The organism is Curtobacterium sp. PhB137, from assembly GCF_003814955.1.
In the GTDB taxonomy this organism is placed as follows: Bacteria; Actinomycetota; Actinomycetes; order Actinomycetales; family Microbacteriaceae; genus Curtobacterium.
This window is the reverse complement of the sequence record NZ_RKQO01000005.1, coordinates 115344-172545: the sequence shown is the minus strand read 5'-3', so window position 1 is coordinate 172545 and position 57202 is coordinate 115344. Positions and strand designations below refer to the sequence as shown.

The 57202-nt window shown below is 72.0% G+C and carries 53 protein-coding genes (2 of these 53 only partly in view); 31 read left to right on the top strand and 22 right to left on the bottom strand.

The features are described 5' to 3' along the window. Window positions 1-461: the 3' portion of a TetR/AcrR family transcriptional regulator gene (locus EDF28_RS19535; RefSeq protein ID WP_123937741.1), read on the top strand. It extends 223 nt beyond the left edge of the window; the window shows 461 of its 684 coding nt (coding positions 224-684); the start codon falls outside the window, past its left edge; the stop codon is at window positions 459-461. After that, window positions 458-1345 (top strand): alpha/beta hydrolase fold domain-containing protein, encoded by an 888-nt coding sequence (locus EDF28_RS07460; protein ID WP_123937740.1) that lies wholly within the window; start codon window positions 458-460, stop codon window positions 1343-1345. The genes EDF28_RS19535 and EDF28_RS07460 overlap by 4 nt, the downstream gene beginning before the upstream one ends. A gap of 99 nt (window positions 1346-1444) precedes the next feature. On the opposite strand, the gene EDF28_RS07455 is transcribed toward EDF28_RS07460, so the two are convergent. Next, entirely contained in the window at window positions 1445-2344 is a 900-nt protein-coding gene (locus tag EDF28_RS07455; RefSeq protein WP_123937739.1) for an NmrA family NAD(P)-binding protein, read from the bottom strand. 65 nt (window positions 2345-2409) lie between these two features. Here EDF28_RS07455 and EDF28_RS07450 point away from each other — a divergent pair, with 65 nt between their 5' ends. After that, complete coding sequence (locus EDF28_RS07450) at window positions 2410-2748, top strand: hypothetical protein (RefSeq protein WP_185094176.1); 339 nt, start codon at window positions 2410-2412, stop codon at window positions 2746-2748. A gap of 89 nt (window positions 2749-2837) precedes the next feature. Here the strand turns inward: EDF28_RS07450 and EDF28_RS07445 are convergent, their stop codons facing one another. Beyond that, a complete protein-coding gene (locus EDF28_RS07445) occupies window positions 2838-3143 on the bottom strand; it encodes an EthD family reductase (protein ID WP_123937738.1) in 306 nt (101 codons plus the stop codon). An 84-nt stretch (window positions 3144-3227) separates the two neighbouring features. Then, window positions 3228-3644, bottom strand: coding sequence for an HIT family protein (locus tag EDF28_RS07440; RefSeq protein ID WP_123937737.1), 417 nt, complete (start codon window positions 3642-3644; stop codon window positions 3228-3230). An 81-nt stretch (window positions 3645-3725) separates the two neighbouring features. Here EDF28_RS07440 and EDF28_RS07435 point away from each other — a divergent pair, with 81 nt between their 5' ends. The 3 genes from EDF28_RS07435 to EDF28_RS07420 all read left to right on the top strand — a co-directional run bounded on the left by EDF28_RS07435 (window position 3726) and on the right by EDF28_RS07420 (window position 7154). Further along, window positions 3726-5390 carry an ABC-F family ATP-binding cassette domain-containing protein gene (locus EDF28_RS07435; protein WP_123937736.1) on the top strand — a complete coding sequence of 555 codons (1665 nt, stop codon included), beginning with the start codon at window positions 3726-3728 and terminating at the stop codon, window positions 5388-5390. Window positions 5391-5454: 64 nt separating this feature from the next. Beyond that, on the top strand, window positions 5455-6369 hold the full coding sequence (locus EDF28_RS19200; RefSeq protein ID WP_185094175.1) for a L,D-transpeptidase: 915 nt from the start codon (window positions 5455-5457) through the stop codon (window positions 6367-6369). An 11-nt stretch (window positions 6370-6380) separates the two neighbouring features. Continuing rightward, a complete protein-coding gene (locus EDF28_RS07420) occupies window positions 6381-7154 on the top strand; it encodes a 3-keto-5-aminohexanoate cleavage protein (RefSeq protein WP_123937733.1) in 774 nt (257 codons plus the stop codon). On the opposite strand, the gene EDF28_RS07415 is transcribed toward EDF28_RS07420, so the two are convergent. Both EDF28_RS07415 and EDF28_RS07410 read right to left on the bottom strand, forming a co-directional pair. Further along, window positions 7155-7682, bottom strand: a complete 528-nt coding sequence (locus tag EDF28_RS07415; RefSeq protein ID WP_123937732.1) for a gluconokinase — start codon at window positions 7680-7682, stop codon at window positions 7155-7157. Continuing rightward, window positions 7679-9229 carry a GntP family permease gene (locus tag EDF28_RS07410; protein ID WP_208320946.1) on the bottom strand — a complete coding sequence of 517 codons (1551 nt, stop codon included), beginning with the start codon at window positions 9227-9229 and terminating at the stop codon, window positions 7679-7681. Before EDF28_RS07410 ends, EDF28_RS07415 begins: the two co-directional genes overlap by 4 nt. Before the next feature lie 206 nt (window positions 9230-9435). On the opposite strand from EDF28_RS07410, the gene EDF28_RS07405 reads away from it, so the two are divergent. Further along, window positions 9436-10134: a FadR/GntR family transcriptional regulator gene (locus EDF28_RS07405; protein WP_123937731.1), complete on the top strand. Its 699-nt coding sequence runs from the start codon at window positions 9436-9438 to the stop codon at window positions 10132-10134. 203 nt (window positions 10135-10337) lie between these two features. Here EDF28_RS07405 and EDF28_RS07400 read toward each other — a convergent pair whose 3' ends face one another. The 5 genes from EDF28_RS07400 to EDF28_RS07380 all read right to left on the bottom strand — a co-directional run bounded on the left by EDF28_RS07400 (window position 10338) and on the right by EDF28_RS07380 (window position 13731). Beyond that, window positions 10338-10940 (bottom strand): GNAT family N-acetyltransferase, encoded by a 603-nt coding sequence (locus tag EDF28_RS07400; protein ID WP_123294233.1) that lies wholly within the window; start codon window positions 10938-10940, stop codon window positions 10338-10340. A gap of 9 nt (window positions 10941-10949) precedes the next feature. Then, window positions 10950-11633: a uracil-DNA glycosylase gene (locus EDF28_RS07395; protein ID WP_123339794.1), complete on the bottom strand. Its 684-nt coding sequence runs from the start codon at window positions 11631-11633 to the stop codon at window positions 10950-10952. A 5-nt stretch (window positions 11634-11638) separates the two neighbouring features. Continuing rightward, entirely contained in the window at window positions 11639-12358 is a 720-nt protein-coding gene (locus tag EDF28_RS07390; RefSeq protein WP_123294231.1) for a Type 1 glutamine amidotransferase-like domain-containing protein, read from the bottom strand. Further along, window positions 12355-12888 (bottom strand): phosphoribosyltransferase, encoded by a 534-nt coding sequence (locus tag EDF28_RS07385; protein WP_173168683.1) that lies wholly within the window; start codon window positions 12886-12888, stop codon window positions 12355-12357. Before EDF28_RS07385 ends, EDF28_RS07390 begins: the two co-directional genes overlap by 4 nt. A 69-nt stretch (window positions 12889-12957) precedes the next feature. Continuing rightward, complete coding sequence (locus EDF28_RS07380; protein ID WP_123937730.1) at window positions 12958-13731, bottom strand: SDR family oxidoreductase; 774 nt, start codon at window positions 13729-13731, stop codon at window positions 12958-12960. Between the two features lie 167 nt (window positions 13732-13898). Between EDF28_RS07380 and EDF28_RS07375 the strand changes: the two genes are divergently transcribed. The 6 genes from EDF28_RS07375 to EDF28_RS07345 all read left to right on the top strand — a co-directional run bounded on the left by EDF28_RS07375 (window position 13899) and on the right by EDF28_RS07345 (window position 21551). Further along, window positions 13899-14987, top strand: coding sequence for an acyltransferase family protein (locus EDF28_RS07375; protein WP_123937729.1), 1089 nt, complete (start codon window positions 13899-13901; stop codon window positions 14985-14987). Window positions 14988-15266: 279 nt separating this feature from the next. Next, window positions 15267-16598: a bifunctional o-acetylhomoserine/o-acetylserine sulfhydrylase gene (locus tag EDF28_RS07365; protein ID WP_111086406.1), complete on the top strand. Its 1332-nt coding sequence runs from the start codon at window positions 15267-15269 to the stop codon at window positions 16596-16598. Between the two features lie 271 nt (window positions 16599-16869). Next, window positions 16870-18072 (top strand): homoserine O-acetyltransferase, encoded by a 1203-nt coding sequence (locus EDF28_RS07360; RefSeq protein WP_123937728.1) that lies wholly within the window; start codon window positions 16870-16872, stop codon window positions 18070-18072. Window positions 18073-18312: 240 nt separating this feature from the next. Next, entirely contained in the window at window positions 18313-19470 is a 1158-nt protein-coding gene (locus EDF28_RS07355; protein ID WP_123294227.1) for a sensor histidine kinase, read from the top strand. After that, the gene (locus tag EDF28_RS07350) at window positions 19467-20792 is read left to right on the top strand and encodes a hypothetical protein (protein ID WP_123339799.1); all 1326 of its coding nucleotides are present in this window, start codon (window positions 19467-19469) and stop codon (window positions 20790-20792) included. The genes EDF28_RS07355 and EDF28_RS07350 overlap by 4 nt, the downstream gene beginning before the upstream one ends. An 87-nt stretch (window positions 20793-20879) precedes the next feature. Then, on the top strand, window positions 20880-21551 hold the full coding sequence (locus tag EDF28_RS07345) for a response regulator transcription factor (RefSeq protein WP_111086410.1): 672 nt from the start codon (window positions 20880-20882) through the stop codon (window positions 21549-21551). A 330-nt stretch (window positions 21552-21881) separates the two neighbouring features. Here the strand turns inward: EDF28_RS07345 and EDF28_RS07340 are convergent, their stop codons facing one another. Together EDF28_RS07340 and EDF28_RS07335 are read right to left on the bottom strand one after the other, a co-directional pair. Next, window positions 21882-23147, bottom strand: a complete 1266-nt coding sequence (locus EDF28_RS07340; RefSeq protein WP_123339800.1) for an MFS transporter — start codon at window positions 23145-23147, stop codon at window positions 21882-21884. Between the two features lie 306 nt (window positions 23148-23453). Next, the gene (locus EDF28_RS07335) at window positions 23454-23639 is read right to left on the bottom strand and encodes a hypothetical protein (protein WP_123937727.1); all 186 of its coding nucleotides are present in this window, start codon (window positions 23637-23639) and stop codon (window positions 23454-23456) included. Between the two features lie 124 nt (window positions 23640-23763). Here EDF28_RS07335 and EDF28_RS07330 point away from each other — a divergent pair, with 124 nt between their 5' ends. Beyond that, a complete protein-coding gene (locus EDF28_RS07330; RefSeq protein WP_123937726.1) occupies window positions 23764-23958 on the top strand; it encodes a hypothetical protein in 195 nt (64 codons plus the stop codon). 62 nt (window positions 23959-24020) lie between these two features. Here the strand turns inward: EDF28_RS07330 and EDF28_RS07325 are convergent, their stop codons facing one another. Continuing rightward, window positions 24021-24329: a thiamine-binding protein gene (locus EDF28_RS07325; protein WP_123294222.1), complete on the bottom strand. Its 309-nt coding sequence runs from the start codon at window positions 24327-24329 to the stop codon at window positions 24021-24023. Further along, complete coding sequence (locus EDF28_RS07320) at window positions 24326-25591, bottom strand: glycosyltransferase 87 family protein (RefSeq protein ID WP_123937725.1); 1266 nt, start codon at window positions 25589-25591, stop codon at window positions 24326-24328. The genes EDF28_RS07325 and EDF28_RS07320 overlap by 4 nt, the downstream gene beginning before the upstream one ends. 105 nt (window positions 25592-25696) lie before the next feature. On the opposite strand from EDF28_RS07320, the gene EDF28_RS07315 reads away from it, so the two are divergent. Then, the gene (locus EDF28_RS07315; protein WP_185094174.1) at window positions 25697-26407 is read left to right on the top strand and encodes a YceI family protein; all 711 of its coding nucleotides are present in this window, start codon (window positions 25697-25699) and stop codon (window positions 26405-26407) included. A gap of 265 nt (window positions 26408-26672) precedes the next feature. On the opposite strand, the gene EDF28_RS07310 is transcribed toward EDF28_RS07315, so the two are convergent. Next, entirely contained in the window at window positions 26673-27533 is an 861-nt protein-coding gene (locus tag EDF28_RS07310) for an ADP/ATP-dependent (S)-NAD(P)H-hydrate dehydratase (RefSeq protein WP_123937724.1), read from the bottom strand. A 24-nt stretch (window positions 27534-27557) separates the two neighbouring features. Between EDF28_RS07310 and EDF28_RS07305 the strand changes: the two genes are divergently transcribed. The 4 genes from EDF28_RS07305 (at window position 27558) to EDF28_RS07290 (ending at window position 31869) form a co-directional block, all read left to right on the top strand. After that, a complete protein-coding gene (locus EDF28_RS07305; protein ID WP_123937723.1) occupies window positions 27558-28190 on the top strand; it encodes an HAD family phosphatase in 633 nt (210 codons plus the stop codon). Window positions 28191-28200: 10 nt separating this feature from the next. Beyond that, the gene (locus EDF28_RS07300; protein WP_123937722.1) at window positions 28201-29283 is read left to right on the top strand and encodes an NADH:flavin oxidoreductase/NADH oxidase; all 1083 of its coding nucleotides are present in this window, start codon (window positions 28201-28203) and stop codon (window positions 29281-29283) included. 157 nt (window positions 29284-29440) lie between these two features. Continuing rightward, window positions 29441-30835 carry a hemolysin family protein gene (locus tag EDF28_RS07295; RefSeq protein WP_123937721.1) on the top strand — a complete coding sequence of 465 codons (1395 nt, stop codon included), beginning with the start codon at window positions 29441-29443 and terminating at the stop codon, window positions 30833-30835. After that, the gene (locus EDF28_RS07290) at window positions 30832-31869 is read left to right on the top strand and encodes a hemolysin family protein (RefSeq protein ID WP_123294216.1); all 1038 of its coding nucleotides are present in this window, start codon (window positions 30832-30834) and stop codon (window positions 31867-31869) included. Before EDF28_RS07295 ends, EDF28_RS07290 begins: the two co-directional genes overlap by 4 nt. A gap of 154 nt (window positions 31870-32023) precedes the next feature. Here EDF28_RS07290 and EDF28_RS07285 read toward each other — a convergent pair whose 3' ends face one another. Continuing rightward, window positions 32024-33463, bottom strand: coding sequence for a GuaB1 family IMP dehydrogenase-related protein (locus tag EDF28_RS07285; protein WP_123937720.1), 1440 nt, complete (start codon window positions 33461-33463; stop codon window positions 32024-32026). Between the two features lie 166 nt (window positions 33464-33629). On the opposite strand from EDF28_RS07285, the gene EDF28_RS07280 reads away from it, so the two are divergent. Further along, entirely contained in the window at window positions 33630-37391 is a 3762-nt protein-coding gene (locus tag EDF28_RS07280; RefSeq protein ID WP_185094173.1) for a multifunctional oxoglutarate decarboxylase/oxoglutarate dehydrogenase thiamine pyrophosphate-binding subunit/dihydrolipoyllysine-residue succinyltransferase subunit, read from the top strand. A gap of 77 nt (window positions 37392-37468) precedes the next feature. Here EDF28_RS07280 and EDF28_RS07275 read toward each other — a convergent pair whose 3' ends face one another. The 3 genes from EDF28_RS07275 to EDF28_RS07265 are packed head-to-tail and all read right to left on the bottom strand — an operon-like array spanning window position 37469 to window position 38967. After that, window positions 37469-37909, bottom strand: a complete 441-nt coding sequence (locus EDF28_RS07275; protein WP_123294768.1) for a GNAT family N-acetyltransferase — start codon at window positions 37907-37909, stop codon at window positions 37469-37471. Between the two features lie 51 nt (window positions 37910-37960). Then, complete coding sequence (locus EDF28_RS07270) at window positions 37961-38203, bottom strand: zf-HC2 domain-containing protein (RefSeq protein ID WP_111086426.1); 243 nt, start codon at window positions 38201-38203, stop codon at window positions 37961-37963. Next, the gene (locus tag EDF28_RS07265) at window positions 38200-38967 is read right to left on the bottom strand and encodes a sigma-70 family RNA polymerase sigma factor (protein ID WP_123294769.1); all 768 of its coding nucleotides are present in this window, start codon (window positions 38965-38967) and stop codon (window positions 38200-38202) included. Before EDF28_RS07265 ends, EDF28_RS07270 begins: the two co-directional genes overlap by 4 nt. Before the next feature lie 111 nt (window positions 38968-39078). Between EDF28_RS07265 and aroA the strand changes: the two genes are divergently transcribed. The 4 genes from aroA (at window position 39079) to hisN (ending at window position 43909) form a co-directional block, all read left to right on the top strand. Continuing rightward, a complete protein-coding gene (gene aroA, locus EDF28_RS07260) occupies window positions 39079-40458 on the top strand; it encodes a 3-phosphoshikimate 1-carboxyvinyltransferase (protein WP_123937719.1) in 1380 nt (459 codons plus the stop codon). 3 nt (window positions 40459-40461) lie between these two features. Next, entirely contained in the window at window positions 40462-41535 is a 1074-nt protein-coding gene (gene rsgA, locus EDF28_RS07255; protein ID WP_123937718.1) for a ribosome small subunit-dependent GTPase A, read from the top strand. 400 nt (window positions 41536-41935) lie between these two features. Further along, window positions 41936-43108: a hypothetical protein gene (locus tag EDF28_RS07250; RefSeq protein ID WP_123937717.1), complete on the top strand. Its 1173-nt coding sequence runs from the start codon at window positions 41936-41938 to the stop codon at window positions 43106-43108. 18 nt (window positions 43109-43126) lie between these two features. Further along, window positions 43127-43909 carry a histidinol-phosphatase gene (hisN, locus tag EDF28_RS07245; RefSeq protein WP_123937716.1) on the top strand — a complete coding sequence of 261 codons (783 nt, stop codon included), beginning with the start codon at window positions 43127-43129 and terminating at the stop codon, window positions 43907-43909. 81 nt (window positions 43910-43990) lie between these two features. On the opposite strand, the gene EDF28_RS07240 is transcribed toward hisN, so the two are convergent. After that, window positions 43991-45466 (bottom strand): MFS transporter, encoded by a 1476-nt coding sequence (locus tag EDF28_RS07240; protein ID WP_123937715.1) that lies wholly within the window; start codon window positions 45464-45466, stop codon window positions 43991-43993. A 487-nt stretch (window positions 45467-45953) separates the two neighbouring features. Here EDF28_RS07240 and EDF28_RS07235 point away from each other — a divergent pair, with 487 nt between their 5' ends. From EDF28_RS07235 to EDF28_RS07220, 5 genes are all read left to right on the top strand, one after another. Further along, window positions 45954-48650, top strand: coding sequence for a LuxR family transcriptional regulator (locus EDF28_RS07235; protein ID WP_123937714.1), 2697 nt, complete (start codon window positions 45954-45956; stop codon window positions 48648-48650). A 480-nt stretch (window positions 48651-49130) separates the two neighbouring features. Beyond that, entirely contained in the window at window positions 49131-50945 is a 1815-nt protein-coding gene (gene glmS / locus EDF28_RS07230; protein WP_123294776.1) for a glutamine--fructose-6-phosphate transaminase (isomerizing), read from the top strand. After that, window positions 50945-51058: a Rax2 family protein gene (locus EDF28_RS19530; RefSeq protein ID WP_240347339.1), complete on the top strand. Its 114-nt coding sequence runs from the start codon at window positions 50945-50947 to the stop codon at window positions 51056-51058. The genes glmS and EDF28_RS19530 overlap by 1 nt, the downstream gene beginning before the upstream one ends. Before the next feature lie 131 nt (window positions 51059-51189). After that, window positions 51190-51903 (top strand): M50 family metallopeptidase, encoded by a 714-nt coding sequence (locus tag EDF28_RS07225; RefSeq protein ID WP_165900965.1) that lies wholly within the window; start codon window positions 51190-51192, stop codon window positions 51901-51903. Between the two features lie 116 nt (window positions 51904-52019). Continuing rightward, window positions 52020-52553: an NUDIX hydrolase gene (locus EDF28_RS07220; RefSeq protein ID WP_260154626.1), complete on the top strand. Its 534-nt coding sequence runs from the start codon at window positions 52020-52022 to the stop codon at window positions 52551-52553. A 91-nt stretch (window positions 52554-52644) separates the two neighbouring features. Here the strand turns inward: EDF28_RS07220 and EDF28_RS07215 are convergent, their stop codons facing one another. After that, window positions 52645-53967: an amidohydrolase family protein gene (locus tag EDF28_RS07215; protein WP_123937711.1), complete on the bottom strand. Its 1323-nt coding sequence runs from the start codon at window positions 53965-53967 to the stop codon at window positions 52645-52647. A 135-nt stretch (window positions 53968-54102) separates the two neighbouring features. Between EDF28_RS07215 and EDF28_RS07210 the strand changes: the two genes are divergently transcribed. Further along, a complete protein-coding gene (locus EDF28_RS07210) occupies window positions 54103-55500 on the top strand; it encodes an O-acetylhomoserine aminocarboxypropyltransferase/cysteine synthase family protein (protein WP_123937710.1) in 1398 nt (465 codons plus the stop codon). 3 nt (window positions 55501-55503) lie between these two features. Further along, window positions 55504-56811, top strand: coding sequence for an LLM class flavin-dependent oxidoreductase (locus EDF28_RS07205; RefSeq protein ID WP_123937709.1), 1308 nt, complete (start codon window positions 55504-55506; stop codon window positions 56809-56811). A gap of 16 nt (window positions 56812-56827) precedes the next feature. On the opposite strand, the gene EDF28_RS07200 is transcribed toward EDF28_RS07205, so the two are convergent. Then, a protein-coding gene (locus tag EDF28_RS07200; protein WP_221182549.1) for an APC family permease crosses the window boundary here: on the bottom strand, window positions 56828-57202 show its 3' end. The gene runs 1293 nt beyond the window's last position; 375 of the gene's 1668 nt are visible here — the last part of the coding sequence; the start codon falls outside the window, past its right edge; it ends in the stop codon at window positions 56828-56830.

The following is a 57202-nucleotide window of genomic DNA, read 5'->3' as shown; positions in this document are numbered from 1 at the left end:
CGCAGGAAGCCGTGGTCGTCGAGCGGCTCGAGGACGGCTTCCGGGCCGCGCTCGGCACGACCGACCCGCAGTCCGTCGACGCGATCGTCTCCGGGGTCCTCGGCGGCCTGCCCCCCGAGGGCAAGTGGTACGCGATCCGCTCGGTCCTGCTGTCCCGGGCGCGACACGAACCCGAGCTCCGGGCACTGCTCCGAGCGCACACCGACGCCTTCCACGCGGCACTCGAACCGCTGCTCGTCGAGTCGGTCACGGCACAGGGCCGGCGACTGACCGTCGCCCCGGACGTCTTCACCCGGGCGGTCGTCGCCGCGCACGTCGGCGCGGTCAGCCAGACGGTGCTCTACGACGACGCCGCGACCATCCGCGTCGCCGCGGTGCGGGGCGCACTCCTCGGACTCAGCGAGCCGGCGCGCGAGCCCGACGGTGCCGACGACACCGACGACACAGGAGGTACAGCGTGATCGTCCCCGAAGCCGCGGTCCCGCTGTTCCTGCGGGCCACGCACGCGAACGCGCCGTTCATCACCGAAGCGGGAGCGCACCGAGCGGTCCGCCGACAGGCCCTCCGCCCCGAGCCGTTCGGACCACCGAAGCGCCTCCGGCCCGACGTGCGCGTCGACGTCCACCGGCAGGGCGGCACCCCGGTGTACACCGTGACGCCGAGCCGCCAGCCACCGCTCCGCGACGTCGTGTACGTGCACGGCGGCGGGTGGGTCCACGAGATCGCCCCGCAGCACTGGGCGCTCATCGCCCAGCTCGCCGCCGAGGCGCGCGCCACCGTGACCGTCCCGATCTACCGACTCCTGCCGGACGGCAACGCACGGCAGGCGCACGACCTGGTCCTCGACGTCGCACGCCGCGTCATCGACCGGCGCGGACGGGTGCAGCTCGCCGGCGACTCCGCCGGTGGGCAGATCGCGCTCTCCGTCGCCCAGACCTTGCGCGACCAGGGCGTCCGGACGCTCCGGACCGTCCTGGTGTCACCGGCGCTCGACCTCGGCTTCTCGAACCCGCGCATCCCCCAGGTCCAACCGAGCGACCCGTGGCTCGGTCGCGACGGGGGCCGTGTCCTCGGTCACCTGTGGGCCGACGGCCTGTCGATCGACGACCCGGTCGTCAGTCCCCTGGCCGGTTCGTTCCACGGCCTCGGCCCGATGCTCCTCCACACCGGGACCCACGACGTGCTGAACCCCGACGCGCACCTGCTCGTCGCGGCCGCCCGGGCCGCGGGCGTGGGCGTCACGCTGCGCGAGCGCCCCGGCGCCCTGCACGTGTTCCCCCTGCTGCCGACGCGCAGCGGACGAGCAGCACGGCAGGAGATCGTCAGGGCCGTCCGCGGCGCCTGACCGTCAGCGCAGGACCCGGCCGGCGCGTGCCCGTGACGGCCACGGCGGCGGACCGCCGGCCGTCCTGCGCGACGCGGGGCGGGCCTCCCGGTCAGACCATCAGACGCCCAGGTGGGCGGCGAGCACGTCGCGGACGCTCGTCCACCCGTGCGGACCGAAGCGGTCGTCGTCGACGTGGTGGAGCTCCGCCTCGCCGCTGAACATGCTCACGAAGTACTGCATGCCCTGCCAGGCCGGGAACGGTTCGGCGTCGTCCTTCGACAGCCGACGGCCGATCCGTGCCATCGCCGACAGCGTGCCGGTCGTCCCCGCCCACTGCAGCCGGAACGGGGTGCCGGTCAGTCGGGACATCGTGTCGGCGATCGACCGTGCCGTCACGCGGTCACCGGCGACCTCGACCACACGGGGTGCGTCCGCGTCGACTGCGACGAGCGCCGTCACGCGCGCGACGTCGTCCTTCGTGGTGAAGTCGAGGACCTGGTCGGCCGACGACCAGTAGAGCACCCGCTGGCGGTCGAACAGGATCAGCGGCGCCTGACCGGTGAGCATGTCCGTGAACGCCCCGTTCAGCACCGAGGTCGCACGGATCGGCGCAGCGTCGAGGGCGGCGGCGAACTCGCGGCGGAGCTCGAAGTTCCGGTTCGAGCCGGGCGTGATCGAACGGTAGTCGGCGGCGTAGTCCGAGGGGATGAACCGCGGGACGCCGGCCTGGACCGCGGCGTCGAGCAGGGCGCGCTGGGCGTCCACGATCACGGCGCGGGTGCCGCTGACCGTGGACACGACGACGTCGACCCCGGCGAGCGCCGTGACCAGCGCCGGTGCGTCCGTGTAGTCCGCGGTGACGACGTCGATGCGGTCGTCGTCGGCGAACTGCCGCTGGGCGCCGGTGCTGGACGGGCGGGTGAGGACGCGGACGCGGGTGTCGTGCTGCAGGAGCTCGCGGACGATGCGTCCGCCGAGGTCTCCAGTGGCGCCGGCGACGAGGACGGTGGTGGTCATGGCGGCCACGCTACGGGTGCGGGGGTGCGGCGGGCACAGGTGCGGAGTCCACGTATCCTGCGGAGGTGGACACGACTCTCCCCTCCGGCACGACGAAGCGCCGGATCGAGCTCCGGCTCGCTCGCCCCCTGCTCACCTGGTTCGCCCGCCCGACCGTCACGATCGACGGGGTCGGGCACCCGGCGCAGTGGGGCACCGGCACGTGGGCCGTGGCCGACGACGGCCGGACCGTGATCGGGGTGTACCTGTTCAACCGGGCATGGCGCTTCGGCACGGCGACGGTGACCGTCGGCGATGCCGACGTGCTCGAGTACCGCGCGGGTGTGCTGCCCGTCGGCGCGGGGCTGTTGGCGCCCCTGCCGGTGCCGGGCCTGCCGGGCCTGCCGGGCCGAGATTCGCGCTGAGCGACACTCTTCGCGGCGTGGGGCCCGAGGAATGTCGCTGAGCCCGAGACCCGGGCCCGGCGCCCGGCCAGGCCCGGCCCGGCTCGGTGCTACTCGTGCTCGATGTCGGAGAACAGGCCGGTGAACGTGGCGCCGGTGCCGCCGAGCTGCTGGAAGAACGCCCCGGCCTCGGTGGTCGCCACCGCGTCGGAGGCATCCCCGTACGAGGCGAAGTACAGGTCGAGGGTGCGGTGCGCCGGTGTGGGCGTGCCGTCCTCCTTCGGCCAGACCTTCGCCGCCTCGAGCCGCTGCAGGCCGGGCAGCTTCGCGGCGAGTGCCTCGAGCTCCACGTAGGACTGCTCGAACGCCGACGGGTCGGCCGGGTTGTCGATGATCAGGGTGATCTTCGTGGTCATGGTGTGCTCCTGGAGGTGTCGGTGGGACGGGTGACGGTGCAGCGCCCACTCCACTCCGTTCCGCGCACCGCTGCCCGGGATCGGCTACTCGAACATCTCGGCGAGGAGTGCGTGCGGGTCACCGTCGACGACGTGTGCCGAGGGCGGCTCCGGCCAGTGCGTCGTGCCGTCGTCCGGCCAGCACGGCACGACGTGGAAGTGCAGGTGCCGCACGCTCTGCCCGGCATCGGCGCCGGAGGCCTGCAGCACGACGGTGCCGGTGGCGCCGAGTGCGCCCCGCATCGCCCGTGCGACACGCTGCGCGAGCGCGACGGTGGCGGCCAGTGCCACCGGGGCGGCACCGAGCAGGTCGTCGGCGTGCTCGACCGGTGCGACGAGGGTGTGCCCGGGTGCGAGCGCGGACCCGGGCAGCGGCGCGAACGCGACGGCGTGGTCCTCGCGCTCGACCCACACGGCCGGTTCGTCGCCGGCGATGATCGCGCAGAAGACGCAGGATGCCATCCGTCCAGTGTGCTGCACCCGGAGCACCGGGCGCTCCGAGGGCGGTGCCGTGCGCGCGCCGCCGCGTGGGACGATTGGCGCATGACCGCCACGCTCGTCGCCAAGGGCCTGTCCGGCGGGTACGCCGCTCGCACGCTGTTCGACTCCCTCGACCTCACGGTGGCACCGGGCGACGTGATCGGCGTCGTCGGCGTGAACGGTGCCGGCAAGTCCACCCTGCTCCGACTGCTGGCAGGTGTCGACGAGCCCCTGGCGGGCACGGTGTCGCTCGCGCCGACCGACGCGTTCGTCGGCTGGCTCCCCCAGGAGCACGAGCGGATCACGGGCGAGACCGTCGCCGCGTACATCGCCCGACGGACCGGCTCGGCCGAGGCGACCGAGGCCATGGACGCCGCGGCTGCCGCGCTCGGCGACCCGGACGCCGGCGACGCTGCCGCGGACCGCTACTCGACGGCGCTCGACCGCTGGCTCGCCGCGGGCGCCGCTGATCTGGAGGACAGGATCCCCGCCGTCCTGGCCGACCTCGGCCTCGAGACCGGAACCGATGACGACGGCGTCGGGCCGGACTCGCTCATGACCGCGCTGTCCGGTGGGCAGGCCGCTCGGGTCGGGCTGGCGGCGCTCCTGCTGTCGCGGTTCGACATCGTCCTGCTCGACGAGCCCACCAACGACCTCGACCTCGACGGGCTGGACCGGCTCGAGGGGTTCGTCCGGGGCCTCCGCGGCGGGGTCGTGCTCGTCAGCCACGACCGGGAGTTCCTGGCACGGTCGGTGACGAGCGTGCTCGAGCTCGACCTGGCGCAGTCGTCCAACCGGCTGTTCGGCGGCGGCTACGACTCGTTCCTCGAGGAGCGCGAGATCGCCCGGCAGCACAAGCGCGACGCGTACGAGGACTACGCCTCCACCAAGGCCGACCTGGTCTCCCGCGCCCGCACACAGCGCGAGTGGTCGAGCCAGGGCGTGCGCAACGCCATGAAGAAGGCCCCGGACAACGACAAGATCCGGCGCAAGGCCGCCTCGGAGTCGAGCGAGAAGCAGGCGCAGAAGGTCCGCCAGATGGAGTCCCGCATCGCGCGGCTCGACGAGGTCGAGGAACCCCGCAAGGAGTGGCAGCTCGAGTTCACGATCGGCAGCGCGCCCCGGTCCTCGGCCGTCGTGGCCACCCTGTCCGACGCCACCTTCACGCAGGGCGACTTCACGCTCGGCCCGGTGTCGTTGCAGGTCGACGGCGGCGACCGCATCGGCATCACCGGACCGAACGGCGCCGGCAAGTCAACGCTGCTCCGGGCACTGCTCGGCAAGCAGGCGCCGACGACCGGCACCGCCTCGCTCGGGTCGAGCGTCGCCGTCGGCGAGGTCGACCAGGCCCGTGCGGCCTTCACCGGCGACCAGTCGCTCGCCGCGGCGTTCGAGGCGATCGTGCCCGAGTACACCACTGCCGACGTCCGGACGCTGCTCGCGAAGTTCGGGTTGAAGGCCGACCACGTCGGACGGCCCGCGTCGGCGCTCTCCCCCGGCGAACGGACCCGCGCCGGACTGGCGCTGCTGCAGGCCCGCGGGGTGAACGTGCTCGTGCTCGACGAACCGACGAACCACCTCGACCTGGTGGCCATCGAGCAGCTCGAACAGGCGCTGGAGTCGTACGACGGCACCCTGCTGCTCGTCACGCACGACCGGCGCATGCTGGAGACCGTCCGCCTCGACCGGCAGTGGCACGTCGACGCCGGCCGGGTCACCGAACGCTGACGACACCAGGAGCACACACCCAGACGACGAGCGCACGCTGGACCAGGAGCACAGGGGGATGCCGATGCGACGCAGGGGCTGGATCGCCGTGGTCGGGGGTGCAGCGGCGCTCGCCGTCGCGGCCGCCGTCGTCGTCGGGGTGACAGCCGACCGTCCGGACACCGACCCGACCCACGTCGCACGGGCCACCCCGACCGCGACGCCGACGCCGACCCCCACCCCGACGCTCGCGGCCGTCCCCCGAGCGCCGTCGGCCGCCACCCTCGCCGCCCTGCCGTCGGCGTTCCACGACGGCGTCGTCCCCGAACTGCTCGACGGCCGGGACGTCCGCCCCGCGGACACCTGGCAGATCGCCACCCCGCGGCACGACCTCGTGGCCCTGTACGCCAGCCCGTCCAGCCGCGCCCGCCCGGTGGCCACGCTGTCGCACCTGGTGTCAACGATCGACCTGCCCGCCGCCACCGCTGTCTGGGGCCGGTCGCCCGGCGTCGACGGCGGCATGCTCCTCGTCTCGACCCCGGCCCGGAACCGCACCCCGGGCGTCGGCGGCGACCCGGAGGCGCCGAGCGCCACGTTCGCCTGGGCACGGGCCGCCGACTTCACGGTCGCCGACACCGACCGGATGATCCGCGTCGACGTCGCCCGGAGCACGGTCTCCGTCGTCACCCGGAGCGGCCAGGTCACCGCGACCGAGGCGGCCCGGCTCGGCACCACCGAGGACCCCACACCGTCCGACACCGCCACCTACGTCGAAGCGGCGTACGTGGACACCCGCGTGACCTACACGCAGGGCAACCCGATCATCCTGACCGGGGCGCACTCGTCGCGGATCCCGTCGTACGGCGGCAACGCGGCACTGACGGCGCTGCACTACTACCCCGACCCGACCGGCAGTTCGCACGGGTGCGTGCGGATCTCGGCGGAGATGACCCGCACCCTCGCCGCCCTGCCCGTCGGCACCCCGATCCGGTTCACCTGAGGAGCGACCACGTGCCCGACCTGCAACTCGCCCTGAACGGCGACACCACCCACCCGGCGATGCCGCGCACACCGGACGAGATCGCTCGTGACGCGGCAGCGTGTGTGGCGGCGGGCGCGACGCTCCTCCACCTGCACGCCTTCGACGACGACGGCGCCGAGTCGCTCGCCGCCGGACCGGTCGGCCGGATGCTCCGCGCCGTGCGGGCGGCGTGCCCGGGGATCCCGCTCAACGTCACGACCTTCGCCGCGATCGTGCCCGACCCCCGCGAACGACTCGACCTCGTGTCCACGTGGACGGAGCTGCCCGACCTGATCGCCGCGAACCAGGGCGAGGACGGGATCGACGACGTGACCGATCTCCTCGCGCGACGCGGCGTCGGGGTCGAGGCGTGCGTGCTGAGCACCGACGACGCCGAGCGGTTCGTCCGGAAGGGCGGCCACGACCGGTTCGTCCGCCTCGTCGTCGAGCCGCTCGTGGACGACGCCGACGACGCGCTCGCGCTCGACGCCGAGATGGAGTCGATCGTCGCCGCCGCGGGGGTCCGGCTCCCCCAGTTGCACCACGGCATCGGCGCAGCCTCGTGGCAGGTGAGCCGCCGCGCCCTCGCGCGGGGCCACGCGATCCGCACCGGGCTCGAGGACACGAGCGTGCTCGAGGACGGCACGGCGGTGACGTCGAACGCACAGCTCGCCGCCGCTGCAGCGCGACTGGTGGCCGAGGCCAGCCGAGCCGACACCGGATCCGACTCCGACTCCGACTCGGACTCCGAGGCAGCTAGCTAGCTAGCGGCCGCCGCCGAGCCCGAGCCGCTCGACGACCTCGGCGCTCTCCTCCTCCGGAGTGCGGTCGGCCGCGATCGTCAGGTGCGCCTCGTCGTCCTGCGGCGGCTCGAGCGTCGCGAGCTGGGACTGCAGCAGCGACGTCGGCATGAAGTGGCCAGACCGCTGCGACATGCGCTGTTCGATCAGCGCGCCGTCACCGGCCACGTGCACGAACACCACGCCGGGCGCCCGCAGCACGTCGCGGTACGACCGCTTCAGCGCCGAGCAGGTCACGACACCGTGCGTGCCGGCGTCGAGGTGCCCGCGGATCCAGCCGGCGACGACGTCGAGCCACGGCCAGCGGTCCTCGTCGGTGAGCGGTGTGCCGGCGTGCATCTTGTCGACGTTGGCCTGCGGGTGCATGGCGTCGCCCTCGGCGAAGTCCCACCCGAGCTGCTCGGCGACCATCGCGGCGACGGTCGACTTGCCGGAACCGGAGACCCCCATGACGACCAGGACACGCGCATCCAGAGCGGAGTCGCTGCTCATCGGATGAACACCCCGGCCAGCAGCACCCCGAGCAGACCGAGCACCGAGATGAGGCACTCGAGCACCGTCCACGTCTTGAAGGTCTGTCCCACGGTGGTGTTGAGGTAGCCCTTGACGAGCCAGAACCCGGCGTCGTTGACGTGCGACAGGAACACCGAGCCCGCACCGATCGCCAGCACGAGCAGCGAGGTCATCGGCGTGGACAGGTCGGCGGCGATCGGGGCCATGATGCCCGCCGCGGTCACGGTGGCGACCGTGGCCGACCCGGTGGCGACACGCACCAGGGCCGACACGACCCAGGCGACGAGGAGCACCGAGACGCCGGAGTCCTTCACGGCGTCGGCGATCACCCCGCCGATGCCCGTGTCGATGAGCACCTGCTTGAACCCACCGCCGGCACCGACGATGAGCAGTACCCCGGCGACCGGGGGCAGCGCGCTCTCGAGCGACTTCGCCACGGCGGACCGGTCCATGCCGCCGCCGATCGCGAAGAAGACCATCGCGTAGATCGCGGCGATGCCGATCGCGATCATCGGCGACCCGAGGAAGTCGAGCAGGCTCACCCACGAGCCAGCGGCGTCGGGCATCGTGGCCTCGCGGACGGCCTGGGCGAGCATGAGGACGACGGGCAGCAGGATGCCGATGAGCGCGACGGTGAACGACGGGCTGCGGGGCTCGCTGATGACGCGCGTGAAGTCGCTCTTGCCGTTGGGAAGGGACGCGGTGTCCTGCGTGGCGGGGCCGCGCCGGGCCTCCCGTCCGCCCGAAGCGGGGTCCTGCGGACCGGACGCCGACCCGGAGTCCGACCCACGCGACCCGAACATGTCGGGCGCGGGGATGTCGACCCAGCGGGCCGCGAACTGGGCGAACACCGGACCGGCCAGGATGATGACCGGGATCGCCAGCACGATGCCGAAGGCGAGCGTGGTGCCGAGGTTCGCGCCGACGGTCGAGATCGCGACGAGCGGGCCGGGGTGCGGCGGGACGAACGCGTGCATCGTCGACAGGCCGACCAGGGCGGGCACGGCGATCTTCATGATCGGCACGGAGCTGCGCTTCGCGACGAGCACGATGATCGGGATGAGGAGCACGAGGCCGACCTCGAAGAACATCGGCAGGCCGATCAGCGCACCGATCAGGGCCATCGTCCACGGCAGCGCGGCCTTCGACGACCTGCGCACCAGGGTGTCGACCACGCGGTCGGCGGCGCCGGAGTCGACGAGCATCTTGCCGAACATCGACCCGAGCCCGACCAGGATGCCGACGCTCGTCATCGTCGCACCGAAGCCGTTGCCGAAGCTCACGACGGCCTTGTCCGGCGCGAGCCCCGCACCGATGCCGACGCCCAGGGCTCCGATCACGAGCGCGATGAACGGGTGCACCTTGAGCCAGGTGATGAGCGCGATGATCACGACGATGCCGACGAGGGCCGCGATGATCAGCTGCGGGATCGGCCCGGACGGGTCGACCGTCTCGGTGCCGCCGCCCTCGGCCGCGAGGACCGTGCCCACGGGGTGGGCGAGCAGGTGGACTGGAGCGTGAGGCATCGGTGCCCCTTCCTGGAGCCGCTGCCGCGCGGCTCCGTCGCCTTCGTGTCGAGGGGCGGCTGGCGCTTCGCGCACCGACTCTCAATAATCTGATTAATCAGACTATACGACGATCCGCCGCGCGCCATCCGCCCTCGGACGCAGTCTGCCGTTTCGATGGGACCGACGTCACGCCGATCGCGCGACCCGTACTGCACGGAGGAACGATGCCCCCAGCCCGCGGACTCCACGCCCACGTGCTCGACACCCTCGGGCAGCGCATCGTCGACGGTGCGCTCGACCCCGGCACGGTGGTCCGCCCCGAGCTCGTGGCGGACGAGTTCGGCGTGTCCCGGTCGGTCGTGCGCGAGGCGCTCCGCGTCCTGCAGTCGCTCGGACTCGTCGAGCCCCGGCAGCGCGTCGGCACGCAGGTGCTCGGCATCGGGTCGTGGGAACTGCTCGCCCCGACGGTCATCCGGTGGCGTGGCGCCTCGCCCGCCTACTTCGTGCAGCAGCGGGAACTCCTCGAACTGCGGCTCGGCGTCGAACCCGTCGCAGCGTCGCTCACCGCCGGCGGCTCCGGGGCGTCCGCAGTCCTCGGCGCCGCGCAGGACATGCTCGCCGCCTGCGCGCGCGAGGACAGCCGCGCGTACCTCGAGGCCGACGTCCGCTTCCACCGCGCCCTGCTCACCGGCTCCGGCAACGCCGTCTTCGCGCACTTCGCCGGCACCGTCGAGGCGCTGCTGCGCACCCGCACGTCGGAGTCGCGCGACACCATCACGCGCTGGACGCGCGAGGCAGCACTCCGCCACGAGGCCGTCGGGCACGCGCTCGTCGCGGGTGACGGGGCCGCCGCGGCGGCCGCGACGACGGCGCTCGTCGGCGTCACGCGCGACGAGTTCATCGCGGAGGCCCCGCGGCCCTGACGGGGTGTGCGGGGGCCGGCGGCGGGCGAGGGGCGGGCGAGGGCCGGCACGCCGGGCGCTGACCGCCGGGGTTCCACAACGCGCCGTGCGCTGGACGTCGAGGTTCCACCCCACGCGCGATCGCCCGCCGAGATGCGCAGATCTCGGAACCTCGGCGCGGCCCGAGACGAGACGCGACCGACCGACGACGGACGACGGACCGACTACTTGCGCGCGAAGAGGCGGGGACCGCGCAGCCGCAGGCGCATCGTCACCGTGCCGAGCCACCGGTCGTACTTGTAGCCGACCTTGCCCATCCGGCCGACCTCCTCGAAGCCGAGCCGCTCGTGCAGGCGGATCGAGGCCTCGGCCTGCCGGTCGGCGATCACGGCGACGACCTCGCGGACCCCGGCGGACCGGCACTCGTCGAGCAGGGCCTCCATGAGCGCACGGCCGAGCCCCTTGCCCCCGGAGGCCGCTCCGAGGTAGATCGAGTCCTCGACCACCCGGTTCGACCGGTCGCGCGGGTTCCAGGCGTCCACGAGCGCGTAGCCGAGGATCTGCCCGGCGGGGTTCTCGGCCACCAGGAAGGGCAGCTTGCGCTTCCGGATGTCGTCGTAGCGCTGCTTCCACCGGGCGAAGGTGAACGCCGACGGGTCGAACGTCACCGACGAGTTGCGGACGTAGTGCGTGTGGATCTCACGGACGTCGGGCAGGTCGCTCGCCTCGGCGGCACGGATCCGGTACTCGAACGCGGTCTCGCTCGCCGGCCGGGCACGCAGGTGTCGCGGCAGGACCCGCCGTCGCTGGTATTCCTCCTCGAGCACGTGCCGAGCCTACTGAGCGGGCAGCGACCAGTCGACCGGTGCCGCGCCCTGTTCCTGCAGCAGCGCGTTGACCTGCGAGAACGGCCGGCTGCCGAAGAAGCCCCGCGACGCACTCAACGGGCTCGGGTGCGCCGACGCCACCACCGGGGTGTCGCCGAGCAGCGGCCGGACGGACGCGGCCTGCGCGCCCCACAACACGGCGACGAGCGGGGTCCCCCGGGCGACGAGTGCGCGGACGGCCTGGTCGGTGACGGCTTCCCAGCCCTTGCCGCGGTGACTGCCGGCGTCGCCCGCACGGACCGTGAGCACACGGTTGAGCAGCAGCACGCCCTGGTCCGACCACGCGCGCAGGTCACCGTGCGCCGGCGGGGTCACGCCGACGTCGGCGCTGAGCTCCTTGTAGATGTTCGCCAGGCTGCGCGGCACCGGACGAACTGCCGGGTCGACGGCGAACGACAGCCCGATCGGGTTGCCCGGCGTCGGGTAGGGGTCCTGCCCCACCACGAGCACCTTCACGGCGTCGAACGGCGTGGTGAAGGCCCGGAGCACGTCGGCGCCGGCCGGCAGGTAGGTGCGGCCGGCCGCTGTCTCGTCACGCAGCCAGGCACCCATGCGGTGCACGTCGGCCTCCACCGGAGCGAGCGCCGACGCCCAGCCCGGGTCGACCAGGTCGGCGAGCGGTCGTGGCTCCACGACGGCTACGCGCCCATCGTGGCGACGGCCACCGACTCCTCGCCGGCCATGACCCGCCAGACGCTGCCGGTGCCCCGGACCTCGAGCGCGCCCTCGCCGACGACGAGGGCGGTGTCCTCGTCGATCGCCAGGCCGGCGGTGACGAACTCGGCCTCGGCGCTCGCGATCAGGCGGGCGAGGGTGCCGGCCTGCACCGCGTGGACGTCGATGGTCAGGTCGACCAGGCCGAGCCCTTCGCGGAGTTCGACCTCGTCGAGGCCTTCAGAGGCTGCCTCGGGGCAGATCTCGACGCCGCCGATGCGCCAGCCGCCCACGAGCGCGCGGTCGGCGGCGATCATCGCACCGGCCGAGTAGCCCAGGTAGGGCAGGCCGTCGGCGACGAGCAGCCGAAGCTGGTCGACGAGTGGGGCGATCGCGCCCAGGTAGTCGGGGGTGACGCCGCCACCGACGACGAGCGCGTCGACGTCGCTCAGGACGGTCGTGTCGAACACCTGGCCGGCCGCGACCTCGGTGACGACGACCTCGGCCACGCGGGCACCGCCGAGCACCTCGGCGATGTCGGCGGTCGACGACGGACTGCCGCCGTCCGGGCCGGCGACGGAGAGCAGGGCGATGCGCGGGACCGTCCGGCCGACGGCGGCCGAGCGTGCGGTGGCCTCGGCGAGGAAGGGCGCTGCGGCGTCCGAGGCGGCGAAGAGTCCGCCGCCGACGAGGTGGATGCTCACGACTCGGCCGTCACCGGTGCGAGGGCGCTCCACGGGAACGTGATCCAGCCGTCGACCCGGCGCCACACGTGGTCGGGCTCGAGGACGGTGCCGGGCTTCGAGTACAGGCAGGCGCTGCGGACGTCGGCACCGGCATTCCGGATGATGTCGACCACCAGGCGCAGGGTCCGACCGGAGTCCGACACGTCGTCGACGACGAGCACGCGCTTGCCGGCGAGGCTCGGGGCGTCGAGCGCGGGTGCGAGCACGACGGGCTCGTCCAGGCGCTGCTCGACGTCGGTGTAGAACTCGACGTTGATCGAGCCGCACTCCTTGGTGCCGAGCGCGTAGGCCACGGCACCGGCGATGATCAGCCCGCCGCGGGCGACGGCGACGACGACCTCGGGCTCGAAGCCGGAGGACAGCACGTCCTTCGCGAGCAGGCGTGCGGCGTCACCGAACTCCAGCCATCCGAGCACCTCGGGCCCGCTCGTCACGGTCACGGTCGACTGAGCCGGGGCCGTGGGCTCGGGTTCGCTGCTGATCGGCATCCGTCCACGGTACCGGCAGGGACCCCGCGCCCGCGACCCGTGGCCACCGCCCGGGCGCTGCGCAGGCGATCAGCGCGGCGAGAGCGTCCCGCGCGCGAGCTTGTGCTGCGCCGACTGCGCGACCGGCCGGATCGTGACGAGGTCGAGGTTCACGTGCGGCGGCAGTTCCACCGCGTGCACGATCGCCTCGGCGACGTCGTCGGCCACGAGCGGGTCCGGCACGTCGTCGTAGACCGAAGCGGCCTTCTGCTCGTCGCCGCGGAAGCGGGTGAGCGCGAACTCGTCGGTCTTCACCAGGCCGGGGGCGATCTCGACGACGCGGATCGGTTCGCCGTTCAGCTCGAGCCGGAGCGCGCCGACCAGGGCGTGCTCGGCGAACTTCGCGGCGTTGTAGCCGCCGCCGTTCTCGTACGCCACGAACCCGGCCGTGCTCGTCACCGTGACGATGTCCGCTCCCCCGGTGTCGCGTGCACGGTCCCGCAGGTGCGGCAGCAGCGCGGCGACGACGCGCTTCGTGCCGATCACGTTCACCTCGAACATGGCCCGCCAGTCGTCGACGTCGGACTCCTCGACGCTGGCCGAGCCGAACGCGCCACCGGCGTTGTTGACGAGGACGTCGGCGCCGCCGAGCTCGGCGACGCGGGCGGCGAGCGCCTCGACGTCGGCAGCGCTCGTGATGTCCGCCACCAGGACCTCGGCCCCGGTCTCCGCGGCGAGCGCCTCGAGCTTGGACGCCCGGCGGGCGACGGCGAGCACGTCCCAGCCCCGCGAGCGGAACAGTCGGACGGTGGCCGCCCCGATGCCCGAGCTCGCTCCGGTGACGACTGCGCGCCGTGCTGCCATGTGATCTGCCTCCTGCGTCGGTGTCGGGGCAACGGATCGCCCCGGTGTCGGGGCACCGGATCGCCCCGGTGTCGGGACGACTGCTCGCCCCGGTGTCGGGACGACTGCTCGCCCCGATCCCCACCGTACCGACCCTCCCAGGTCACGATCCGGTAACGTGACCGACGATGACGACGGATGCCGCCCCTCCCGCACCCTCGGCCCCGGCGACGCAGCTCGAACCCGGCCGGGCACCGCGCCGTATCCCGATGTGGGACACCGCGCGGTTCGTCGCGGTGACCCTCGTGGTGATCGGCCACGCGATCCAGCGCCAGACGACGGCGAGCGAGCACGCCCTGGCGCTCTACACGTTCATCTACGCGTTCCACATGCCCGCGTTCGGTGTGATCAGCGGCTACTTCTCGTCGGCCGACACCCCGACGGCGAAGCGCATGCGCCGGACGATCACCGACATCGTCGTGCCGTACATCATCATGCAGACGATCTGGACCGTGGTGCAGGGCATCGTCGAGGGCGGCAAGGACTTCAACCCGACGCAGCCGACCTGGACCCTGTGGTTCCTGCTGGCCCTCGGCATCTTCAAGCTGATCCTGCCGTACCTGGCGCAGCTGCGGTGGCCGTTGTTCTGGGCCGTCGTGTTCAGCATCGGCGTCGGCTACTTCGACAACGTCGACTCCACGCTCTCGTTGTCCCGTGCGATCAGCCTGCTGCCGTTCTTCCTGCTCGGGTGGCAGGTCAAGCAGTGGGGGCTCTTCGACCGCTGGTACGAGGCCTCGCGCCGCACCGTGGTCCGGGTGCGCGTCGCCGCCGGCGCCGTGTTCGCCGCGTGGGCCGTGTCGTGCGCGGTGTGGATCCCGCAGTTCAAGGAGTTCGACCTGCACCACTGGTTCTTCTACGACGACTCGTACTCGGGTCTCGGCGAGGACGCGTGGTGGGCCGGCGCCGTCCGCTTCGGCCTGATGCTGCTCGCGACACTGCTGACCGCGTCGTTCCTGGTGCTCATCCCCCGCCGGAACATCTGGCTCACGCAGTTCGGTGCGGCGACGATGTACGTGTACCTGCTGCACACGTTCGTGCTCTACCCGATCCGCGAGTCCGGCGTGCTCGCCGGTCCGCACTCCGCGTGGCCGTTCGTGCTCCTGATGGTCGCGATCGCCTGCGCGGTGAGCCTCTTCCTCGCGCAGCCCTTCGTGCGGCGCGGGATGCGCTGGCTGCTCGAACCGAACGTCGGCTGGCTGTTCCGTCGCGACAATTGACATTTCCGCGCAAGCAGTCGTCTTCGCTGCGCTCAGTCGGCAGCGCGCGACGTCGCGGCAGGCCGCGACCGATCCCCGTGGTCGCCGCCGTCAGACGAGCGCGCAGGCTCGACCGGGAGGCCCGTGGTGCGTCGGGCGTGCGCGTTACGTCCCGAGGCGGGTGCGCTGGTACCAGCGCGACCACCTGCGTACCGTGACACCCGACGCACAGACGCGCCGCGCCTCCAGGCCGAGCGCAAGGCGACCCGACGACCAGCCGCACCGGACAGGAGCACCAAGATGACCGAGCACGACGCCGCGCAGTGGCGGTTCGAGACCACGCAGGTCCACGCCGGCGCACAGCCGGACCCGACCACGGGCGCCCGCGCCACCCCGATCTACAAGACGACCTCGTACGTCTTCGCGAACTCGGACGAGGCCCGCGACCTGTTCGCCCTCGCCAAGCCGGGCAACATCTACTCCCGCATCATGAACCCGACGAACGACGTCGTGGAGCAGCGCATCGCGGCACTCGAGGGCGGCAGCGGCGCACTCCTCGTGGCGTCCGGCCAGGCGGCGGAGACCTACGCCGTGCTGAACATCGCGGGTGCTGGTGACCACATCGTGTCGTCGTCGTCGATCTACGGCGGCACGTACAACCTGTTCAAGTACACGCTGGCGAAGCTCGGCATCGAGACCACGTTCGTCGAGGACCAGGACGACCTCGAGGAGTGGCGCCGCGCCGTCCGCCCGAACACGAAGCTCTTCTTCGCCGAGACCATCGGCAACCCGCGGATCAACGTCCTCGACATCACCGGCGTCAGCGACGTCGCGCACGAGTCCGGCGTCCCGCTGATCGTCGACAACACGATCGCGACGCCGTACCTCATCCGTCCGTTCGAGCACGGGGCCGACATCGTCGTGCACTCGGCGACGAAGTTCCTCGGCGGCCACGGCACCGTCATCGGCGGCATCATCGTCGACGGCGGGAAGTTCGCCTGGTCACAGCACCCGGACAAGTTCCCGGAGTTCAACACGCCCGACCCGTCGTACCACGGCGCGGTCTTCGCCGAGGCCGTCGGCAACGAGCTCGCCTACATCGTGAAGGCCCGCGTGCAGCTGCTCCGCGACCTCGGCGCGTCGAACTCGGCGGACACCGCGTTCGCACTCCTGCAGGGCATCGAGACCCTGTCGCTCCGCATCGAGCGCCACGTGTCGAACGCGCAGGAGATCGCCGAGTGGCTCGACCAGCACCCGGACGTCGCGACCGTCGCCTACGCCGGCCTGCCGACGTCGCCCTGGTACGCCGCGGCGAACCGGTACGCGCCGAAGGGCGTCGGCGCCGTGCTGTCGTTCGAACTCAAGGGCGGGGTGCCCGCGGGCAAGGCGTTCGTCGACAACCTGCAGCTGTTCTCGCACCTGGCGAACATCGGCGACGTGCGCTCGCTCGTGATCCACCCGGCGTCGACCACGCACTCGCAGCTCACGCCCGAGCAGCAGCTCACCACCGGGGTCACGCCGGGCCTGGTGCGCCTGTCCGTCGGCATCGAGAACATCGAGGACCTGAAGGCCGACCTCGAGGCCGGGCTCGCCGCGGCCCGTGCGGTCTCGCAGGAGGGGCAGCGCGCCTAGCGTTCCTCCCGCCCGGGCACCGAGGCACCGCGCGCTCGATGCGTGTGCATGGTGCGACGTCCCACGAGTCGATCGACTCGTGGGACGTCGCTCGTTGCGCACGCATACGGTGCGTGTGCATGGTGCGACGATCCACGAGTCGAACAACGCGCACGATGTCGGAACATGCGCACGCACGCACAAGGCGAGCGCGGCCCGGGACCCGGCCACGGGGCGGGCGTGACGTAACACGGCGGCGGCGACCCGCGCCTCCCGGCAGACTGGACGCACCATGGACTGGCAGACGACCCCCGAGGACTCCGTGCCGTCCACCCTGGTGCCCGGTGCCGAACTCGGCACCATCGGCAAGCCGCCGGTCACCGGCGCCTGGCGCCCCGGCGACCACCCGGGTGCGCGCCACTTCGCGTCCCTCGGAGAGCAGTGGGTGCGCGGCGGGCGGCTGCCGGCCGTGCGGGTGGCGTACGAGTCGTGGGGCACGCTCAACGCGGCGCGCGACAACGCCGTCCTGCTGTTCCACGCGCTGACCGGCGACTCGCACGTCGCGGGCGCACCCGGTCCGGGGCACCGCACCGCCGGCTGGTGGGGCGACGTCGTCGGACCCGGCCTGGCGATCGACACCGACCGCTGGTTCGTGATCGCGCCCAACATGCTCGGCGGCTGCCAGGGCACGACCGGGCCGTCGTCGGTGGCACCCACCGGGGTCGAGTGGGGCTCGCGCTTCCCGTTCGTCACCGTGCGCGACCAGGTCGAGGTGCAGCGCCAGCTCGCCGACCGGCTCGGCATCGACGTGTTCGCGGCCGTCGTCGGCGGGTCGATGGGCGGGATGCACGCCCTCGAGTTCGCGGTGTCGCACCCCGCACGCGTCCAGCGGCTGGCGGTGCTGGCCTCGACGGCGCAGACCACGGCGGACCAGATCGCGGCGAACTCCCTGCAGCGCTCGGCGATCCAGATGGACCCGGCGTTCGCGGGCGGCGACTACTACGAGGCCGACGCCGGCGAAGGCCCGCACCGCGGGCTGGCGCTCGCGCGGCGGATGGCGTTGATGACCTACCGGGCGTCCGACGAGCTGAACGGCCGGTTCGCCCGGTCGTGGCAGAGCGACGTGTCCCCGCTCGGCGACGACGGGCGGTTCTCGGTGGAGAGCTACCTCGACTTCCACGGCAACAAGTTCACCCGGCGCTTCGACGCGTCGTCGTACATCACGCTCACGCACGCGATGGACTCCCACGACGTCGGGGCCGGGCGGGGCGGCGTCGCTGCCGCGCTCGAACTCGTGACGGCCCGCACGCTCGTCGTGGGGATCTCGAGCGACCGGCTGTTCCCGATCGAGGACCAGCACCGGATCGCCGCGGGGGTGCCGGACACGCTCGACGGGGACACGGCCGCGGTGATCGAGAGCGAGTTCGGGCACGACGGGTTCCTCATCGAGCACGAGCAGGTCGGAGCGCACCTGCGGCGGTTGCTCGACGGCTGAGCGCGACACGGCACGCGGCGGGGCGGCGGCACGCACAGGGGCCGCGGCACGCACCGGGGCGGCGGCGGCACGCGCGGCACCCGCGGCGGCACGCACCGGTGTGACGGCACGCGCGGCACGGCGCGCCGAACACCCCCCAACGGGTGTCGCCCGTGGTTGGATGGCTGCGAGCCCGGACTGAACGAGGCTCGGTTTCCCCGCACGACCCGTCACACCAGCTCGTCACCAACCAGGACATCGATGGAATTCATCGCACAGGAACGCGACCGCTTGCTGCGGGCGACGACCCGTGTCGTGGGCATCGTCTGCGCGCTCATCAGCGTCGTCGGCGTGGTCTCCGCCGCCGCGGTCTCCGCCCTGCCGCTCGTGGGCGCCCTGCTGTGCATCGCCGCGATGGTCGCCGCGTTCGTGTTCTTCGGGCGCAGTGGCACCGTGTGGTGGACCGCCGCGATCCTCGTCACGGGCCTCGCCTCGCTCGCGCTGCTGTTCTCCGGCGTGGACGAGTCGGTCCGCCCGCTCGTCGCCAGCGCCGTCATGCCGCTCGCGGGCGGCTCGCTGTCCGCCCCGCTGATGGCGCAGCGCGGCCAGCCGTTCGGCCTCGGACTCACGATCGGCACCGGCGCGATCGTCGTCGTCGTGATGGTGTGGGCCACCGGCGGGCTCCTGTCGACGCCCGTCAGCGGCGCCCTGCTCGGCTGGGTGCTCATCGCGGTCGTGGCCGTGTGGATCTCACGCAGCATCCCGCGCGTCGCCCGACGGATCTACAGCATCGGCACCGCGCACCGCGCCGAACGCCAAGCCAGCGAGACCGAGGCACAGCGACGGCAGGGGGCGCGGCTGCTGCACGACACGGTCCTCGCGACGCTCACGCTCCTCGCCCACTCCGGCGTCGGGGTCTCCGAGCAGGCCATGCGCGAGCAGGCCGCCGAGGACGCCAGACTCCTGCGCCACCTGCGACTCGGCGCGACCCCGCAGCCGTCGCAGTCCGGCGACTACTCGCTCACCCGCGAAGAGGAGTCGCCGCTCGGCCAGACCCTCGAGTCGGTGAAGCAGCGCTTCGGCCGGATGGGCCTCGAGGTCAGCTGGCACGGGACCGGCCAGGTGCTGCTGCCGTCGCACGTGCTCGACGCCTTCCTGCTGGCGCTCGGTGAGTGCCTCGAGAACGTCCGCCGGCACGCCGGTGTCGGCGAGGCGCACGTCACGATCGTCCACGACAACGACATGGTGCGCGCCATGGTCACGGACTCCGGCGTCGGGTTCGACCTGACCACCGTCAGCGCCGAACGACTCGGCTTCAAGGAGAGCGTCGTGAGCCGGCTGCGCGAGGTCGGCGGCGACGCGAAGCTGTTCTCCGCGCCGGGCTCCGGCACCACCGTCGTCCTGGAGGCACCGCGATGACCCGGGTCCCCGAGGACACCATCAGCCGCGGCCTGCCCGGCGAGTCGACCGGCCAGCAGCCGCCCCGCACCCGCCGCGAGGCGCGCGAGCGCTACCGCACCAGCGAGCGTCGGCAGGCCCGCGGGCTCCCCTCGACCTCGACCGGCGCACGGTCGCTCCGCCAGGCGGCCAAGCCCGGCGCCTCGCTCGGAGCCGGGTACCTCGGCCTCGGCGCCGCGGTGCTCACCGCGATCGAGGCCGTCTCCGGCATCGTGTACTTCCTGGTCCGCTGGTCCGACTTCTCCGACCCGTGGTTGCCCGCAGCCGCCTGGATGCTCTACATCGTCGCCGCGGTCGGTGTCGGCCTGAGCGTGCTGACGTACGGCGAGCGGTTGACCGGGCTGGCCTTCGTGCTGATCTGCGTCGTGCTCGCGTGCGTCGTGACCCTCGACTTCATCGGCATCTGGCCCGAGCACGACATCGCGCACACGGCGTCGGCGTCGATCGCCGCCGGGTTCGCCCTGTTGCCGATCGCGACGCTCCGACCCGCCCGCGAGGTCGCCGCGGCCATCGCGGTCCTCGGTCTGGCCTTCGTCGGCATGAGCGTCGCGTCGACCCCGATCACCAACGACACGCTGCCGGGCATCGTGTCCCTGCTGGCCCTCGTCGTCGTGCCGCCGTCGATCGCCCTGTACGTGGTGCAGCGGTTCCGGCAGCTCGTGCAGCGGGAACTCGACCGGGTGCTCGTGCAGAGCAACGTGCAGGCGCCGCAGTTCGCCGTCGGCATGCTCGCCTCGGACGAGCTCGCCCGACTCGACCTGGCCGCCGAGAAGCTGCTCGACGCCGTCGCGAACGGCACCGATCCCCTGCCGCTGTCGGATGCCTCGAGCTCCGTCGCCGCCTCGCTCGCGACCGAGCTCCGCCTGCACCTCATCGAGGGCCGACGCGAGACCTGGCTGTACCACGCGATCACGGAGTCCGACCACCTCGGGCGTTCGGTGAGCGTCGCCGATCCGGGCGCCCTCGCCGGACACCTCTCGCCCGCGCAACGCGACGGACTGCTGCAGGCCCTGTGGCAGATGGTCGGCGACGGCCGCACCGCCACCCCCGGCCTGCCGGTCGTCTCGGTCACGCTCGGCCCGGTCGGGTCCGACGGCCACCCCGTCACCGACGAGCGGATGGACGTGCCGGTCGTGATCGAGTCCCGCGGCGTCCAGCGCCGACGCCTCGGTCCCACCGCCTGGAGTGCCTTGCAGCGCATCGGTCCGTACACCGAGACCGTCCGCGACGGCGCGCTCCACATCGTCGCCCACTGCGTCGTGGACCGACATCCGTCGATGTAGCTGCCGGACACCCGGACAGCCTGCCCGTGCCACGTGCCCCTCCCTCCTAGGATCGGGCACGAACTGCCCCCGAGAAAGGACGCCCGCATGGCGACTCCAGAGGAACCCATCCGACTCGCACTGGTCGACGACCACAGGATGCTCCTCGGCGCGCTCACGGAGTGGATCCGGAGCGCCGCCGACGACATCACGTTGGTGGCCGCGGTCACGACCTGGCCCGAGCTCCTGACGAGCCCGGCGTTCCCGGTGGACGTGGTGCTGCTCGACCTGGACCTCAAGGACTCCATCCCGGTGTCGCTGAAGATCTCGACGCTCAAGACCGCCGGTGTGAAGACCGTCGTGATGAGCACCTACTCGGAGCCGAACGTCGTGCGCGAGGCCCTGGCGGCCGGCGCACTCGGCTACCTGGTGAAGAGCGAGGACGCCGACATGATCGTCGAGGCGATCCGCTCCGCCCAGCGCGGCGAGCAGTACGTCTCCGCCGAGCTCGACCTGGCCATCAACAGCGGCGACGTCGGTGGCGTCCCGAAGCTCAGCGCCCAGGAGCGTCGCGTGATGGCCCTGTACGGCGGTGGCGAGCCCGTGAAGAGCGTCGCGTACCAGCTCGGCATCTCCGAGGAGACGGCGAAGAGCTACCTCAAGCGCATCCGCGAGAAGTACCGCGTCGCAGGCTTCGACGTGGGCACGAAGGTGGCGCTCCGGAAGCGGGCGATCACCGACGGCATCATCGTGCAGGACGGCGGCCCGCTGGGCCTGTAGCGCGGCGCGCGCGGGCGCTTGCCCGCTTCGTGAGCACAAATGGTCGGGTCCTGTCACGGGACCCGACCATTTCTGCTCACCATGGGCGGTCTGCCGCACACCACGTCGGACGGGAGGCCCGTGGCGGCGTCGCCACGGGCCTCCCGTCCGGTGCGTGGGCACGCCCACTGCGCGCGATCAGTGGATCGGGACCGGCCTGCGGTCTGTCCCGCCACAGCGACACGGTGCCGCCGATGCCCGCCGTCCGTTTCGCGGAAGCGACGCTCTGCCGCGAACAGTTCGCGGCAGACTGTCGCTTTCGCGAACCGCGCTGGCGGCGCCCGCTCGCGATCAGTGGATCGGGACGGGCGCGGTGATCGGGCCGGTGCTCGGCGACGGGGAGCGCAGCGCGGCACGGCGCGTGGTGCGACGCTCGACCGAGTAGCTGAACATCGTGACGAGGACGCCGAGCAGCGCGAGGACGATGCCGAGCCAGCCCGGTGCGACGAACCCGAAGCCGGCAGCGATGACCGCACCGCCGAGTGCTGCGCCGAGCGAGTTGCCGATGTTGAACGCCGAGTGGTTGAGCGCCGCGGCGATCGTCCGGGCGTCGCCGGCGACGTCCATCAGGCGGGACTGCACCGCCGGCGGGATCGCCGACGAGGTCGCACCGAGCAGGAACGCGCCGAGCAGCATCCCCCAGAGCCACTGCGCGGTCAGCACCGTGAGCAGCAGGGCGCCGATGAGCGAGAACATGCCGAAGTAGATCGTGCGCTTCACGCTGTGGTCGGCGAGGTGTCCGCCGAGCACACCGCCGACGACCATGCCGATGCCCACGACCACCAGGACGATCGGCACGAACGACTCCGGCATGCCCGTGACGTTCTGCACGAGCGGCGAGATGTACGAGTACACGGCGAAGAACCCACCGAACCCGACGGCGCCGAGGCCCATCACGATCCAGACCTGCGGCACGCGGAAGGCGCGGAGCTCCCGGCCGATCGTCGCGTGCTCGTCACGGGCGCTCTTCGGCACGAAGGCCGCGACGGCGAGGAACGTGAGCGCGAACAGTGCGGCGACGACGCCGTAGGCGATCCGCCAGCCGGCGAGCTGGCCGACCCAGGTGATCGCGGGGACGCCGACGACGTTCGCGACCGACAGACCGAGCAGCACCATCGCGATGCCCTTGCCGCGCTTGCCCGGGCCCATCATGTCGCCCGCGACGATCGAGGCGATGCCGAAGTAGGCGCCGTGCGGCAGACCCGCCACGAACCGGGCGACGAGCACCAGTCCGAACGACGGCAGCAGCGCACTCGCGATCGTCGCGAGGACGAACCCGACGAGCAGCACGAGGATCAGGCCCTTGCGCGGGAACTTCGCCGACATCGCCGCGATGGTGGGAGCACCGACGACGACCCCGAGGGCGTAGGCGCTGACGAGCCAGCCCGCGTGCGCGATGCCGGCATCCGGGTCGAGGCCGTACTGCTGCGGCAGCAGCGCCTGCGCGATGTTCGGCAGCAGGCCCATCGCGACGAACTCAGTCGACCCGATGGCGAAGCCGCCGAGGGCGAGCGAGATGAGCGCGGCGGTGCGACGCGCAGGCGTGAGCTGTGACATGGGGCCTGTTCTCGGACGACGTCCTGCACGGACGGCGTCGGATCGGGGTGTCGGCTGGACGGTGTCGGCTGGGCGACGGTGGTGACGGAGGCGTCCCGCGATCGCCGCGGTCCACGTGCCGATCGGCAGCGCGGCCACGCCCGAACGGGGTGCCGGTCCGGGTTCAGCAGCGAACGGGACGGTCCGGGTGGCGACGACCATCCGGTCCGAGCAGTGTAGACCGCTCCAAAGGCCGAACGGAAGTCGCCGTGCGCGGCCAGCACGGGTCGCACCGGGCTGGCCCGGTCGTACCCGATGAGAACCGGGTCAGGCCGCCTGACGCTCCGTGTGGGCGGGACGCGTCGACGCGGGTGCGAGATCGGGCAGCTCGTCGCGGTGCGTCCAGCCGGCGCCGCACTCGGCGCACGTGGCCCAGGCGTTCTCGCCCTGTTCGTCCGTGTCGATGACGACCGATCGCAGGTCGCAGTCGGGGCACCAGCCGTCGTGGGTCATCACGCGCTCCTCGTCGTCTCGGGGCCACCGGATGTGGCTCGACACGGGCAATGAGACACCCGACCACCGACATCCGCGGGAGGGTGTCGGCGTGTCGTGCGGGCCCTCGTTGTTCAATGAGCACGTGACTCTCGCTGCCACCGTGCTCGCCTCGTGCCGCGCCGGCGCGCCCGTGAACTGCGAGGACGCCACCGACCCGATGGGCATGGTCATCGTGCTCATCGCGGTGCTCGCCGGGATCGCGCTGCTGACGGTGTTCGTGGTGCTCGGGCAGGACCCCCGCCGGCGGACCCGGGTGCGGCGGCGCGACAAGCGCTGAGCGCCGAGCGACAGCGCCGAGCGCGAGCGCGAGCGCCGAGCGACAGCGCCGGCCGCTGAGCGCTACTCGCCGAGCGCCGCTTCGAGCCGCTCGAGCTTGCCGTCGATCTCGCCGGTGTGCCCCGGTCGGATGTCGGCCTTGAGCACGAGCGACACCCGCGTGCCGTAGACGCCGACGGCCTCGGTGGCGCGCTTGACGACGTCCATGACCTCGTCCCACTCCCCCTCGAGCTCGGTGAACATCGACGACGTGCGGTTCGGCAGGCCGCTCTCGCGGACCACCCGCACGGCTGCGGCGACGGCGTCGTGCACGGAGCCGTCCGCCTGTTCGGAGGGACCACCGGACGGAGCAACGGAGAAGGCGACGATCATGCGTCCATCCTGCCCGCGCCCCGGCCCATCCGCACCAGCTCGACCACGGTCCACGCCAGGATCGCCACCTCGAGCACGTTCCGCAGCGTCAGCACCACGAGCATCCACGGCTGCAGCGTGAGCACCTGGTCGTAGTAGGCCGGGTAGATCAGCTGCGTCAACACGGCGGTGGGGAGCGCGGCGATCGCGATCGGCACGAACCGGCGCACACTCGGCGTCCCGGCGGCCAGTCCCCACACGATCGGCACGGCGAGCCATCCGATGTACTGCGGCGACCCGACCTTGTTGGTGGCGATGAGCGTGGCGACGAACAGCAGCGCGAGCACGGGCGCGAGCTCGGCCCGACGGGCGCCACGGCGTGCGGCCCACAGCGCGAGGACGACACCGGCGACGACGACGATGGCCATCAGCGGCGTCGAGACCGCGGCCGCGGCGTGCGTGCCGGCGCCGGAGACCTCGAACGTCAGGATCTGCTGGTTGTAGAACACGGCCGCACCAGGAGCCCCGAACGCTGCCGCCCACATGAACGGCGTCGCGAGCGGTGACTCGATCTGCAGCGCTCGGCCGGTCTGCTCCCCGATGAACGACAGCAGGTAGGGCGCTCCGCCCCAGAGCACGTCGACGAGCACGATGAGCGCGCTGAGCACGAGGGCACCGGCCAGCACACCGCGGCGGTGCCCCTTGCGGAGGAGCAGCAGCACGGCGACGAGGGCGGCCGGCCAGACCTTCGTCCACGCACCGGCGGTGAACAGCGCCGAGGCGACCGCCGGCCGCGAGGCGACGAAGGCCACCCCGACCAACGCGAACACCGTCGCCACCGTGTCGATGCGGCCGAGCGCGATCGGCCCGAGTGCGAGCAGGAAGGCGAGCCACCACCACACGACCCGCACGCCACGCGACGACGAGCCGTCCGCACGCGAGCCGAACCCGCCGCGCGCCCGGAACCGCCACAGGAAGGCACACGCGACGGCGTCGAGCAGCACCATCAGCAGCAGCCACCCGGAGCCGATCGACGCGATCCCACCGAGTGCTGCGGCGGCCATCGGCACGATCGCCAGGATCGGGTAGACCCACTCGCCGTCGATCCCGACCCAGAAGTCCGCGCTCCGCCCGGTCTCGATCCACCGGCTGTAGGTGATGGTGACGTCGCCGAGCGGCAGGTTCGCCGAGATCGCGGTCAGCCACCACAGCGCCGCGTGCACGGCGGCGAACGCCAGGACGAACCCGACGCGTTCGATCCACGGGTTCCCGGTCCTCAGCACCGGACGAGCGTACCGGCAGGGAGCGCACCCGAACCCGCAGCGAGCGCACCCGAACCGGCTGAGAATCCCAGGCTCCCCCAACCATGACGTGTCACCGTCTTGCTCGTGACCACCGAAACCCCGCGCGGGCGCCGCAAGGCCGTCATCTGGATCTCCGTCATCGCCGCCGTCGTCGTGCTCGGCGTCATCGGGGCGATCGTCGCGACGAACGTCTACACGAGCAACGAGAACGCGAAGGCGTCGGCGGCACCGTCCGTGGCCGCCAGCCGCGAGGCCTCCACCCTCGACGACTCCGACCTGTCCGGCGCGTGGACGGTCGGCGGCGACTCCGAGGCCGGCTACCGCCTGCACGAGGTCCTCAACGGCTCCGACGTCACCGTCACCGGCCGCACCGACAGCGTCTCCGGCAGCGCCACCGTCGACGGCACGAGCATCACGAAGGCAACGATCACCGTGCAGGTCGCCGACATCGCCACCGATTCGGACCAGCGTGACTCCTACTTCCGCGACTCCGCGATGGACACCGCCGCCTTCCCCGAGGCCACGTTCGAACTCTCCGAGCCGATCGCCGACGCGGTCCCGAGCGGCTCGGACACGACGAAGGTCACCGCTGCCGGCAAGCTCACGCTGCACGGCGTCACGAAGGACGTCACCGCCGACCTGCAGGTCGGCCTGAACGGCGACGGCGTCGACATCTCCGGCTCGATCCCGGTCACCTTCTCGGACTACGGCGTGCAGGCGCCGAGCCTCGGCTTCGTGAAGGTCGACGACTCCGGCACGGTCGAGTTCCTGGTGCACGCGACCCCCGCGAGCTGACGGCCGCGACGCGCGTCACGCCCGTGACGTGCGCGACAGGCGGACGGGAGGCCCGTGGCGGCCCCGCCACGGGCCTCCCGTCCGTCCCCTGCTCGCGTCCCAGGCCGCGCCCTCTCGCGCATGCGTGCGCATGTTGCGACCTTCCACCCGTCGAACCGGTGGTGTCCCGTCGGAACATGCGCACGTACCCATTGCGTGCGCATCTTCCGACAGAACACGCGTCGATCACCTCGTGCATCGTCGGAAGGTGCGCGCGCACCGACCCCTACCCGCGCGCGTCGCCGTCGACGACCAGGTCCCGCACGACCCCGGGCAGCTCGCCGATGAGCCCGGTCATCGGGAACGGCCCGCCACCGGACGCCCGCCGCGCCGCGAGCCCGTGCACCACCGCGGCCGACGCGGCCAGGTGCGCGAGGTCCGACGGCGTCAGGGACGAACCAGCTGCCTCGACGGAGCCCTGCCGCGACGCCACGAGCGCACCGAGCACCCCGCCCAGGACGTCCCCGGCACCGGCTGCAGCGAGCCACGGCGTCGCCGACGACGCCACCAACCGGACCGACCCGTCGGGCGTGACCACATGCGTGCGCTCGCCCTTGAGCAGGACGACGCTGCCGGTCTGTTCGGCGGCACGGAGCGCTGCTGCGGCCGGGTCCTGCTCGATCGAGTCGCGGGAGACGCCGAGCAACGACGCGAGCTCCCCCGCGTGCGGGGTCAGGACGGCGAGCGGGCCGAGGTCGACGAGCGGGATCGCGCCCGCGTCGACCACGACCGGGACGCCGTCGTCCGAAGCGTGCGTGAAGGCCGAGGCGGTCGTGTCGTCCAGGTCACCGAGCGACGACGCCGAGATGCCCGAGCCGACGAGCCACGCCTGCACCCGACCGACACCGGCGACGGACTCGGGGCGACGCGCCAGGACGTGGTCCGACGCCCGCGACGGCCCGACGTACCGGACCATGCCGACACCGGTGTGGACCGCGGCGTCGACCCCGAGCACCGCGGCACCCGGGTACTGGTCGGAGCCGGTCGCGATGCCGAGCACCCCACGGCGGTACTTGGTGGACTCCCCCGTCGGCGCGGTGACCCACGCGGCGGCATCGGACGGCTGGACGGGCACGAAGTCGTTCACCGGCCCCACGTTACGGTGGAGCGCATGAGCCTGTTCCTGCCTGGTCGCGTGGTGGTCTTCGACTACGGCGAGGTGATCAGCCGGACGCCGCACGCGTCGCGCGACGCCCTCGTCGAGCTGACCGGGGTGCCGGCCGACGAGCTGTTCCCCGTCTACCAGGAGCTCCGCCACGACCTGGACCGCGGCGACCTGTCCGTGGTGGCGTACTGGCGGGCGATCGGCGAGCGCGTCGGGCGGACCTGGAGCATCACGGACATCCACCGGTTCTGGGCCGTCGACTTCACCGGGTGGTTCGAGGTCGAACCGGAGACCCTGGCGATCGTCGAGGAGCTGCACGACGCCGGCACCCGGGTGGCGCTGCTGTCGAACGCCGGCTTCGACTTCGGTGACCCGTACCGACGCTCCCCGATGGGTTCGCTGTTCGAGACGGTGGTGGTGAGCGCCGAGGAGCACGTCCTGAAGCCCGACGCATCCATCTACCGCGACACGTGCGCGCGTCTGGGAATCGAGCCGCAGCAGATGGTGTTCGTGGACAACAGGGCCGAGAACGCCACCGGCGCGGAAGCGATCGGGGCGGTCGGCCACCACTACACGTCGTCGGCGTCACTGCGGTCGTTCCTGGCGGAACTCGCGGCCGAGCCGGCGCCCGTCCCCTGAGGAGTCCCGCGTGACGCACGCCCTGTTCGAGCCGATCACCATCCGCGACCTGACGGTCCGCAACCGCATCTGGGTCTCCCCGATGTGCCAGTACTCGGCCGAGGAGCAGGACGGCGTGCCGACCGCGTGGCACCTCGTCCACCTGGGCGGCTTCGCCAAGGGCGGTGCCGGTGCGGTGATCGTCGAGGCCACCGGCGTGGTGCCGGAGGGCCGGATCAGCCCGCAGGACCTCGGGCTCTGGAACGACCAACAGCGCGACGCCTTCAAGCCGATCGTCGACTTCCTGCACGCACAGGGTGCTGCCGCCGGTGTCCAGCTCGCACACGCGGGCCGCAAGGCGTCGACGTTCCGCCCGTGGGAGTCCACGCACGGTTCGGTCCCCGCCGACCAGGGCGGCTGGTCCACCGTCGCCCCGTCCGCCGTTGCCTTCGACGGCTACGCGGTCCCGCGCGAGCTGGAGACCGAGGACATCCGGGTCGTCGCACTGGCGTTCGCGCAGTCCGCTCGCCGCGCCGTCGAGGCCGGGTTCGACCTGGTCGAGATCCACGCCGCCCACGGGTACCTGCTGCACCAGTTCCTCTCGCCGCTGAGCAACCACCGCACCGACCAGTACGGCGGATCGCTCGAGAACCGTGCCCGGGCACTGCTCGAGGTCCTCGACGCCGTCCGTGCCGAGGTCGGCGAGGGCTTCCCGATCGTCGTGCGGTTCTCGGCGACCGACTGGGTGGTCGGCGGGCTCACGCTCGACGAGACCACGGAGGTCGCTCGGTGGGCCGCGGAGCACGGCGCGGACCTGGCCGACGTCTCGACCGGCGGCAACGTCGCGAGCGCGCCGATCCCGGTCGGCCCCGGCTACCAGGTGCCGCACGCCGCGGCGATCAAGCGCGACGCCGGCATCGGCACCATCGCGGTCGGCATGATCTCCGAGGGCTTCCAGGCCGAGCAGATCGTCGCGACCGGCCAGGCCGACGTGGTGATGGTGGGCCGCGAGTTCCTGCGCGACCCGGGCTTCCCGCTGCGCGTGGCCGTCGAGCTCGGCGTGACCGTCGACTACGAGCCGCAGCAGTACCACCGCGCGCGGGTCACGGCGTAGACGCGCGGCCTTCCTGAACGGATTCTCGGTCGGCCCCTCGGGCAGGCAGTACGATTGGCAGCACTGTGGACGATCCCCCGAATAGTTCTTCGCCTCACTCATCCGCCGCTCACTCGGTGAGCTGCACGTCATCCCCGTGCGCGGACGGGGGTGAATCATGAGTCCGATCGACATCGTCATGCTCGTCGGCGGCATCCTGCTGACACTCGGCACCGGCGTCTTCGTCGCGTCCGAGTTCGCGCTGGTCAACCTCGATCGCGCCGACGTCGAAGCGCGTCGCGACCGCGGTGAGCCGGGCCTGGCACCCGTCATCGGGGCGTTGAAGGTCACCTCGACGCACCTGTCGAGTGCGCAGCTCGGCATCACGCTGACCACGCTGCTCACCGGCTACCTGCTCGAGCCGTCCATCGCGAAGCTGCTCGAAGCGCCGTTCCTGGCGATGAACCTGCCCGAGGGCATCGTCGAGACCGTCGGATCGATCATTGCGCTCGTCATCGCGACCCTGCTGTCGATGATCCTCGGCGAACTGGTACCGAAGAACTTCGCGCTCGCGCTGCCGCTGCAGACCGCGAAGCTCGTCGTGCCGTTGCAGATCGCCTTCACGACCGTGTTCAAGCCGGCGGTCGCGGTGCTCAACGGCACCGCGAACGCCGTGCTGCGGTCGATCGGCATCGAGCCGCAAGAGGAACTGTCCGGTGCTCGCAGCGCCGAGGAGCTCACCTCGCTGCTCCGCCGTTCGGCGTCCGAGGGGTCGCTCGAGCAGGACACCGCGACGCTCCTCCAGCGGACGATCTCGTTCTCGGAGCTCAGCGCCAGCGACGTCATGACGCCGCGCCCGCGGCTCTCGACCATCCGGGTGTCCGAGTCCGCGCAGGACGTCATCGCCCTCGCCCGCAAGACCGGCTTCAGCCGCTTCCCCGTCATCGAGGAGGACGCGGACGACGTCGTCGGCATCGTGCACGTCAAGCAGGCCGTCGCCGTCCCCCGCGAGAAGCGCCCGGAGGTCCCCGTCGGAGCGCTCATGACCGACGCCGAACGCGTGCCCGAGACGATGCCGGGCGACACCCTGCTCGCCGAGGTCCGCGGCCGCGGCTACCAGATGGTCATCGTGGTCGACGAGTACGGCGGCACCGCCGGGGTCGTCACGCTCGAGGACCTCATCGAGGAGATCGTCGGCGAGGTCTCCGACGAGCACGACCGCGCGCGCATCGACGTGGTCCGTTCCCGCGACTGGCTGACCTTCCCCGGCCTGCTGCGTCCCGACGAGCTCGAGGACCGCGCCGGCGTGAAGGTGCCGGAGGACGGCCCGTACGAGACCGTCGGCGGCTTCCTCATGTCGACGCTCGGCCGCCTGCCCGTCGTCGGTGACGAGGTCCCGCTCGACAGCGGTGTCTTCCGGGTCGAACGTCTGGACGGCCGCCGGATCGACCGCATCCGCTGGACCCCGACGCCCCCGCCGACGGACATCGCGGCGACCGCCATCATCATCCCGGCCACGAAGACCGGCACCAAGACCGCGAAGCGGTCCGAGACGAAGGAGAGCACCCGATGAGCTCCGACTGGTGGGGGATCTTCTGGCTCTTCGTGCTGCTGCTCGGCAACGCGTACTTCGTCGCCGCCGAGTTCGCCGTCATCTCCGCCCGCCGATCGCAGATCGAACCACGCGCAGAAGAGGGCTCCAAGGCCGCGCAGATGACCCTGTGGGCGATGGAGCACGCCACCCGCATGCTCGCGACCACGCAGCTCGGCATCACGGTCTGCTCGCTGCTCATCCTGAACGTATCCGAGCCGGCGATCCACCACCTGCTCGAGGTGCCGCTGCACCTGACGGGCTGGAGCGTCGAGGTCATCGGCACCGTGGCGTTCGTGGTCACGCTGCTGCTCGTCTCGTTCCTGCACGTGGTGTTCGGCGAGATGGTCCCGAAGAACATCTCGTTCTCGATGCCGGACCGCGCAGCGCTGCTGCTCGTGCCGACGCTCTGGTACATCGGCCACGGCCTGCACTGGGTCATCGTCGGCCTGAACGAGGTCGCGAACGCCGTGCTGCGCCTGTTCCGCGTCGAGCCCAAGGACGAAGCCGTCAGCGCCTTCACGGTGGAAGAGGTGCAGACGATCGTGGAGCAGTCCCGCCGCGAGGGCACCCTGACCGACGACGGCAAGCTCGCCCTGGCGTTCGAGTTCACCGAGAAGAAGGTCCGCGACGTCGCCGTGCCGATGGCCGAGCTCGTCACCCTGCCCGAGGACGCCACCCCGGCGGACGTCGAGCGTGCGGTGGCGCAGCGCGGGTTCTCGCGGTACGTGCTCGTCGGCGAGGACGGCTCCCCCACGGGCTACGTGCACGTGAAGGACGTCATCGACCTGCGGCCGGACGAGTTCGACGACCCGGTGCCGCCGAAGCGCATCCGCCAGCTCATCTCGCTCTACACGGAGATGGACCTGGAGGACGCCCTGGCCACGATGCGCGCTGCGGGCCGCCACGTCGCGCGGGCGTTCGACGCCGACGGCCGGACCCTCGGTGTGCTCTTCCTCGAGGACATCCTCGAGGAGCTCGTCGGCGAGGTCGAGGACGCGACCCGACGCCGGTAGCCGCACCGCCAGTTCCGCCAAAGCGACAGATCCCCGCGAACGTTCCGCAGGGATCTGTCGCTTTCGCGATGGCGGACGGGAGGCCCGTGGCAACGCAGCCACGGGCCTCCCGTCCGTTCGTGGTCGCGACCAGGGCCGCACCCGCCGGCGCGCGCTACCAGCTGACGGGGAGCGGCTTGCCCTCTTCGTAGCCGGCGGCGGACTGGATGCCGACCAGAGCGCGCTCGGAGAACTCGGCGAGCGACGACGCGCCCGCGTAGGTGGCGGAGCTCCGGACGCCCGTGGTGATCATGTCGAGCAGGTCCTCGACGCTCGGACGCTCCGGGTCGAGGTAGATCGTCGACGACGAGATCCCCTCGGCGAAGAGCTCCTTGCGGGCCCGCTCGTAAGGGTCGAGCCGCTCGAAGCGCTCGCGGACGGCCTTCGCCGACGCCATCCCCCAGCTCTCCTTGTAGGCCTTGCCGGCGGCGTCGCGACGGAGCACGCCCGGCGCTTCGAGGGTGCCGGCGAACCACGAGCCGATCATCACGGCCGAGGCGCCGGCCGCCAGGGCGAGGGCGACGTCGCGGGGGTACCGGACCCCGCCGTCGGCCCAGACGTGCGCGCCGAGGGACCGTGCGGCGGCGGCGGTCTCGAGGACGGCGGAGAACTGCGGCCGACCGACGGCGGTCATCATGCGCGTGGTGCACATGGCGCCGGGTCCGACACCGACCTTGATGATGTCCGCACCCGCGTCGACGAGGTGGGCCACGGCGTCGGCGGTGACGACGTTGCCGGCGACGAGCGGGATGCCGAGCCGGAGCCCCGCGACGGTGCGGAGCGCGCGGAGCATGCTCTCCTGGTGTCCGTGCGCCGTGTCGAGCACGAGCACGTCGACCCCGGCGGCGGCGAGGGCCTGCGCCTTGGCGGCGACGTCGCCGTTGATGCCGATCGCGGCCGCGACGCGCAGGCGACCCGAGACGTCGACGGCCGGCGTGTAGATGTCCGAGCGGATGGCGCTGGTCCGGCTCGTGGTGCCGACGACCTTGCCGTGCCGCACCACGGGCGCGAAGTCGACCTCGGCGCCGCTCAGCACGTCGTAGACGTGGCGGGGCGTACCGGCGTCCTCGGCGTCGATCGCGGTCGACGCGCCGTGCAGCAGGTCGCCGAGCGTCGCGTCGGGACCGGCGTCGCCGAGCCGGCTGGCGGGGACGCACCCGAGGTACTCCCCGGCGGCGTCGCGGACCACGACGCCCCGACCGGCGACGGGCAGCAGATGCTCGAGCGCCTCGGCGACAGTGGTGGACGAGCCCATGTCGTAGGCGGTGTCGTAGTCGACCGGCTGGTCCTTCACCCAGCGGATCGCGGCGTCGAGGTCCTGCAGGTGCATGTCCTGCGGCAGGACGCCGAGGCCCCCGCGCCGGGCCAGGGTCGCGGCGAGGCGCGGACCCGTGACCGAGTTCATGTTGGCGCTCACGATCGGGATCGTCGCACCGCTGCCGTCGTTCGACGCGAGGTCGACGTCGAAGCGGCTCGTCACGCCGGAACGGCTCGGGACGAGGAAGACGTCGGAGTAGGTCAGGTCGTGTGTCGGCCGCGTCTCGTAGAACCTCATGGGCCCCACTGTACGGCTCCGCCCGGAGGCCGGACCGGGCCCCGACTCGCGCCACGGCTGACACCGAACGGACATGTGCGAGCGGCTAGGCTTGGCACCTGTGCGGGGCAGGGTTGCACCGCACGACACACACGAGCATCTATCGACGGAGAGTGGGCGATCGGCTGTGTCGAGCCATCTGACCGGAACGGACGAGACCGCGGGCGAATTCGGGGCGAACGAGTGGCTCGTCGACGAACTCTACGAGCAGTTCGTCGCGGACAAGGAGTCGGTCGACAAGTCCTGGTGGCCGGTCCTCGAGAGCTACCACCGCACGCAGGTCGGCGGCGCTCCGGCAGCTGACCAGCAGTCCCCGACGCCCGCGCAGTCGACCACGCAGCAGCCCGCGACCGGTGACGCGCCGGCCCCGCAGCAGGCGGCAGCGCAGCAGGCGTCGGCGCAGGGTGGTCCGATCCAGGCGAAGACCACGTCGCGCCAGCCGACCCCGCCGCCGATCCCGGCCGAGGCCAACGACGCCGCCGACGACCACGAGGAGACCCACGAGGACGTGGCGACCCCGCTCCGGGGCATGGCGAAGACCCTGGCGTCGAACATGGACGCCTCGCTGACCGTCCCGACGGCAACGAGTGTCCGGACGATCCCGGCGAAGCTGATGATCGACAACCGGATCGTCATCAACAACCACCTGCGCCGTGCCCGCGGCGGCAAGATCTCCTTCACCCACCTCATCGGGTGGGCGATGGTGCAGGCACTCAAGGACTTCCCGAGCCAGAACGTGTTCTACGAGGAGCGCGACGGCAAGCCGTTCGTCGTCGCCCCGGCGCACGTGGGCCTCGGCATCGCGATCGACGTCCCGAAGAAGGACGGCACCCGGTCGCTCCTCGTGCCGAGCATCAAGCGTGCGGAGACCCTGACCTTCGGCCAGTTCCTGTCGGCCTACGAAGACCTGGTCAAGCGGGCCCGCGACAACAAGCTGACGCCGGCCGACTTCCAGGGCACCACGATCTCGCTCACGAACCCGGGCGGCATCGGCACCGTGCACTCGGTCCCCCGCCTGACCAAGGGGCAGGGCGCGATCATCGGCGCCGGCGCCCTCGAGTACCCGGCGCAGTTCCAGGGCTCGGCGTCGAAGACCCTCGTCGAGCTCGGCATCGGCAAGACCATCACCCTGACGAGCACCTACGACCACCGGGTGATCCAGGGCGCCGGCTCGGGCGAGTACCTCAAGCACGTGCACGAACGCCTCATCGGCGAGCACGGCTTCTACGACGGCATCTTCGCGGCGCTCCGGATCCCGTACAAGCCGATCCAGTGGGCGAACGACATCAACGTCGACCTGGCACACCGGGTCAACAAGACCGCACGCGTGCAGGAGCTCATCAACAGTTACCGCGTCCGCGGGCACCTGATGGCCGACATCGACCCGCTCGAGTACCGCCAGCGCACGCACCCCGACCTCGAGATCGAAAGCCACGGGCTGACGTTCTGGGACCTCGATCGCGAGTTCGTCACGGGCGGGTTGGCCGGTACGACCAGTGCTCCGCTGCGCGACGTCCTCGGGATCCTGCGCGATGCCTACTGCCGCACCGTCGGCATCGAGTACATGCACATCCAGGACCCGGAGCAGCGCCGCTGGGTGCAGGAACGCATCGAGGTCCCGTACTCGAAGCCGTCGAAGGACGAGCAGCTGCGCGTCCTCGGCAAGCTCAACGAGGCCGAGGCGTTCGAGACCTTCCTGCAGACCAAGTACGTCGGGCAGAAGCGCTTCTCGCTCGAGGGCGGCGAGTCCACCATCGCCTTCCTCGACACGCTCATCCAGCACGCCGCCGGTGTCGGCCTGGCCGAGGTCGCGATCGGCATGGCCCACCGCGGTCGCCTGAACGTCCTGACGAACATCGCCGGCAAGACGTACGGCCAGATCTTCCGTGAGTTCGAGGGCTCGTCCCTGCCTGGCTCGGTGTCCGGTCAGGGTTCCGGCGACGTGAAGTACCACGTCGGCACCGAGGGGCTGTTCCGCACCTCGGACGGCTCGAGCATCCCCGTGACGATCGCGGCGAACCCGTCCCACCTCGAGGCCGTCGACGGCGTGCTCGAGGGCATCGTCCGGGCCAAGCAGGACAAGCAGGGCCCCGGTTCGACGAACGTCCTACCGGTGCTCGTGCACGGCGACGCGGCGATGGCCGGTCAGGGCGTGGTCGTCGAGACGCTGCAGATGTCGCAGCTCCGCGGCTACCGCACGGGCGGCACCGTGCACCTGGTCATCAACAACCAGGTCGGGTTCACCACCCCGCCCGAGTCGGCGCGCAGCTCGGTGTACTCCACCGACGTCGCGAAGACGATCCAGGCGCCGATCTTCCACGTGAACGGCGACGACCCCGAGGCCGTCGCACGCGTCGCCGACCTGGCGTTCGCGTACCGCGAGGCGTTCCACCGCGACGTCGTCATCGACCTCATCTGCTACCGCCGCCGCGGGCACAACGAGGGCGACGACCCCTCGATGACCCAGCCGCTCATGTACAACCTGATCGAGGCGAAGCGGTCCGTCCGCACGCTGTACACCGAGGCCCTCGTCGGCCGCGGGGACATCACGCAGGAAGAGTACGACGAGGCGCACCGCGACTTCCAGGACCGCCTGGAGCGTGCCTTCGCCGAGACGCACGAGGCGCAGACCGGCACCATCCCGGTGATCCAGGTCGACGACGACGGCGCCGTGCAGGGGCTCGAACGCCCGGCGGCGCAGCAGGACGACTCCGAGGTCGAGGTCCGCGAGACCGCAGTGTCGGAAGAGCTCGTCCGCTCCATCGGTGACGCGCACAGCAACCCGCCCGCCGGCTTCTCGATCCACCCGAAGCTGCAGCAGCTGCTGTCGAAGCGCACCGACATGACGCGCAACGGCGGCGTGGACTGGGCGATGGCCGAGCTCATGGCGATCGGTTCGCTGCTGGTGGAGGGCAAGCCCGTCCGGTTCGCCGGCCAGGACGCCCGCCGCGGCACCTTCGTCCAGCGCCAGGCCGTGTTCCACGACCGGTCGAACGGCCAGGAGTGGCTGCCGCTGTCGAACCTCACCGAGGACCAGGCCCGGTTCACCATCTACGACTCGCTGCTCAGCGAGTACGCGGCGATGGCGTTCGAGTACGGCTACTCGGTCGAGCGGCCCGAGGCACTCGTGCTGTGGGAGGCGCAGTTCGGCGACTTCGCGAACGGTGCCCAGACCGTCATCGACGAGTTCATCTCGTCCGCCGAGCAGAAGTGGGGGCAGCGCTCCGGCCTCGTCCTGCTGCTGCCGCACGGCTACGAGGGCCAGGGACCGGACCACTCGTCCGCCCGCATCGAGCGCTACCTGCAGCTGTGCGCCGAGGACAACATGGTCGTCGCCCGCCCGTCCACTCCGGCGTCGTACTTCCACCTGCTGCGCCGCCAGGCGTGGGAGCGTCCGCAGAAGCCGCTGATCGTGTTCTCCCCGAAGGCCATGCTCCGCCTGCGCCAGGCGACGAGCGCGGTCGAGGCCTTCACGAACGGCACCTTCCAGGAAGTGATCGACGACGACCGCGTGGCCCAGAAGGCGGCGGTGCGTCGCGTGGTCCTGCACTCCGGCAAGGTGCACCACGACCTGCGCGCCGAGGTGGACAAGCGCGGGGTCACCGACGTCGCCCTCGTCCGGCTCGAGCAGCTCGCGCCGCTCCCCCTCGAACGGATCCTCGAGGTCCTCGCCGGCTACCCGGACGCCGACGTCGTGTGGGCGCAGGAGGAGCCGGAGAACCAGGGCGCCTGGCCGTTCGTCTGCATGAACCTGTCGCCGCACCTCGACGGTCGACCGCTGACGGTCGCCGCCCGTGCCGCGAGTGCCGCGCCGGCCACCGGTTCGTCGAAGCGCTCAGCACAGGAAGCCGCCGAGGTCATCGAGAAGGCGTTGAGCGCGTCGGCCTGAGCGTCAGGAAGCGCCCGGCGCGGGAGTCCGAGGGACTCCTGCACCGGGCGCTTCGACGTTCGCGAGGAACGTGACGGCTACGCGATCTTCGTGTAGCGCACACCCGCGTCGTGGTACCCGCGCTTCTGGTAGAACCGGTGCGCGCTGTCCGTGGCAGCCGCACTGACGGCGCTCAGGCGACGCGCGCCCTGCTCGACGGCCCATGCTTCGAAGGTGCCGATGAGCGCCGAACCGGTGCCGAGCCTCCTGGCCGTGTCGTCGACCACCAGCAGCAGCAGCTGCGCCGTCGGCTCGTCGCTCGCGTACGCCCAGGTGACCTGCGCGCCGGCGACGGCGACCGCGCGACCATCGTCGCCACGCACCACCCAGGTGCGGTGTCCGGCCTCGGGCGTGAGCCGTTCGAGACGTGCGCGCATCGCCGCGTCGTCGACCTCGTGGCCGAGCAGGCGGACGAGGGCAGCGACGTCGGAGACGTCCGTGTCGGACCAGGTGGTGATCGACTCGACGAGGAGGGTCATGTCCGTGACACTACCGACCCGACCCGCCGTGTGACGACGGAGCCGCGGACCTCAGTGGGTCGACTGCTCCAGCCGGATGCGCGCGAGGATCTCGCCACGCAGTTCTTCCGGAGCGGTCTCCTTGCACGCGCGGCGCACGGTCTCGATCAGGACGACGCCGACGCGGTGTTCGGTCGTGCAGTCCTCGCAGTCGTCCATGTGCTCACGGATGTCCGCCGCGTCCTCGCGGCAGAGCTCCCCGTGCAGGAACTCCTCGAGCTCGGCCTTCGCCTTGGAGCAGTCGCAGCCGCTCATCGTGCTTCCTTCCCATCGACGCGACCCTCGGTCGCGGCAGTCTTCCGGCCTCGTCCGCGCATCGTCGCCGTCGACGCTGCGTCCGGGACGATGCCGGTCTCACGGGCGTGGTCCGCCAGGAGCCCCCGGAGGAGCCGGCGACCACGGTGCAGACGGCTCATGACCGTCCCCACGGGGGTCTTCATGATGTCGGCGATCTCCTGGTACGAGAAGCCCTCGACATCGGCGAAGTACACGGCCATCCGGAAGTCCTCGGGGATGGCCTGCAGGGCGTCCTTGACGGCGGACGACGGCAGGTGGTCGATCGCGTCGGCCTCGGCGGACCGTGCGGAGATCGACTGGGTGACGCTCTCGGCGCCGCCGAGCTGCCAGTCCTCGAGCTCGTCGATGGTGCCCTGGTAGGGGTTCCGCTGGTTCTTGCGGTACGTGTTGATGAACGTGTTCGTCAGGATCCGGTACAGCCAGGCCTTCAGGTTCGTGCCCTGCTTGAACTGGCGGAACGCGGCGAACGCCTTGACGAAGGTCTCCTGCACGAGGTCCGACGCATCGGCCGGGTTGCGGGTCATCCGCATCGCCGCACCGTAGAGCTGGTCCATGAAGGGCAGTGCCTGGGTCTCGAAGAGGGCCCGGAGTTCGTCGGCCGACACGGTCTTGGCGTCGACGAAGGACTCGTCGTCCGCTTCTTCCGCCTCGACCGCGTCGAGCTGCTCCTCGGTCTCCTCGACCAGGTCGTGCGGTGCTGCCTGCGGCTCGTCGGTCGTCATCGCGGGCCAGTCTAGAGCGAGCGACGTGGACACGCCGGGCAGGCGCGTCCGCGAGGGTGCGAGTGCTGTCGCCAAGGGTCCTCCCGATCGTTTCAGTAGTCTTGTGAACCGATGGCAGACACGACGCATTCCCAGAGCGGTGCACAGGCCGCCGCGGACCCGGCCCCCTGGATCGCCCCGCTCGCGCGCGGTCCCCTGCGTGGCGACGTCGCGCTGCCCGGCTCGAAGTCGCTGACGAACCGCGAGCTCGTGCTCGCCGCCCTTGCCGACGGCCCCTCCGTCATCCGCCTGCCGCTGCACTCGCGCGACTCGGCGCTCATGATCGCGGCGCTCCGGCAGCTCGGCGTCGGGATCGACGAGGTCGAGCCGGCACCGGGCGCGCAGCCGAACCCCTACGGCCCGGACCTGCGGATCACCCCGGCACCGATGCACGGCGACGTCCGCGTCGACTGCGGCCTCGCCGGCACCGTGATGCGGTTCCTGCCGCCGCTGGCCGCCCTGGCGGTCGGCCCGGTCGTCGTCGACGGCGACCCCTACGCCCGCAAGCGTCCGATGCACGCGATCATCGGGGCGCTCGTCGACCTGGGCGTCGACGTCACCGACGACGGCGACGGCTCGATGCCGTTCGCGTTCACCGGCACCGGTTCGGTGCGCGGTGGCGCCCTGTCGATCGACGCGTCGGCGTCGTCGCAGTTCGTGTCGGGCCTGCTGCTCTCCGCGCCCCGCTTCGACGAGGGCCTGCACCTCACCCACGTCGGGGAGCGCCTGCCGAGCCTGCCGCACATCGAGATGACCGTCGCCGCGCTCCGTGCCCGCGGCGTGACCGTCGACGAACCCGCGGTCGGTGAGTGGGTCGTCCACCCCGGTCCGATCGGCGCGCGCGACGTCACGATCGAGCCCGACCTGTCGAACGCCGCGCCGTTCGCGGTCGCCGCGCTCGTCGCGGGTGGCACCGTCCGCATCCGCACCTGGCCGCGCGAGACCACGCAGGTCGGCGCCGACCTCGAGACGCTCCTGCCCCTGTGGGGCGCGACCGTGGCCCGTGACGGCGACGACCTGGTCGTCGACGGCGGCGTCGGGATCCGGGGCGGGGCCTCCTTGCCGGGTCTCGACCTGGACCTCAGCCGCGGCGGCGAGCTCGCACCGGCGCTCGTCGCGCTGGCCGCGCTGGCCGGTGGGCCGACCGAGATCACCGGGATCGGCCACCTGCGTGGGCACGAGACGGATCGTCTCGCCGCGCTCGCGGCGGACGTGAACCGGTCGGGAGGCGCGGTGCACGAACTCGACGACGGCCTGCGCATCGAGCCTGCCGCGCTCCACGGCGGCGGCTGGGCCGCGTACGACGACCACCGGATGGCGACGGCCGGCGCCGTCGTGGGCCTCGTCGTCGACGGCGTCGCCGTCGACGACATCGGGTGCACGGCCAAGACGCTGCCGCAGTTCCCCGAGCTGTGGGCGGCGTTGGTCTCGACCGGGGACGCGGGGGCCTGACGCATGAGCTGGTGGGACGACGTCGACGGTGACGACTCCGACGCGGACGAACCGTACGGACAGTACGACGAGTCGAGCGTGCGGGTGCGTCCGAACCCGAAGGGCAACCGGCCCCGCACGAAGACCCGGCCGACGTACGACGACGCGCCCGTGGGGTGGGTCACGAACGTCGACCGTGGGCGGTTCGGCGTGCTGGTGGGGACGGGATCCGGCTCCGATCCCGGATCCGAGCACGTCATCACGGCGACGAAGGCCCGCGAGCTCGGCAAGAAGTCGGTCGTCACCGGCGACCACGTGTCGCTCGTCGGCGACGTCTCGGGTGACCCCGGATCACTGGCGCGCATCGTGAAGGTCGCCGAGCGCACCACGCTGCTCCGCCGCAGTGCCGACGACTCCGACGAGGTCGAGCGCGTCATCGTGGCGAACGCCGACCAGATGCTCATCGTCGTGGCGGCCGCCGACCCCGAGCCCCGCACCCGGCTCATCGACCGGTACCTGGTCGCCGCGTTCGACGCCGGGCTCGACCCGATCCTCTGCATCACGAAGACCGACCTCGCCGACCCGGCACCGTTCCTGGCGCACTTCGCCTGCCTCTCCTTGCGGATCGTGACGAGCCGGTCCGACGACGTCCCGTTCGAGGCCCTGCACGACCTGCTCGACGACAAGGTCACCGTGACCGTGGGGCACTCCGGTGTCGGCAAGTCGACCCTCGTGAACGCCCTGACCGGGTCGACGCGGGCGATCGGCGTCGTGAACTCGGTGACCGGTCGTGGGCGGCACACCTCGTCGTCGTCGATCGCGCTGCGGGTCCGTGACGGCGGGTGGATCATCGACACCCCCGGCGTGCGGTCGTTCGGCCTCGGGCACGTCGACCCCGCGAACGTGTTCCGCGCGTTCGCCTCGCACGCGATCCCGGTGCGCCCTGCGCGGGACGGCATCCCCCTGGCGCAGGCGCACGACTGGGAGATCGTCGACCGGGTGCAGGACGGCGAGCTCGGTGCCACCGGCGTCGAACGGCTCGACTCGTTCCGCGCACTCCTGACGGGCATGGGCGCCTCCGACCCCGGCCTGGAGTAGCCCGCGGCGCGCTCGCGCGTCGCGCCCGCCGGCGTGCGCCGATGGGTCACGAACTGTCGCCTGACAGAGCAGCATTCAACGGTTCGTGGCCGCTCGAGCTCCGACGCACGGCGTGTCGTGACCACTCCGGCGCCCCGTCCCGCTCGCCCGTCCTGTCCAGGCGTGGCCAGTCCCGCCCGTCACTCCCCGCCCCGTCCCGTCCCGTCCAGGTTCCGAAATCTGCACATCTCGGCGGTGGTTCGGGCCGTTCTTGGAACCTCGGTGGACAGCGCGCGGCATGTTGTGGAACCTCGGCGGAGAGCGCTCGGGCGTGGCACCTCGTCCCACCGCGCCCGGCCCGACCGCACCCCCACCCAGCACGCGTCGACAAGTGTGCAGCGGTGTTGTACAGTGAACCCTCGTGTCTGAAGTTGCAAAGTACAACTTTGCGCCGACCCCCGCCGTCGACGCCCCGTCCTCGAGCACGACAACGACGTCGCACGCGCACCACTCCCCCACCCACAAGTCCTCACGAGCACCGCGACCGCAGCGCACCGACAGCGTCCTGCGCCCTGCCGACCTCGGACGGGTGCTCCTGACCTTCGCCACGCACATCCTCGTGCCGCTGTTCCTCGCCGCCGGCATGGGCCTGGCGTACCTCGGTGCCTTCCACGCCCCCGCGCCGAAGGAACTGCCGGTCGGCATCGTCGGGCAGTCCGCCGCGACCCAGGTGTTCGCCCAGACCGTCACCGACGAGTCCGACGGTGCCCTCGTCGCCCACGTCGTCGCCTCGACCAAGGACGCCGAGCGGCAGATCCGCGACCGCGACCTGGCCGCCGTGTACGCCCCGACCACCACGGGCGCGACGCTCTACGTGTCGACCGCGGCATCGGAGACGACCGCGAGCGCCGCACAGAAGGTCTTCCTGCCGATCGCGTACGAGCAGCACGTGCCGTTCCGGGTCGTCGACGTCGTCCCGACGGGCGAGCAGGACAGCACCGGGCAGGGGCTGTTCTTCCTGCTCGTCGCCCTGAGCGTCGGCGGCTACGCATCGGCCATCGCCGTGGCGTCCGTCGCGACGAAGCTCCGCGCGGTGTGGACCGCGGTGGTCGGCCTCGCCACCGCCGGGGTCGTCGCCGGCATCGGGATCATCGTCGCCGGACCGATCTACGGCGTCATCACCACGCACCACTGGCAGGTGTTCCTGTTCGCCTGGCTGTACGACGCGATCATCGTCGCGATCGGCGTCGGCCTGCACCCGGTCCTCGGGCGGTGGACGACGCCCGTGCTCACCATGCTGTTCGTGATGCTCAACTTCACGTCGTCCGGCGGCATCTTCCAGGCGTCGTTCGTGCCCGGGTTCTTCTCGGCGCTCCACTCCTTCTGGAGCGGCGCCGCGTGGCTGCAGGCGGCACAGGACCTGCAGTACTTCCCGGACGCCTCGCTCGGCCGGTCGTCCCTCGTGCTCGCGCTCTGGCTCGCAGCAGCCGTCCTGCTCTGCGTGGTCGTGCACGGCCTCGTCGCCCGCCGCACCCGCATCGCCCGCGAGCGTGAGGTCACCCGGCTCGAAGAGGAAGAGGTCGTCGCCGCGTAGCCCCGCTACGCTCGACCCGTGGACCTCAGCGCCGACCTGGACTTCGCCCGCTCGCTCGCCGACATCGCCGACACGATCAGCCTCGAGCGGTTCCGCGCCGCCGACCTGCACGTGTCGAAGAAGGCCGACAGCACGCACGTGACCGACGCCGACCAGGCCGTCGAACACGCCCTGCGCGAGCGGATCGCGACGGAACGACCCGACGACGCGTTCCTCGGCGAGGAGACCACGGCGGACACCGGCGCCGAAGCGACGAGCGAGGGGCACCGTCAGTGGGTCATCGACCCGATCGACGGCACCGCGAACTACCTGCGCGGTGTGCCGGTGTGGGCGACGCTCATCGCCTTGGCGGTCGACGGCCGCCCCGTGCTCGGCGTCGTGAGCGCCCCCGCGCTCGGCAAGCGCTGGTGGGCGGCCGAGGGCCTCGGCGCGCACTCGTCCGACGGCGACCTCCGCGTCTCCGGTGTCGCGGACCTGTCCGACGCGAGCCTGAGCTACAACAGCATCCAGCAGTGGGACGACGACGACCGGCTCGAGTCCCTCGTCGACCTGTCCCGCAAGGTCTGGCGGACGCGCGCCTACGGCGACATGTGGTCGTACATGCTGGTCGCTGAGGGGGTCATCGACATCGCGGGCGAGCCCGACCTGAAGCCGTGGGACATCGCGGCCCTCGTGCCCATCGTGGAAGAAGCCGGCGGGCGCTTCAGTTCACTCGACGGCGACCCCGGGGCCTGGCACGGCAGTGCACTCGCGACGAACGGCCTGGTGCACGACGCCGTCGTCGAGGTCATCCGCCGCTAGCACGACCCCGAACGACACGCTCGACGTCGGATGACGTCGCGGGTGTCGTTCCGAGTCGATCAGGCGGCCGCAGCCGCCGCCTCACGCCGAGCCGCGGGCAGCACGCCGCCGCACCATCAGGTCCCCGACCGCCAGCACGAGCGCGAGGGCCATCAGCGACACCGTGAACGTCGTGCCGCTCCGGAACGCGTCGTGGTACGCATCGAGCCGACTCCCGCCGGAGCCGCCGGCAGCGGCACCCCGCACGATCCCGTAGAAGATGCTCGTCGCCACCGCGGTCCCGATCGCGGTCCCGACGCGCTGCCCGAGCTGCTGCATCGACCCGGCGACCCCGGACTGCTCCACGGGGATCTCGGCCAGGGTGAGCGTCTGGTTCGGCGACACCACGAACCCGCCGCCGAGGCCGCCGACCAGGAACGCCCCGGCCATCGCCCACGGCGTGACCTCCGGTGGGGTCAGCACCGCGGCGAGCATGAGGAGCACGAAGCCGACGACGACCATGAAGAGCCCGAAGACCACCAGGGCCCGTCCGACCCGGTCGACGATCCGTCCGCCGATGTAGGACCCCACGGCGCTCGTGGCCGCGAACGGGATGCTCACCATGCCGGCGAACAGCGGTGACAGCCCGAGCCCCTCCTGCAGGAACAGCGTCACCATCAGGAAGGACGCCGGGATCGCCGCGAAGTAGACGGCCACGATCGACAGCCCGTTGCGGTACGACGACAGCCGGAACAGCTCGAAGTGCACCACCGGCGACTTGCCCTGCTGCTTGTACCGGACCTCCCAGCGCACGAACAGGCCGAGGAACACGACGAAGGCGATCAGCCAGAGCCACCGGGCACCGGAGTCGCCGGCGCCCGTGGTGAGCACGAACGGCAGCATCAGCGTGATGATGGCGGCACCGAGCAGCAGGATGCCGACGATGTCCAGCTCGCGGTCCTTCGCCTGTCCCTGCACCCCCTTGGGCAGCAGCCGCATCGCGAAGAACAGCGCGACGAGCCCGAGCGGCACGTTCATCCAGAACAGCAGCCGCCACCCGTTCTCCTCACCGCCGATCGCGATGAGGCCACCGCCGATCGTCGGGCCGAGCGCCGTCGAGATGCCGATCATGGCGCCGAACAGCCCGAAGGCCCGTCCGCGCTCCGGGCCCCGGAACAACTGCTGCACGAGTCCGATCACCTGCGGCATCTGGGTGCCGGCGGCGAAGCCCTGCAGGATCCGCGTGACCATGAGCACCTCGATGGTCGGCGCCACGGCGCAGAGCAGGCTCGACACGGTGAACGCCACGAGCCCGATGATGAACAGGGCACGGCGGCTCTTCAGGTCGCCGAGCCGACCGGCGGGCACGAGGGCGAGGCCGAACGCCAGCGCGTACCCCGCCACGATGAGCTGCAGGGATGAACTGGTGGCGTCGAGGGACTTCTCGATCGACGGCAGCCCGACGTTGACCTTCGACAGGTCGAGGATCGTCAGGGCGGCCACCGCGACGCACACGGCGAAGGCCCTCCAACGCGTGCGGTCGTCGAGGCGGGCGTCGGTCGGGTCAGCGCTGGACATCACCATCGTTCGTACACCGACCGGCCTCCGGGCGGGCGAGACCCACCCCCCGGGTGGGTGACACCCCCTCGTCGTAGCCCCCCGGACTGGGGGCACCGTTGCCGGATACGCGGTGCGCGGGGCGGCTCAGATGGTCAGGACCTGAGTTATCGTGCTCGTACGGAAGGTCACGCAAGCACCTGGATTCCCTAGATCCGAGTGCACGTGCACGGCCTCCCGTGTTCGTCCGAAGACCCTAACCCGAGGGGTGATACAGACGATGACATCATCGTTCCCGAGCGGAACCGAGTGCACCCTCACTCGTCGACCGCATTCAATCCACGACAGCTCCGGCGCGCGCGCAGTCGCCGCCATCCGTCCGCACTCCGACACGGCCACCCACCGTGCAGCAGTCCGGTCCGCCTCACGGCGCCCCGTCGCAGCGCTCGCAGCGTTCGCCGACGACCTCTCCGCAGGATCCGCTTCCGGGCCCGGAGGCCGGTGAGTCATGGCACTCACCGGTCGACGTCTCGAGGTCGACCGGATCGCGACCCTCGCTGTACTCCCTCGGGAGTCCGCGATGGTCGTGGTCGGCGACCCTGGTTCCGGACGCAGCAGCGTCCTCGACGCGGTCTCGAACCGCGTTTCCCTCCCCGTCGTGCGGGTCGGTGTCAACGGGAGCGAATCCCGTTGGCCGCTGGCCGGCGTGACCTCCTTGTTCACCGCGCTCGACGACCCTCGTGCGACGGCCCACATCGCCCATCTCCTGCAGACGGGTGAGACGGCGGTCCCCGTGACCGCCGGACTGGCGGCGGCGCACGACTTCCTCGACGCCGTGCACGCCCTCACCCTGCCGCCGACGCTCGTGCTGATCGACGACCTCGACCGCATGGACGTCGAGAGCCAGGAGCTCATCGCGTTCCTCGCCGGCCGACTCGCAGGCACCGCCCTGCGCGTCGTGGCGACGGTCCGTTCGGTGCCGTCGGACGGTCCGCTCGCGGCCCTGCCGGCGCTCCGCATCGAGCCGCTGCCGTCCGACGAGGCACTCGTCCTCGCCCGGACCATGGCACCGGAAGAAGCGAACGACGGCGTCCTCGCCGTCCTCGCCGCGGAGACCGGTGGCAACCCCGGCGCGCTCCGCGAACAACTCGCGGTGCTCAGCCGCGAGCAGCTCACCGGTGCGGAGCCGATCGTGCTCCCGCTCCGACCCACTCCGACGACCGAGGCCCTCGCAGCCCTCGCACTCGGGTCCGCCGCGGGACGAGATCTGGACGTCCTCGCGAAACTCGCCCTGGTGCCGGTCGCGAAGACCACAGCCTGGGACCGCGACGAGTTGGACGACCTGGTCGGAGCAGGCCTCGCCACCGTGCGGGGCCAGAGCGTGACGGTCCGCGACCCCCTGGTCCGGTCCGCGCTGTACTGGCGGATGCCCGCCCGTGACCGCCGCGCGGCGCACGCCGCGCTGGCCACGGCGAGCGCCGAGTCCGACCCGCGGGCAGCCGCGTGGCACCGGAGCTTCGTCGACGACGTCCCCGACGTGGTCGCGTTGCTCAGCGCCGCACGGTCCTACGTGGTGGACGGCAACGTGCACGCCGCGATCGCCCTCACCGAGCGTGCCCTGCACGTCGGTGGTGGCACCGAGGACGAGCTCGTCGCGCTGCTCGGGGTCGCTGAGGCCCTGCTCGGCAACCGGCTGCTCGGCTTCGCCGCGCGGTACCTCGCCGCGCTCCGTCCGTTCCGGACGACGGCGCACGAGGTCCGCCGGCTGCGCCTGCAGTACTCGGCGCAGTACCTCAGTGGCGACGCCGTGCACGCGGACGAACTCCTCGTGTCGGTGGACGCGACCGAGCCGGCCGACGTGGACGCGGTCGCCGGGCTGATGGCCATGGTGGCGTGCTTCCGTGCCGAGGCGTGGGAGCTCGACCAGGCGAAGGACCTGCTGCACCGCGTCGAGCCCCTCGAGGCGTCGGCGTCTCCGCACACGTTGGAGATCACGACGACCGCGCGGGAGCTCATCGCCGCGATCGACGGCACCCTGCCGTCGGACACCGACCTGCACGACGGACTCGCGACGTCGGTGCTGCTGGCGATGTCCGACCCGGCCCTGCTGCTCCTCGCCCACGCGCTGAGCATCGCCGAGCGGTACCGGAGCGCGCGTCGGGTGTTCGCACTCGTCCTCGCCCGTGGCCCGCAGACGGCGCCGGTGTGGACCGAGGCAGCCCGCTACCTGACCGCCGAGAACGAGGTGCGCTCCGGGAACTTCCGGCAGGCGCTCCGTGCGATCGACGTCTGGGAGGCCGGTTCCTCGGTGGTCGAACGGCTCCGTGAGCCGTCGCGGGCCATCGCGATCGCCTGGCGGCACTTCGCCGAGGGGCGCTCCGCCGATGCCCTGGCGGTCGTGGACCGGTGCCTCGAGCACCGTTCGACGAGCCGCCTGTGGGGTGCGACGGCGAAGCTGCACGCGCTCCGCGGTCGGGTCCTGCTGCTCGACGGCCGACTGGAGGAGGCAGCCGCCGCACTCGAAGCGGCGGACGCCATCGGCCGGTCCCTGCGGAACCCCGCGGTGCTCCGGCACCTCGGCGACCTGGTCGAGGCGTACGCACGCCTCGGACGGATCGACGACGCCCGCACCATCACCGCGCGGCTCGCTGCGGACCACCACGCCCGACCGGGTCGCTGGGGTGCGCTCGTGCTGGCGAGGAGCCTCGCGCTCGTCGCCGATGACACCACCCGGGACACCGCCCGTCGCCGCGCGTTGGAGCTGTTCCAGCCGCACGACTCGCAGTTCGAGCGGGCACGGACGTTCGCGGCCCTCGCGACGGTCGGCAACCCCGCCGAGCGTCCGCGTCTCGGTGCGGCAGCAGCAGCGGCGTACGAGGCGGCCGGCATGCGCCGTCCCCTCGTCACCCCCGCACCGGCAGCGGCCATGCCGCCGTTCGGCACGGGGCCGTCGCTCCGGTCCGCACCGGTGCTGTCCGCGTCGATGCCGGGGACGCCCCGGAGCGCTCCGGACGCCTCCGCGGTGCTCACCTCGCTCACGGCCGAGGAGCGCGCCGTGGTGCAGAAGGTGACGGAGGGCTACCGCAACCGCGAGATCGCGTCGTCGCTGTTCATGTCGCAGCGCACGGTGGAGCTGCGGCTCACGCAGATCTACCGCAAGGTGGGCGCGCGGTCGCGCTCCCACCTGGTCGCGCTGCTCACGTAGTCGACGCGAGCACAAGGCGGACGGGAGGCCCGGTACCAGATGGTACCGGGCCTCCCGTCCGCCTTTTCCCTGTTTTCACGCAACCGGCCTCGCAGGCTCGGTCGGCGCTGGCGCCGCGCGCCGCTGGCGCGTCGCTTCATGCGGAGCGCGCGCGCGCGTTGCGGGAGTCCGCACGCGACCGCACCGCGGCGTCCCCCGCACGCGGGGAACCGCAAGAGCAGTCGACGACTGTTGCCGTGGCGGCGTCGCCGGGTGAGGCTTCTCATGCACCGACCGCCGTGCCCCTCCCGAGGGGCCAGACCGCGGTACCCCGTCCGGTACCCGAACCTCGTGGCCCACCCACTCCGTCGTCCGTCCTCGCCTGATCCGAGGACGGGCGCCGGTCAGGACCGCGAGGGCCCGGACGCGCGGCAGACCCGACGGCGGTCGGTGCCGAACCCCGCTCCACTCCCCCACCCCGTTCCCCCGAAGGGACAGCCGATGTGCGGCATCATCGCGGCCCGCGTGTCTGACGACGCGACGCCCTACCTGCTCGACGGACTCGAACGACTTGAGTACCGCGGCTACGACTCCGCCGGCATCGCCGTCCGGACCGCCGCCGGACGCACCGAGACGATCCGCTCGGTCTCCCGCGTCGGGGACCTGCGCACGCTCGTCGCCGCCCGGTCCGGCGACGCCCTGACCGGCGTCGGCATCGGTCACACCCGCTGGGCCACGCACGGTGCCGTGCGCGAGGCGAACGCCCACCCGCACGCCGACTGCTCGCGCCGGATCAGCATCGTGCACAACGGCATCATCGAGAACGCCGACCGCCTGCGTGACATGCTCACGGCGCAGGGCCACCGGTTCCGCTCCGAGGTCGACTCCGAGGTCATCGCGCACCTCGTCGAGCGTGCCCTGGCCGTCGACCCGGACCTGATGCTCGCCGTGCAGATCGCGACCGCGCAGCTCGAGGGGTCGTGGGCGATCGTCGTCCTCGACGCCCGCGACGGCCGGATGGTCGTGGCCGCGGACCGTTCCCCGCTCGTCGTCGCCCGGTCCGCCCGCGGCGACTTCGTGGCGAGCGACATCGGTGCGATCGCCGAGTGGTGCGAGACCTTCGTGGCGCTCCGCGACGGTGACGTCGTCGAGCTCGGCGAGGCCTGGACCTGGTCGTCGAACGGGATCACCGTCCCCGTGCCGTTCCCCACCCCGTCGCCGTTCGCCGCCACCGCGCTGGACCTCGGCGACCACCCCGACCACATGGCGAAGGAGATCGGCGAGCAGGCCGACGTCGTCAGCACGATCCTGGACCGCATCGCCCGCCGCACCGCGGACGGCAGCATGTGGGTCGGCCTCGGGCTGCCCGCCTTCCAGCGCCTGGCGATCGTCGCCTGCGGCACCTCGCTCAACGCCGGCCAGGTGATCGCCACCGCGCTGCGCGGCATCGGCGGCGTCCCCACCGACATCGTCGTCGCCAGCGAGGCCGACCAGGCCGTCCTCGGCCCCGACACCCTGGTCGTCGCGATCAGCCAGTCCGGCGAGACCGCCGACGTCCTCCGCGCGCTCGACCGCTTCGAGGACCGCCACCCGGTGCTCGCGCTCACGAACAACATGCACTCCTCGCTCGCCCGTCGCGCCGACGCCGTGCTCGACTGCCACGCCGGTCCGGAGATCGGCGTCGCCGCGACGAAGACGTTCACCGCGCAGGTCGTCGTCGGAGTCGCCGCGGTGATCTCCGCGCTCGTGGCGTCCGGCCGCATCGAGGTCGCACGTGCCCACGCGCTCGTCGACGAACTGCTCGACCTGCCGGCACGCATCGAGCACGCCACGCAGGTGTCCGCCGACCGGATGCCGCTCCTGGTGTCGAGCGTGAAGGAGGCCACCGGCTTCCTGTTCCTCGGCCGCGGTGCGGGCCTGCCGTACGCCGCCGAGGGCGCACTCAAGCTCAAGGAGCTCAGCTACCGCTGGGCCGAGGCGTACCCCGCGGGCGAGCTGAAGCACGGCCCGCTCGCCCTCGTCGACGAGGGCACCCCCGTCGTCGTGATCGACCACGGCGAGCCGAAGATCCAGTCGGCGATCGCCGAGGTCCGGGCCCGCGGCGGGTTCGTCATCACCATCGGCGGCGAAGGCTCCGACATCCCGGCGCTCGGCAGCCGCGGCACCGGCGGACTCGCCTGGGGCGCCATGGCGGCGCCGTGGGGTCCGCTCGAGGCCGTCGTGCCGCTGCAGATGCTCGCACGCGAACTCGCGCTGCAGCTCGGCTGCGACGTCGACAAGCCGCGCAACCTGGCGAAGTCGGTGACGGTCGAGTGATGCGCGGTCGGATGAACCACCTGACGACGTTCCTGGTCGTGCTCACGGCGTTCGCGATCGCCATGACGACGGTGCTCGTCGTCGTGGTGGCCGGGCCGACCGTCCTGGGCTGAGCCGGGCGCGCGGGCGGGCGCCGACTCGGATCGACGTTCTCGATGTCGTACGACGTCGAGGGTGTCGTTCCACATCGTCCTCGACGCCGGGTCTCGGGCAGTTCGCGGGACACGGCTGCGATGCTGGTCCCTTGACCACCGCAGCCCCGCCCCTCGTGTTCGTCGCGCTCGTCGTCGGCGCGCTCCTGCCGTTCCTGCCGCTCGTCGGACGCGTCGCACGGATCGCCGCGACCATCGCGCACGAGGTCGGGCACTGCATCGTCGTCGTCCCGTTCGGCGGCCGCATCCAGCGCATCGACCTGCACCCGGACGGCTCCGGCGAGGCCTGGGTCCAGCTCGGTCGGGTCCCCGGCGGCATCCGCTGGCTCGTCCGGATCCTCAACCTCTACGCCGGGTACAGCGCGCCGCTCTGGGCCGGGGTGCTCCTGGTGACCGGGGTGCTGCACGGCTCGCGGTGGCTGCCCGTCGCCGTGCTCGGGGTCATCGGGCTCGTGGCGCTGGTGTTCGTGCGGAACTGGTTCGGGCTGCTCGTCGTCCTCGGGTTCGACGTCCTGGCGCTGTGGGTGGCACTGCGTCCGTCCGAGACCACGGTGCTCGTGGTCGCCGCCGTCGGGGCGTTCTTCGTCGTCGACGGACTGCGGTCCGTCGTGCAGGTCGCACGGTGGCTGCTCACCGGCGCCCGCGTGCAGACGGACTTCCACATCGCCGCAGCCGAGATGCGGGTGCCGGCCGGGGTCTGGTTCGTGCTGTTCGTGCTGGTGAACGGCCTGGCGGTGTGGCTCGCACGGGTCCCGTTGCTCGAGGTCTGGGACACCGTGGTGGCGGGCGTGCGCGCGCTCTTCTGACAGGGTGCCGTGGTCGACCCGGAACGACGCCCTCGATGTCGTACGACGTCGACCTCGTCGTTCCGCGTCGTCGCCACCCACCGCGTCCCCCTCATCACACCTGGGAGGATGGTGCGGTGCTGCTCGACATCGTCACCACCGCCCTCGCCACCGCTGACGATCGGCACCGCGATGCGTTCGCCGCGTTCGTCGCCGCCGGAGGGGATGCCTCCCTGTGGCGTGACGGCGGCCCGGAGCACCTCACCGCGTCGTGCTTCGTGTTCTCGCCCGACCTGGCCCGGGTGCTGCTCTGCCTGCACCGCAAGGGCGGCTTCTGGGTGCAGTTCGGCGGGCACCTCGAGCCGTCGGATGCCTCGTTGGCCGACGCCGCTCGTCGCGAGGCCCGCGAGGAGTCCGGCATCACCGACCTCGAGCTCCTCGACGGCCGCATCGCGGACCTGGACCGGCACGAGCTCGGCGGCGGGTTCACCTGCGCGGCGCACTGGGACGTCGGCTTCGTCGCCCTCGCCGACCCGTCGGTGGTGACGGCCGTCAGCGACGAGAGTGACGACGTTCGCTGGTTCGCGCTCGACGACCTGCCGGCCGAGATCCCGCCGGGGCTGCCGGGCCGGCTGTCGGCGGCCGTCGCATCGGTCGGTTACCGCGGCTGACGCCTCGCGCATCCTGCTCGCACCACGTCCGCGACGATCCACGCGGTGATCGACTGGTGCAATGTCGCAGAACGGGTGCGCAGCCCTGCGCCTACTCCCAGGGGCGCTGCGCGAGCTCGGCGGGGTCGAACACCCGGCCGCCGGCGACGACGAGCGACCGCGGCACCCGTCGCACCAGCGCGTCCATCGGGTTCTCGGCGTCGAGCAGCACCACGTCGGCACGCGCCCCCGCCACGAGGTCGTGCGCCTCGTCGGTGACGAACCGGGCACCGTCGCGCGTGGCGAGCTCCACCACGCGGGTCAGGTCCTCGTCCCGCACCACACCGCCGGCCCGCGCGTACTGCCACGCGATGCCGAGCAGGTCGCCGTCGCCGTAGGGGCTCCACAGGTCACGGATGCCGTCGGTGCCGAAGCCGAACCGCACGCCGGCCTCGTCGAACTCGTGCAGGGGAAGCTGCCGCATCCGCACCGGGGCGACGGTGGTCATCGTGACGCCGAGCGACGCGATCCGGGCGAGCAGGTCGCGGCGACGCACGGGATCGACGTCGACGATCGCGAACCCGTGGGCGATGTTGACCCTGCCCGGTGCGAAGCCGAGCCGCTCCACCCGGTCGAGCACCAGGTCGAACGCGAACGCACCGAGCTCGGCGGGCTCGTGCAGGTGGATGTCGATGCCGCACCCGGTGTCGGCGGCGATGGCGAACAGGCCGTCGAGCTGCCCGACCGGGTCGCGGTCGATGAGCGACGGGTCGAGCCCACCGATGTGGTCAGCTCCGGCCGTCGCCGCCTGCCGCAGCAGGTCGAGCACACCGGGCCGCCGCAGCACGCCGTCCTGCGGGAAGGCGACGATCGACACCTCGACCGCACCGTCGAGCGCGTCGGCCGCCGCACGCACGGCCTCGATCCCCCGCAGCCCGACGCCGAGGTCGACGTCGACGTGCGTGCGGACCCGGGTGGTGCCGGTGCGCAGCCCCTCGCGCAGCACCCGCGTGGCGACGGGTTCGCTCGGGATCCCGAGGGCGTCACGCCGAGCTCGTTCGTGCGCGATGCGCCCCTGCGTGCCGGGCTCGCCGCCGTACGACTCCCACTCGTGCCCCCACCAGCTCTTGTCGACGTGGGCGTGCGTGTTGACGAGCCCCGGCAGCGCGAGCTGGCCGCGCCCGTCGACGACCCGAGCACCAGCACCAGCACCGGCACCAGCACCGGCACCAGCACCGGCACCGGCACCGGCACCGGCACCGGCACCGGCACCGGCACCGGCACCGCCACTGGCACTGGCACCGCCCGCGACGCCGTCGCCCGCTCCGGTCGCGGTGACCGAGACGATGCGGCCGTCCGCCACCCGGATGTCCGACCGCGCACCACCCCACGGACGGACATCGCGGATGATCAGGGTCGCTTCGTCGGTCGCCATGCCCCCATCGTGGCAGCCGCCAGGGCCCCGCCGCGACCCCACCGCACCCCGGTTCCGCGTAACGGAACGCCGCAATCGCCTGTCCACGCAGCGAAGGCTGCGAGGCTACCGCCAGACGACTCCCGGAGGTGTCCCATGGCGAACGACGATCACGGTTTCTCGACCGAACAGGTGCACGGCGGCTTCGTGCCCGACGCAGGGCACGGCGCACGGATCCCGGCCATCCACATGTCCTCCGGCTTCCTCTTCGACGACTTCGACCAGGCGCGCGACCGCTTCGCCGGCACCGAGGACGGCTACACCTACACCCGCCTCGGCAACCCGACGAACGCCGACGTCGAGCGCCGCGTCGCCCTGCTCGAGCGGGGCGTCGAGGCGATCCTGGTCGGCAGCGGCCAGGCGGCGGCCACCATCGCGTTCCTCGGGCTCCTGCAGGCGGGCGACCACGTCGTCGCCGCCCGCAGCATCTACGAGGGCACCAAGGGGCTGCTCGTGCAGAACCTCGGCCGCCTCGGCATCGAGGTCGACTTCGTCGCCGACCAGCGCGACCTCGACGAGTGGGCACGGCTCGTCCGCCCGAACACGAAGGCGTTCTTCGCCGAGACGATCCCGAACCCGAAGAACGACGTCCTCGACATCACCGGCGTCGCCGACACCGCGCACCGTGCCGGGGTCCCCCTGATCGTCGACAACACCCTGGCGACGCCGTACCTGGTCCGCCCGGTCGAGCACGGCGCCGACATCGTCATCCACTCGGCATCGAAGTTCCTGTCCGGCCACGGCGCGGGCCTCGGCGGCGTGGTCGTCGACGGCGGCACGTTCGACTGGTCCGCCTCCCCCGAGCGCTGGCAGCACCTCACCAGCCCGGAGCGGTCACTCGGCGGCGACAGCTACGTCGAGCGTTACGGCAACCGGGCCTTCGTCGTCTTCGCGCGTGACGTCGTCGCCTCGCGCATCGGCCCCACCCCGTCGCCGTTCAACGCGTTCCTGATCCGTCAGGGCATCGAGACGCTGAGCCTGCGCGTGGAACGCCACAGCGCGAACGCGCTGGCGGTGGCGCAGTGGTTGGAAGCACAGCCGGAGGTGACGAGCGTCGACCACGCGGGTCTGGCCTCCAGTCCGTTCCACGACCTCGCCCAGCGCTACCTGCCGCGCGGAGCCGGCTCCGTCTTCGCGTTCACGCTGGCGGGCGGCGAAGCCGCCGCGCACACCTTCATCGACAGCGTCCAGCTGTTCAGCCGGATGACCCACCTGGGCGACGTCCGCTCGCTGATCCTGCACCCCGCGACGACGACGCACGCCGGCAAGACCGCCGCGGAACGCGCCGACCAGGGCATCGACGACGGCCTGATCCGACTGTCGGTCGGCATCGAGGACGTCGCGGACCTGCTCCGTGACCTGGAACGCGGGTTCACCGCGTTGCGTTCTGCAGACGGCAGTGCTGACCGGGAGGCCCGTGGCGCGTCCGACGCGGAGCGCGCGTCCCTGGAACACTCGGTCCCGGGCACGCACGTGATCTCGGAGGAGCTCTAGACGATGGCACGACCGCAACACTTCGGGTACTTCTTCTCACGCGGGTTCGGCCCGCAGGCGTGGGGGCGCTCGGACTGGGACTGGGGCCACGACTGGACCAAGCCCGACCTGTACCAGCAGTCCGTCCGCACGCTCGAGCAGGCCGGCATGGACCTGGTGATCGCGGAGGACGCCATCTCGCTCGGCAACCCGTCGACGCTCGACCTGCGCATCCGCCAGGCCTACGGCGGCCCGAAACACGACCCGTTGCTGCTCGCGCCGTACCTGTTCGCGGCGACCTCGCACATCGGCATCGCGCCGACCGTCAACGCCGGGTTCACGCCGCCGTACCTGGCTGCACGACAGTTCGCCACGCTGGCGCACCTGTCCTCCGAGCGGCTCGGCATCAACGTCGTGACCGACGTCGGCAGCGCCCGGCACGCCGGCCTGCCACCGCTGCCGCACGACCAGGCGTACGACCGGGCCGAGGAGTGGATCACGCTGCTCCGCCGGCTCTGGGGGTCGTGGGGGTCGTCCGGGTACGTCGGGGACCCCTCCGACTGGCACTTCGCTGACGGCGACGCCCTCGACGCGTTCCACCACGAGGGCGCGTACTTCACCGCCGACGGCCCGCTCAACGCGCTGCCGCTCGACTCGGACCCGGTGGTCGTCTCCCCCGGTGGCTCCGGTCGGGGCCTCGCGTTCGCCGGCACCCACTCGGACGTGCAACTCGCGCTCGCGCCGCTGTCGGCCGCCGCGGTGGCGGACTACCGCGGTCGCGTGATCGCCGCAGCGCAGGCAGCCGGACGCACGGCCGCCGACCTGCGCATCCTGTTCGTCCTCAAGCCCGAGATCGTCTCGTCGTCCGACGAGGCCTACCGGATCGTCGAGACGTCCCGGCACCCGTCCGACGACGACCTGCGGACCGCGGCGATCGCGTGGTCGAGCGACTCCGAGACGGACCTGCTCGCGCTCGACCTCGACGCGCCCGTGCCGGACGGGACCTTCGGCGACCACGTCTCCGCCGGCACGATCCGCGGGCTGCTCGGCGACACCCCGGACGCCCCGCTGCGCGCGCTCCTGGAACGCAAGGCCCGCAAGGGGCGGGTGTCCTCGCGCGAGGGCTTCGTCGGCACCGCCGACGAGTTCGCCGACTTCATCGAGGAGCTCGGGTCGGACGCCGACAACGACGGCATCATCTTCTCGGGCGACCTGCACCCGGCGCAGATCCACCGGATGTTCGGCGACCTGGTGCCGGTGCTCCGGCGCCGTGGGCTCCTGCGGCGGGAGTACGGCGCGGGGGGCATCCGGGCGAACCTGTTCGACTTCTAGTGGTGGACCGGCTCGACTAGTGGTGGACCGGCTCGACCACGCCTGATTCCTCGACGTCACGGACGTCGTCGGCCGTGCGGAGGATCTCCGCACGGTCCGAGGCGGAGTTGATCGCCCAGTAGTAGATCACCAGTGAGAACACCGCGACCACGACGATGTCGATCCACAGCGGGAACACCGGGTGCGTCAGCGGACCGAAGTCGCTGAGGAACACGATGAGCCCCATGCCGATCAGGTACGGCAGCAGCCACTGCGCCGCCTTCCAGTCCCAGCGCGGCCGGACGCTCGAGGCACCGCGGAACACGTTGTTCAGGATGATCACCACGGCACCGATGAGGATCGCGACGCCGAGCTTCCAGTCGGTGTCCCACCCGGTCCACAGGATGATGAG

Coding starts and splice junctions, on each gene's coding strand:
- EDF28_RS07455 (WP_123937739.1), bottom strand. CDS start 2,344: ATGACCACCACCGTCCTCGTCGCCGGCGCCACTGGAGACCTCGGCGGA.
- EDF28_RS07445 (WP_123937738.1), bottom strand. CDS start 3,143: ATGACCACGAAGATCACCCTGATCATCGACAACCCGGCCGACCCGTCG.
- EDF28_RS07440 (WP_123937737.1), bottom strand. CDS start 3,644: ATGGCATCCTGCGTCTTCTGCGCGATCATCGCCGGCGACGAACCGGCC.
- EDF28_RS07435 (WP_123937736.1), top strand. CDS start 3,726: ATGACCGCCACGCTCGTCGCCAAGGGCCTGTCCGGCGGGTACGCCGCT.
- EDF28_RS19200 (WP_185094175.1), top strand. CDS start 5,455: ATGCGACGCAGGGGCTGGATCGCCGTGGTCGGGGGTGCAGCGGCGCTC.
- EDF28_RS07415 (WP_123937732.1), bottom strand. CDS start 7,682: ATGAGCAGCGACTCCGCTCTGGATGCGCGTGTCCTGGTCGTCATGGGG.
- EDF28_RS07410 (WP_208320946.1), bottom strand. CDS start 9,229: ATGCCTCACGCTCCAGTCCACCTGCTCGCCCACCCCGTGGGCACGGTC.
- EDF28_RS07405 (WP_123937731.1), top strand. CDS start 9,436: ATGCCCCCAGCCCGCGGACTCCACGCCCACGTGCTCGACACCCTCGGG.
- EDF28_RS07385 (WP_173168683.1), bottom strand. CDS start 12,888: ATGCCGATCAGCAGCGAACCCGAGCCCACGGCCCCGGCTCAGTCGACC.
- EDF28_RS07380 (WP_123937730.1), bottom strand. CDS start 13,731: ATGGCAGCACGGCGCGCAGTCGTCACCGGAGCGAGCTCGGGCATCGGG.
- EDF28_RS07375 (WP_123937729.1), top strand. CDS start 13,899: ATGACGACGGATGCCGCCCCTCCCGCACCCTCGGCCCCGGCGACGCAG.
- EDF28_RS07365 (WP_111086406.1), top strand. CDS start 15,267: ATGACCGAGCACGACGCCGCGCAGTGGCGGTTCGAGACCACGCAGGTC.
- EDF28_RS07360 (WP_123937728.1), top strand. CDS start 16,870: ATGGACTGGCAGACGACCCCCGAGGACTCCGTGCCGTCCACCCTGGTG.
- EDF28_RS07355 (WP_123294227.1), top strand. CDS start 18,313: ATGGAATTCATCGCACAGGAACGCGACCGCTTGCTGCGGGCGACGACC.
- EDF28_RS07350 (WP_123339799.1), top strand. CDS start 19,467: ATGACCCGGGTCCCCGAGGACACCATCAGCCGCGGCCTGCCCGGCGAG.
- EDF28_RS07345 (WP_111086410.1), top strand. CDS start 20,880: ATGGCGACTCCAGAGGAACCCATCCGACTCGCACTGGTCGACGACCAC.
- EDF28_RS07340 (WP_123339800.1), bottom strand. CDS start 23,147: ATGTCACAGCTCACGCCTGCGCGTCGCACCGCCGCGCTCATCTCGCTC.
- EDF28_RS07335 (WP_123937727.1), bottom strand. CDS start 23,639: ATGACCCACGACGGCTGGTGCCCCGACTGCGACCTGCGATCGGTCGTC.
- EDF28_RS07325 (WP_123294222.1), bottom strand. CDS start 24,329: ATGATCGTCGCCTTCTCCGTTGCTCCGTCCGGTGGTCCCTCCGAACAG.
- EDF28_RS07305 (WP_123937723.1), top strand. CDS start 27,558: ATGAGCCTGTTCCTGCCTGGTCGCGTGGTGGTCTTCGACTACGGCGAG.
- EDF28_RS07295 (WP_123937721.1), top strand. CDS start 29,441: ATGAGTCCGATCGACATCGTCATGCTCGTCGGCGGCATCCTGCTGACA.
- EDF28_RS07290 (WP_123294216.1), top strand. CDS start 30,832: ATGAGCTCCGACTGGTGGGGGATCTTCTGGCTCTTCGTGCTGCTGCTC.
- EDF28_RS07285 (WP_123937720.1), bottom strand. CDS start 33,463: ATGAGGTTCTACGAGACGCGGCCGACACACGACCTGACCTACTCCGAC.
- EDF28_RS07275 (WP_123294768.1), bottom strand. CDS start 37,909: ATGACCCTCCTCGTCGAGTCGATCACCACCTGGTCCGACACGGACGTC.
- EDF28_RS07270 (WP_111086426.1), bottom strand. CDS start 38,203: ATGAGCGGCTGCGACTGCTCCAAGGCGAAGGCCGAGCTCGAGGAGTTC.
- EDF28_RS07265 (WP_123294769.1), bottom strand. CDS start 38,967: ATGACGACCGACGAGCCGCAGGCAGCACCGCACGACCTGGTCGAGGAG.
- aroA (WP_123937719.1), top strand. CDS start 39,079: ATGGCAGACACGACGCATTCCCAGAGCGGTGCACAGGCCGCCGCGGAC.
- rsgA (WP_123937718.1), top strand. CDS start 40,462: ATGAGCTGGTGGGACGACGTCGACGGTGACGACTCCGACGCGGACGAA.
- EDF28_RS07240 (WP_123937715.1), bottom strand. CDS start 45,466: ATGTCCAGCGCTGACCCGACCGACGCCCGCCTCGACGACCGCACGCGT.
- EDF28_RS07235 (WP_123937714.1), top strand. CDS start 45,954: ATGGCACTCACCGGTCGACGTCTCGAGGTCGACCGGATCGCGACCCTC.
- glmS (WP_123294776.1), top strand. CDS start 49,131: ATGTGCGGCATCATCGCGGCCCGCGTGTCTGACGACGCGACGCCCTAC.
- EDF28_RS19530 (WP_240347339.1), top strand. CDS start 50,945: ATGCGCGGTCGGATGAACCACCTGACGACGTTCCTGGTCGTGCTCACG.
- EDF28_RS07215 (WP_123937711.1), bottom strand. CDS start 53,967: ATGGCGACCGACGAAGCGACCCTGATCATCCGCGATGTCCGTCCGTGG.
- EDF28_RS07210 (WP_123937710.1), top strand. CDS start 54,103: ATGGCGAACGACGATCACGGTTTCTCGACCGAACAGGTGCACGGCGGC.
- EDF28_RS07205 (WP_123937709.1), top strand. CDS start 55,504: ATGGCACGACCGCAACACTTCGGGTACTTCTTCTCACGCGGGTTCGGC.